Source organism: Cellulomonas sp. 73-92 (genome assembly GCF_001898175.1).
GTDB lineage: Bacteria > Actinomycetota > Actinomycetes > Actinomycetales > Cellulomonadaceae > Cellulomonas.
This window is the reverse complement of the sequence record NZ_MKTH01000035.1, coordinates 1-50,823: the sequence shown is the minus strand read 5'-3', so window position 1 is coordinate 50,823 and position 50,823 is coordinate 1. Positions and strand designations below refer to the sequence as shown.

The 50,823-nt window shown below is 74.5% G+C and carries 48 protein-coding genes and 1 tRNA gene; 20 read left to right on the top strand and 29 right to left on the bottom strand.

Going from position 1 to position 50,823, the window contains the following annotated elements; all coding sequences use genetic code 11:
* A partial coding sequence (locus tag BGO37_RS17775; protein ID WP_291757170.1) for a hypothetical protein occupies positions 1-236 on the top strand: 236 nt, incomplete at its 5' end.
* An 85-nt stretch (positions 237-321) separates the two neighbouring features.
* Complete coding sequence (locus BGO37_RS17770) at positions 322-978, top strand: arsenate reductase ArsC (protein ID WP_291757169.1); 657 nt, start codon at positions 322-324, stop codon at positions 976-978.
* A 58-nt stretch (positions 979-1,036) separates the two neighbouring features.
* Here the strand turns inward: BGO37_RS17770 and BGO37_RS17765 are convergent, their stop codons facing one another.
* Positions 1,037-1,708, bottom strand: coding sequence for a helix-turn-helix domain-containing protein (locus BGO37_RS17765; protein ID WP_291757167.1), 672 nt, complete (start codon positions 1,706-1,708; stop codon positions 1,037-1,039).
* 48 nt (positions 1,709-1,756) lie between these two features.
* Between BGO37_RS17765 and BGO37_RS17760 the strand changes: the two genes are divergently transcribed.
* Both BGO37_RS17760 and BGO37_RS17755 read left to right on the top strand, forming a co-directional pair.
* Positions 1,757-2,443 carry an MIP/aquaporin family protein gene (locus tag BGO37_RS17760; RefSeq protein WP_291757166.1) on the top strand — a complete coding sequence of 229 codons (687 nt, stop codon included), beginning with the start codon at positions 1,757-1,759 and terminating at the stop codon, positions 2,441-2,443.
* Positions 2,440-3,825, top strand: coding sequence for an FAD-dependent oxidoreductase (locus tag BGO37_RS17755; protein WP_291757164.1), 1,386 nt, complete (start codon positions 2,440-2,442; stop codon positions 3,823-3,825). The genes BGO37_RS17760 and BGO37_RS17755 overlap by 4 nt, the downstream gene beginning before the upstream one ends.
* A 242-nt stretch (positions 3,826-4,067) precedes the next feature.
* Here BGO37_RS17755 and BGO37_RS17750 read toward each other — a convergent pair whose 3' ends face one another.
* Positions 4,068-5,093 carry a LacI family DNA-binding transcriptional regulator gene (locus tag BGO37_RS17750; protein ID WP_291757162.1) on the bottom strand — a complete coding sequence of 342 codons (1,026 nt, stop codon included), beginning with the start codon at positions 5,091-5,093 and terminating at the stop codon, positions 4,068-4,070.
* Positions 5,094-5,365: 272 nt separating this feature from the next.
* On the opposite strand from BGO37_RS17750, the gene BGO37_RS17745 reads away from it, so the two are divergent.
* The 5 genes from BGO37_RS17745 (at position 5,366) to BGO37_RS17725 (ending at position 11,555) form a co-directional block, all read left to right on the top strand.
* A complete protein-coding gene (locus tag BGO37_RS17745; RefSeq protein WP_291757160.1) occupies positions 5,366-6,616 on the top strand; it encodes a sugar ABC transporter substrate-binding protein in 1,251 nt (416 codons plus the stop codon).
* 106 nt (positions 6,617-6,722) lie between these two features.
* Positions 6,723-7,691: a carbohydrate ABC transporter permease gene (locus BGO37_RS17740; protein WP_291757159.1), complete on the top strand. Its 969-nt coding sequence runs from the start codon at positions 6,723-6,725 to the stop codon at positions 7,689-7,691.
* Complete coding sequence (locus BGO37_RS17735; protein WP_291757157.1) at positions 7,688-8,503, top strand: carbohydrate ABC transporter permease; 816 nt, start codon at positions 7,688-7,690, stop codon at positions 8,501-8,503. The genes BGO37_RS17740 and BGO37_RS17735 overlap by 4 nt, the downstream gene beginning before the upstream one ends.
* Positions 8,504-8,626: 123 nt before the next feature.
* Positions 8,627-10,501, top strand: a complete 1,875-nt coding sequence (locus tag BGO37_RS17730) for a beta-L-arabinofuranosidase domain-containing protein (RefSeq protein ID WP_291757156.1) — start codon at positions 8,627-8,629, stop codon at positions 10,499-10,501.
* 76 nt (positions 10,502-10,577) lie between these two features.
* The gene (locus BGO37_RS17725) at positions 10,578-11,555 is read left to right on the top strand and encodes an NAD(P)-dependent oxidoreductase (protein ID WP_291757155.1); all 978 of its coding nucleotides are present in this window, start codon (positions 10,578-10,580) and stop codon (positions 11,553-11,555) included.
* Between the two features lie 344 nt (positions 11,556-11,899).
* Here the strand turns inward: BGO37_RS17725 and BGO37_RS17720 are convergent.
* From BGO37_RS17720 to BGO37_RS17665, 12 genes are all read right to left on the bottom strand, one after another.
* A tRNA-Ala gene (locus BGO37_RS17720) sits at positions 11,900-11,972 on the bottom strand.
* Positions 11,973-12,045: 73 nt separating this feature from the next.
* Positions 12,046-12,738, bottom strand: coding sequence for a histidine phosphatase family protein (locus tag BGO37_RS17715; RefSeq protein ID WP_291757154.1), 693 nt, complete (start codon positions 12,736-12,738; stop codon positions 12,046-12,048).
* A complete protein-coding gene (gene rsfS, locus BGO37_RS17710; protein WP_291757153.1) occupies positions 12,735-13,115 on the bottom strand; it encodes a ribosome silencing factor in 381 nt (126 codons plus the stop codon). Before rsfS ends, BGO37_RS17715 begins: the two co-directional genes overlap by 4 nt.
* A gap of 25 nt (positions 13,116-13,140) precedes the next feature.
* Entirely contained in the window at positions 13,141-14,754 is a 1,614-nt protein-coding gene (locus tag BGO37_RS17705; RefSeq protein ID WP_291757152.1) for a hypothetical protein, read from the bottom strand.
* Positions 14,751-15,344, bottom strand: a complete 594-nt coding sequence (nadD, locus tag BGO37_RS17700; RefSeq protein ID WP_291757151.1) for a nicotinate-nucleotide adenylyltransferase — start codon at positions 15,342-15,344, stop codon at positions 14,751-14,753. Before nadD ends, BGO37_RS17705 begins: the two co-directional genes overlap by 4 nt.
* An 18-nt stretch (positions 15,345-15,362) precedes the next feature.
* Complete coding sequence (locus tag BGO37_RS17695) at positions 15,363-15,506, bottom strand: hypothetical protein (protein WP_291757149.1); 144 nt, start codon at positions 15,504-15,506, stop codon at positions 15,363-15,365.
* Between the two features lie 53 nt (positions 15,507-15,559).
* Entirely contained in the window at positions 15,560-16,846 is a 1,287-nt protein-coding gene (locus BGO37_RS17690) for a glutamate-5-semialdehyde dehydrogenase (RefSeq protein WP_291757174.1), read from the bottom strand.
* 20 nt (positions 16,847-16,866) lie between these two features.
* Positions 16,867-18,033: a glutamate 5-kinase gene (gene proB / locus BGO37_RS17685; protein WP_291757148.1), complete on the bottom strand. Its 1,167-nt coding sequence runs from the start codon at positions 18,031-18,033 to the stop codon at positions 16,867-16,869.
* Between the two features lie 19 nt (positions 18,034-18,052).
* The gene (obgE, locus tag BGO37_RS17680) at positions 18,053-19,570 is read right to left on the bottom strand and encodes a GTPase ObgE (protein ID WP_291757146.1); all 1,518 of its coding nucleotides are present in this window, start codon (positions 19,568-19,570) and stop codon (positions 18,053-18,055) included.
* 88 nt (positions 19,571-19,658) lie between these two features.
* Positions 19,659-19,913, bottom strand: a complete 255-nt coding sequence (rpmA, locus tag BGO37_RS17675; protein ID WP_291757144.1) for a 50S ribosomal protein L27 — start codon at positions 19,911-19,913, stop codon at positions 19,659-19,661.
* Between the two features lie 37 nt (positions 19,914-19,950).
* Complete coding sequence (gene rplU, locus BGO37_RS17670; RefSeq protein WP_291757142.1) at positions 19,951-20,271, bottom strand: 50S ribosomal protein L21; 321 nt, start codon at positions 20,269-20,271, stop codon at positions 19,951-19,953.
* 139 nt (positions 20,272-20,410) lie between these two features.
* Positions 20,411-23,446 (bottom strand): ribonuclease E/G, encoded by a 3,036-nt coding sequence (locus BGO37_RS17665; protein WP_291757141.1) that lies wholly within the window; start codon positions 23,444-23,446, stop codon positions 20,411-20,413.
* Positions 23,447-23,943: 497 nt separating this feature from the next.
* Here BGO37_RS17665 and BGO37_RS17660 point away from each other — a divergent pair, with 497 nt between their 5' ends.
* Genes BGO37_RS17660 through BGO37_RS17640 form a run of 5 tightly spaced genes read left to right on the top strand, consistent with a single transcriptional unit; the run spans position 23,944 to position 31,826 of the window.
* Complete coding sequence (locus BGO37_RS17660) at positions 23,944-25,425, top strand: cytochrome ubiquinol oxidase subunit I (protein ID WP_291757140.1); 1,482 nt, start codon at positions 23,944-23,946, stop codon at positions 25,423-25,425.
* A gap of 15 nt (positions 25,426-25,440) precedes the next feature.
* Positions 25,441-26,547 carry a cytochrome d ubiquinol oxidase subunit II gene (cydB, locus tag BGO37_RS17655; RefSeq protein WP_291757139.1) on the top strand — a complete coding sequence of 369 codons (1,107 nt, stop codon included), beginning with the start codon at positions 25,441-25,443 and terminating at the stop codon, positions 26,545-26,547.
* Between the two features lie 22 nt (positions 26,548-26,569).
* The gene (cydD, locus tag BGO37_RS17650) at positions 26,570-28,228 is read left to right on the top strand and encodes a thiol reductant ABC exporter subunit CydD (RefSeq protein WP_291757137.1); all 1,659 of its coding nucleotides are present in this window, start codon (positions 26,570-26,572) and stop codon (positions 28,226-28,228) included.
* On the top strand, positions 28,225-30,078 hold the full coding sequence (gene cydC, locus BGO37_RS17645; RefSeq protein ID WP_291757136.1) for a thiol reductant ABC exporter subunit CydC: 1,854 nt from the start codon (positions 28,225-28,227) through the stop codon (positions 30,076-30,078). Before cydD ends, cydC begins: the two co-directional genes overlap by 4 nt.
* Positions 30,075-31,826, top strand: a complete 1,752-nt coding sequence (locus tag BGO37_RS17640; RefSeq protein WP_291757133.1) for a GAF domain-containing protein — start codon at positions 30,075-30,077, stop codon at positions 31,824-31,826. Before cydC ends, BGO37_RS17640 begins: the two co-directional genes overlap by 4 nt.
* Before the next feature lie 3 nt (positions 31,827-31,829).
* On the opposite strand, the gene BGO37_RS17635 is transcribed toward BGO37_RS17640, so the two are convergent.
* Together BGO37_RS17635 and BGO37_RS17630 are read right to left on the bottom strand one after the other, a co-directional pair.
* A complete protein-coding gene (locus BGO37_RS17635; RefSeq protein WP_291757131.1) occupies positions 31,830-32,522 on the bottom strand; it encodes a lysoplasmalogenase family protein in 693 nt (230 codons plus the stop codon).
* Between the two features lie 44 nt (positions 32,523-32,566).
* Entirely contained in the window at positions 32,567-33,193 is a 627-nt protein-coding gene (locus tag BGO37_RS17630; protein WP_291757172.1) for a response regulator transcription factor, read from the bottom strand.
* 67 nt (positions 33,194-33,260) lie between these two features.
* On the opposite strand from BGO37_RS17630, the gene BGO37_RS17625 reads away from it, so the two are divergent.
* Positions 33,261-34,202, top strand: a complete 942-nt coding sequence (locus tag BGO37_RS17625) for an NAD(P)-dependent oxidoreductase (RefSeq protein ID WP_291757129.1) — start codon at positions 33,261-33,263, stop codon at positions 34,200-34,202.
* Positions 34,203-34,212: 10 nt separating this feature from the next.
* On the opposite strand, the gene mutM is transcribed toward BGO37_RS17625, so the two are convergent.
* From mutM to BGO37_RS17570, 11 genes are all read right to left on the bottom strand, one after another.
* Positions 34,213-35,124 (bottom strand): bifunctional DNA-formamidopyrimidine glycosylase/DNA-(apurinic or apyrimidinic site) lyase, encoded by a 912-nt coding sequence (gene mutM / locus BGO37_RS17620; protein ID WP_291757127.1) that lies wholly within the window; start codon positions 35,122-35,124, stop codon positions 34,213-34,215.
* A 6-nt stretch (positions 35,125-35,130) separates the two neighbouring features.
* On the bottom strand, positions 35,131-35,871 hold the full coding sequence (rnc, locus tag BGO37_RS17615) for a ribonuclease III (protein WP_291757126.1): 741 nt from the start codon (positions 35,869-35,871) through the stop codon (positions 35,131-35,133).
* Between the two features lie 28 nt (positions 35,872-35,899).
* Complete coding sequence (gene rpmF / locus BGO37_RS17610; protein WP_291757125.1) at positions 35,900-36,097, bottom strand: 50S ribosomal protein L32; 198 nt, start codon at positions 36,095-36,097, stop codon at positions 35,900-35,902.
* A gap of 2 nt (positions 36,098-36,099) precedes the next feature.
* The gene (locus BGO37_RS17605; RefSeq protein WP_291757124.1) at positions 36,100-36,681 is read right to left on the bottom strand and encodes a DUF177 domain-containing protein; all 582 of its coding nucleotides are present in this window, start codon (positions 36,679-36,681) and stop codon (positions 36,100-36,102) included.
* Positions 36,682-36,782: 101 nt separating this feature from the next.
* Positions 36,783-37,271, bottom strand: a complete 489-nt coding sequence (locus BGO37_RS17600) for a hypothetical protein (protein WP_291757123.1) — start codon at positions 37,269-37,271, stop codon at positions 36,783-36,785.
* Entirely contained in the window at positions 37,268-37,750 is a 483-nt protein-coding gene (coaD, locus tag BGO37_RS17595) for a pantetheine-phosphate adenylyltransferase (protein ID WP_291757122.1), read from the bottom strand. Before coaD ends, BGO37_RS17600 begins: the two co-directional genes overlap by 4 nt.
* Positions 37,751-37,802: 52 nt before the next feature.
* Complete coding sequence (gene rsmD, locus BGO37_RS17590) at positions 37,803-38,357, bottom strand: 16S rRNA (guanine(966)-N(2))-methyltransferase RsmD (protein ID WP_291757121.1); 555 nt, start codon at positions 38,355-38,357, stop codon at positions 37,803-37,805.
* On the bottom strand, positions 38,354-39,988 hold the full coding sequence (locus tag BGO37_RS17585; protein ID WP_291757119.1) for a DUF6297 family protein: 1,635 nt from the start codon (positions 39,986-39,988) through the stop codon (positions 38,354-38,356). Before BGO37_RS17585 ends, rsmD begins: the two co-directional genes overlap by 4 nt.
* Complete coding sequence (locus BGO37_RS17580) at positions 39,985-40,674, bottom strand: ABC transporter ATP-binding protein (RefSeq protein ID WP_291757118.1); 690 nt, start codon at positions 40,672-40,674, stop codon at positions 39,985-39,987. The genes BGO37_RS17585 and BGO37_RS17580 overlap by 4 nt, the downstream gene beginning before the upstream one ends.
* Positions 40,675-40,706: 32 nt before the next feature.
* A complete protein-coding gene (locus BGO37_RS17575; RefSeq protein ID WP_291757115.1) occupies positions 40,707-42,953 on the bottom strand; it encodes an ATP-dependent DNA helicase RecG in 2,247 nt (748 codons plus the stop codon).
* Between the two features lies 1 nt (position 42,954).
* On the bottom strand, positions 42,955-44,460 hold the full coding sequence (locus BGO37_RS17570) for a DAK2 domain-containing protein (RefSeq protein ID WP_291757113.1): 1,506 nt from the start codon (positions 44,458-44,460) through the stop codon (positions 42,955-42,957).
* A gap of 207 nt (positions 44,461-44,667) precedes the next feature.
* Between BGO37_RS17570 and rpmB the strand changes: the two genes are divergently transcribed.
* The 3 genes from rpmB to BGO37_RS17555 all read left to right on the top strand — a co-directional run bounded on the left by rpmB (position 44,668) and on the right by BGO37_RS17555 (position 46,520).
* Positions 44,668-44,859 carry a 50S ribosomal protein L28 gene (gene rpmB / locus BGO37_RS17565; RefSeq protein WP_291757111.1) on the top strand — a complete coding sequence of 64 codons (192 nt, stop codon included), beginning with the start codon at positions 44,668-44,670 and terminating at the stop codon, positions 44,857-44,859.
* 93 nt (positions 44,860-44,952) lie between these two features.
* Positions 44,953-45,474 carry a GNAT family N-acetyltransferase gene (locus BGO37_RS17560; protein WP_291757110.1) on the top strand — a complete coding sequence of 174 codons (522 nt, stop codon included), beginning with the start codon at positions 44,953-44,955 and terminating at the stop codon, positions 45,472-45,474.
* Between the two features lie 68 nt (positions 45,475-45,542).
* On the top strand, positions 45,543-46,520 hold the full coding sequence (locus tag BGO37_RS17555; RefSeq protein WP_291757108.1) for a DUF2510 domain-containing protein: 978 nt from the start codon (positions 45,543-45,545) through the stop codon (positions 46,518-46,520).
* A gap of 5 nt (positions 46,521-46,525) precedes the next feature.
* Here the strand turns inward: BGO37_RS17555 and BGO37_RS17550 are convergent, their stop codons facing one another.
* Complete coding sequence (locus tag BGO37_RS17550; protein WP_291757107.1) at positions 46,526-47,497, bottom strand: thiamine-phosphate kinase; 972 nt, start codon at positions 47,495-47,497, stop codon at positions 46,526-46,528.
* A 92-nt stretch (positions 47,498-47,589) separates the two neighbouring features.
* Between BGO37_RS17550 and BGO37_RS17545 the strand changes: the two genes are divergently transcribed.
* Positions 47,590-48,126, top strand: a complete 537-nt coding sequence (locus tag BGO37_RS17545) for a DUF3515 family protein (RefSeq protein WP_291757105.1) — start codon at positions 47,590-47,592, stop codon at positions 48,124-48,126.
* A gap of 4 nt (positions 48,127-48,130) precedes the next feature.
* Here BGO37_RS17545 and BGO37_RS17540 read toward each other — a convergent pair whose 3' ends face one another.
* Positions 48,131-49,249: a D-alanine--D-alanine ligase family protein gene (locus tag BGO37_RS17540; RefSeq protein WP_291757103.1), complete on the bottom strand. Its 1,119-nt coding sequence runs from the start codon at positions 49,247-49,249 to the stop codon at positions 48,131-48,133.
* A gap of 37 nt (positions 49,250-49,286) precedes the next feature.
* Here BGO37_RS17540 and BGO37_RS17535 point away from each other — a divergent pair, with 37 nt between their 5' ends.
* A complete protein-coding gene (locus BGO37_RS17535) occupies positions 49,287-50,537 on the top strand; it encodes a PLP-dependent aspartate aminotransferase family protein (protein ID WP_291757102.1) in 1,251 nt (416 codons plus the stop codon).
* Positions 50,538-50,823 lie beyond the last annotated feature (286 nt).

Here is a 50,823-nt window from a genome sequence, read left to right as displayed (position 1 = left end):
ACCTCCCGCCGTGGCGCCAGCAGACACCCGGGCAGGCCATCAGGCCGACGATTCGCTCCCAGCAGTGGGCCGCCGCATGGGACGTTCGGCGCCACGCATGGCTGTCCGCGGCCCTGGCACGCACCGACACAACCGCCACCGCCCACCTGGCGCGGTCCGGCGGCTGCCGCCCGACCGGCGGCGATCCTTCCCAGGCGACCGGTCTTGACACGCGCCAATCGCTCAGCGCATATTGATCAAATGCGCGTTGAGTGAACTGGGGACGCGTTGAGCGCAAGACGCGACGGGTCTCAGTGACGAGATCGAGAGAGGACTTGGACCATGACCGCCACCGACCCCGGTCCGCAGATCACGCTGGACCAGCAGGTAGCGCTCCGGACGGCCGCAACCCGGCTCCAGGGCGAGTTCCAGGGCACCTTCGGGGTGGACACGATCGATCGTTTCCTGCAGTCGTCGTACGACCAGTTCGCCCCCACGGCCAACGTCACGAGCTTCCTGCCCTTGCTCGCCGAACGGTTCGCCAAGCAGCGCCTGACCGCGCTGGCGCGGGTCGAGGGCAAGGCGCGCGACGGCAAGCCTGTCGTGCTCTTCTTGTGCGTGCACAACGCCGGTCGCTCCCAGATGGCGCTGGGCTTCTTCGAGCACTACGCCGGCGACGCGGCGATCGCCTGGTCGGGCGGGTCGGAGCCTGCCAGCGAGGTCAACCCGGCGGCGGTGACGGCGATGGCCGAGCGCGGCATCGACATCTCCCGCGAGTACCCCAAGCCGTGGACGGACGAGGTGGTCCGGGCCGCCGACGCGATCATCACCATGGGCTGCGGAGATGCGTGCCCGATCTTCCCGGGCAAGCGCTACGAGGAATGGGAGCTCGACGACCCTGCCGGCAAGTCCGTCGAAGACGTGCGCCCCGTGCGGGACGAGATCGAGCGCCGGGTCCTGCGACTGCTGGCCGAGCTGGAGGTCTCGACCCACGCCTGATCCAGCGCGGCAGATCACCGGTCATCTGGCCCACCGGCCCGCGTCGCACTCGGACCGATCAGGCTGCGGTCGCGTGCTGGGCCAGGGTGTGGACGCGCCGCGCCAGCTCCTCGACGGCGGCGTCGAAGGCGGCGTCGGTGCCTGCGGCCACCGGGTCGGGCACCGACCAGTGCAGGCGGCCGGCACCGCCAAGTTCCTCGTGGGCGTTGTCGCAGACCGTCACGACGAGGTCCTCGTCGGTCACCACGTCGCCGATGGCCCGCGGCACGGCGGCGGTCAGGGTCAGGCCGTGGCGGCCCGCGGCGCTCAAGGCGGCCGGCTCGATGGCCGGCGCCGGGTGCGTGCCGGCCGAGGCGACCGGGATGGTGCTGGCCTCCCGCCACAAGGCCGCCGCGATCTGCGAGCGGGCCGAGTTCCCCGTGCAGACGAACACGACGCGTCGCACGGCGATCCGCGCGCTGGGCAGCAGATCGTCCAGCGCGTCGGGTGCCACGTGCAGGTACGTACGGCGTCGGTCGGCGTGCGACCGCGTACGCGTCACCAGGCCGGCGTCCGCCAACACAGCGACGTGGTGGGCCAGCAGGTTCGAGGTGATACCCAGAGCGGCCTGCAGCTCGACCGGTGCGGCGTCACCGACGGCCAGCAGGTCCATGATCCTCAGCCGGGCCGGGTCGGCCAGCGCCGAGTGGCGGGCGACCCGCGACCGAAACTGGGTTTGCTCACTGTTCATTGCCGCAATCTTGACTGAGTTACTTCGACCGGGTCAAGATCTGCCGCGATGAACACCTCCCCACCCTTGTGGCGACGGGCCTTCGCCGAGCTGCTCGGCACCGGACTGCTCGTCGCGGTCGTCGTCGGCTCCGGCATCGCCGCCCAACGGCTGTCGCCCAACGACACCGGCCTGGCACTCCTCGAGAACGCCATTGCCACCGCCTTCGGACTAGCGGTCCTGATCGTGGTCTTCCAGCCACTGTCCGGGGCCCACTTCAACCCGGTCGTCACCCTCGTCAACCGCACGCTCGGCGACCGGGCCACAGCCACGGAGCTGGTCACCTACGTCGCCGCCCAACTCGTGGGCGCGTGCGGCGGCGCCGTCCTGGCCAACGCGATGTTCGCGACGCCGACCGCGATCGCGACCACAGACCGGACGGATGCCGGGCGGCTGCTCGGTGAGGTCGTGGCCACCGCAGGCCTGGTGCTCCTGATCTTCGCCCTGGCGCGCAGCGACCGCGCCCGGATCGTCGGGCCGGTAGTGGGCGCCTACATCGGCGCCGCCTACTGGTTCACCTCCTCGACGTCGTTCGCCAACCCCGCCGTGACGGTCGGCCGCGCCTTCACCGACTCCTTCGCCGGCATCGCACCCGGTTCGGCGGCCTGGTTCGTGGTCGCGCAACTCCTCGGCGGCATTGTCGGCCTTGGCCTGGTCCTGCTGTTGTTCCCCTCTCCCCGAAAGGACTTGGCATGACTCACCTGGTGATCGTCGGCGGCAGCGACGCCGGCATCTCGGCCGCCCTGCGCGCCCGCGAGCTCGACCCCACCACCGACGTCACCGTCGTGGTAGCCGACTCCTACCCGAACTTCTCCATCTGCGGCATCCCCTACTTCTTCACCGGCGAGGTCAGCCCCTGGCAGTCGCTGGCCCACCGCACCGCTGCGGACCTCGAGGCCACCGGCATGCGGCTGCGACTGGACACCTTCGCCACGGGGATCGACGTCGCCGGCCGGCGGCTGGCCGTGCGCACCCGGGACGGCGCGGTCGAGCACATCGCCTACGACGAACTCATGGTCGGCACCGGCGCACTGCCCTCCCACGCCGGAATCGCAGGCCTGGACACCCTCGGGCCCGACGACGGCGTGCACGTGCTGCACTCCATGGGCGACACCTTCGCCATCGACGCCCAGCTGGCCGAGCGCGCGCCCCGCAGCGCGATCATCGTCGGCGCCGGCTACGTCGGCCTGGAGATGGCCGAGGCCCTCACCGTCCGCGGGCTGCGCGTCACCCAGTTCCAGCGCGGCCCACAAGTGCTGTCCACCCTCGACCCCGAGCTCGGCGTCCTGGTGCACGACGAGCTCGTCGGGCACGGTGTCGACGTCGTCACCGACACCACCATCTCCGCCATCGCCAAGACGCCGAGCGGGGTGACCGTCAGCGGCACCCAGGCCGGCGAGCCGGTCGAGGCCACCGCCGACCTCGTCCTCGTCGTCGTCGGCGTCCACCCCAACACCAGCCTGCTCGAGAGCGCCGGAGCCACCCTCGGCGCCGGGCGTGCGGTGCTCGTCGACGAGCACATGCGCACCGGCCTGCCGCACGTGTGGGCCGCCGGCGACGGCGTCGTCACCCACCACCGCCTCCTAGGCCTCACCTACCTGCCGCTAGGCACGACCTCCCACAAGCAGGGCCGCATCGCCGGCGAGAACGCCATCGGCGGCCACCGAGCCTTCGCCGGGTCGGTCGGCACCCAGGTCGTCAAGGTGTTCGACCTGGTCGCCGCCCGCACCGGGCTGCGCGAGCGCGACGCCACCCCCGCCGGCTACCAACCCGTCACCACCGCAGCGGCCGCCGACGACCATAAGCGCTACTACCCCGGCGCACACGCGATCTCGTTCCGAGTGACCGGAGACACCCGCGACGACCGACTGCTCGGCGCCCAGCTCGTCGGCCGCAGGGGCACCGAGGTCGCCAAGCGCGTCGACACCTACGCCACCGCCATCTACGCCGGCCTGACCGTCGACCAAGTCAGCGAGCTCGACCTCTCCTACACACCACCCCTGGGCTCACCATGGGACGCCGTCCAGATCGCCACCCAGGCATGGTCCGCGGCCCAGACCGCCGCCGCCATGATCTGAGCACGACCAGCCGACGCGCTCCTCGTTGCGTCGTCGAGCGCGAATTGCCCACCCACTTGCCGCCCCGCGGCCTTGCCCACGCGAGATTCCAGGCCCCGTGGCCATCAGGACCTCGCCCATCGAGCGCACAGAGCTCGTCACGACGGCCGAGGCGTTACCCCCTCAGGCCCTGCTGCGAGACAACTCGGTCGGAGTCGCCGAGCCGGACCCGTTCCGAATGCCCGAGGCACAGGTGCGGCGTGTCAGGCTCCAGCGACTGTCGAACCGCGGACGACGACCCGCGGCTCGATCGCCTCGATGCCTGACGACGGGCGCCCTTCGATGGCGGCGAACAGCAGCTCGGCGGCGCGGCGGCCCATGGCCTCGAACCGCATGTCGACCGTCGTCAGCGAGGGGCGCGAGCCGCTCACCATCGCTTCCCAGTTGTCGAATCCCATCACGGCCACGTCTCCCGGCACGTCGACGCCGCGGTCGCGCAGTGTGTCCAGGACGCCCCGTGCGATCTGGTCGCTGCCGCAGAGGATGGCGTCCACGGGATCGCCGTCGAGGACGACGCCCGCTGCCAGTCGCCCCCACGACTCCGTCCAGCTGCCGAAGCGCACCGGGCCGACACGCTGCAGCCCCGCTGCCTGGAGCGCAGCGTCCGCGCCGCGGGCACGGTCCTGCGCTGCGGCGTAGGTGACGTCACCGGAGATGTGCGCGATCCGTTGGTGCCCGGTCAGGAGCAGGTGCTCCACGGCGAGGGTGCCGGCGCGGACGTTATCCGGGACGACGGAAGCGTCCGTCGGGTCGTCGGAGGGCGCGTAGGCGTAGACCACGGGCACCGGGACGTGGTGCCCCAGGGACGGCCGTGGGTCCGTTTCGCTGCCCACCACGATGATCCCGTCGACACGGCGGCCCAGGAGGGCGCGCAGGTGGTACCGCTCCCGGATGGCGTCGCCACGCGCGTCGCACAGGAACACCGACATCCGGCCGGCACCCGACGCATCCTCCGCTCCCATGAGGATCGGGAGCGAGAAGCGGCCGACCAGGTCGTTGGTCAGCAGTCCGACCGTCCCGGTCTGCCCGGCGAGCATGGCCTTCGCCAGGGTGTTCGGCGTGAACGCCAGCCGACCCGCGACCTCTTCAACGCGCCGGCGCGTCTCGGGTCGCACGTCCGCCCGGCCGTTGAGCGCCTTCGATGCCGTGGCAACCGAGACGCCCGCCAGCTGGGCGACGTCGCGCAGCGTCACCGTGCGCGTCCGGCCCGACCCGTCTTGGCTGGTCATGCCTGTCCTCCAGACTGCGAAAACCTTGTCGGAGCATAGCGCCTTGACGACCCCAGGGAAGGCTGCTACGTTCTCCGAAAAGGGTTTCGGAGGATTTCGAAGCCCACTCGTCCCGGACCGTGACCGAGCCTTTTGGCCGTCCGTCCGGGGCCCCGAAGGTGTCACGCATGCACAGCACGCCCGCCGGCAGAGCTGCTCCGGGCGGACCCACTCGAAGAGGAGAGGCATTGACCACCATGGAAGGAAACCGACGCCACCGCGCACGGCGCTTCATGCCTGCGCTCGCAGCCCTCGGCGTCCTCGCTCTCGCGGCATGCTCCGGCGGCTCGTCGGGCACGCAGGCGACCGGCTCGTCCACGGGCGGGGCTCAGGCGGGCGGCCAGACGATCACCGTCTGGCACTACTTCAGCGACCCCAACCAGGTGGCGCTGATGGACAAGTACGCGCAGCTGTTCGAGGCGGCCCACCCGGGTGACAAGGTCGTCAACACCTACGTGCCGTACGACCAGATGGACTCCAAGGTGGTCGCCGCCGCGGGCTCCAAGACCGGCCCGGACGTCGTCGTCTTCAACGGCGCCGAGGCGGCCACGATCGTCCTCGGTGGTGGCCTGCTGCCACTCGATGACTACTTGTCCGCCTACCCGGACAAGGCACAGCTCCCGCCGTCGACGCTGCACGTGGTGAACGGCAAGACGTACGCCGTGCAGGGGTACGTCAACCTGCTCGGGCTCTGGTACAACAAGGACATCCTCGACAAGATCGGCGTCCAGCCGCCGACGACGATGGCCGAACTCGAGACCGACATGCAGAAGGCCAAGGACGCCGGCTACGGCGGCATCACGCTGTCCGGTCTCCCGAACTCGCAGGGCGAGTGGCAGGCCTACCCGTGGATCACCGACGCGGGGTTCACCTACGACAACCTGGACCAGAGCGCGCTGGCCAACGGCTTCACGCGGATCCAGAACTGGGTGAAGAAGGGGTGGCTGTCGCAGGAGGCCACCACCTGGGACCAGACCGTCCCGTTCCAGACGTTCGCCGCTGGCAACGTCGCGTTCGCTGAGAACGGCAATTGGCAGATGGCCACCGCGAAGGCGAACGCGAAGTTCGCCTACGGCGTGGTCCCGCTGCCGATCAGCAGCACCGCGGGGATCTACCTCGGCGGTGAGGGCGAGGGGATCGGTACCTACTCCAAGAACCCGCAGCTGGCGTGGGACTACCTCACCTCCTCGTACCTGGCGCCCGACGGCCAGCTCGCCGCGGCGTCCCTCGTCGGCTCGCTGCCCTCGCGGCTCGACGTGGCCAAGAACAGCCAGGTCACCAGCGACGCGCTCCTGACCCCGTTCGCCACCGAGATCGCCACGGTGGGTGCGGCCTACCCGTCCGCCAAGATCCCGCCGGCAGGCGTCGCCGCAGTTCAGACGGCCATGGGCCAGGCGTGGAGCGCGGTGATCGGCGGCCAGCAGTCGCCGCAGGACGCGGCTGCCGCAGCCATCCAAGCCGTCAAGAAGGCCTCGAACGGCTGATCGTTCGCGACCCGCCCCGGGGACGGCGCGCCGGACCTCCGGCCACCGCCCGGGGCGGGTCACAGGCCCTCGGGCGCCCTCACCCCACGAGACGAAGGAGTCGCAGATGTCAGCCCCCGCTGCGCCGGTCGCCCGGCAAGGCGGCCGGTCCGGCGGCACCGCCACGAGGGGCACCGACGCACGGACACCGGCCCGCTACCGGCGACGTCCGCAGAAGCGCCTGGTCTTCCTGCTGCCGGCCGCCGTCTTCCTCGCCGCACTGTCGGTCTACCCACTGATCCAGCTGGTCCGCATGGCGTTCTCGGCAGTCACGGCGGCCACCCTCAACAGCAGCTGGGTGTGGACCGGCCTGACGAACATCCGCACCGGTTGGGCGTCCGGCCAGACGCAGCAGGCCATCGTGCGGACGGTCGTCTTCGTCGTGATCGTCACCGCCCTGGGCATGGCGCTCGGGCTTGGCGGCGCCATCGCCCTGCGGACCCGAGGCCGCTGGTCCGGGATCCTGCTCGCCGTCATGGTGTTCGTCTGGGCGTTGCCGCCGGTGGTCAACGGCTCGGTGTGGAAGTTCCTGCTCGGCTCGAACGGCCTCGTCAACACCCTCCTGCTCGACCTGCACCTGCGGCAGACCCCGGCGCCGTTCCTCTACAGCCAGTACTGGGCGCTCGGCTCGGTCGCCTTCGTCAGCTCGTTCGCCGTCATCCCCTTCAACGCGCTCGTCTACCGGGCGGCGCTGCTCAACATCGAGCCCGAGGTGTTCGAGGCGGCCGCGATCGACGGCGCCAACAAGTGGCAGGAGATCCGCCACATCATGACCCCCGCGGTGCGGCCCACCACGCTCGTGCTGCTCGTCCTGACCATCGTCTACGGCTTCCGCGGCTTCGACTTCATCTACGTCATGACGTACGGCGGGCCCGGCACCGCCACCAACACGCTGCCGTTCCTGGGGTACCTGCAGGCGTTCGTCCGCTACGACTTCGGCCTCGGTGCCTCGACCTCGATCCTCGCCGTGCTCGGCGTGCTGGTCCTCGCCGTCGTCTATGCCCGGAGCATCCGGCGCGAGGAGGCCGACCGATGAACCCCAAGGCCGGACCCGTCGCCACCCTGGTCAAGGTCCTCCTGTCACTGCTGTACGGCGTTCCGCTGCTGTGGATCGTCCTCACGTCGTTCAAGAGCTCCGCCGACGTCTTCGGGACGCAGTCGTCATTGCTCTTCCACCCGACGGCGCAGGCGTACCGCGAGTCCCTGAACGCTGACCTTGTGCACGCGCTGGGCCAGTCGGCACTGATCGCGGTCGGCACCAGCGCCCTGACGCTCGTGATCGGCGTTCCCGCCGCCTACGGTCTCGCCCGCACCACGGGCTGGCTCCCGACGACGGGCCTCGGCCTGCTCATCGTGCTGCAGATGATGCCGCAGACCGCCACGGTCATCCCGCTGTTCCAGGTGTTCGGCTCCTGGCACATCCTCGACACGACGGGGGCCGTCGTGCTCTCCGACTCCGCGCTCCTCATCCCGTTCGCGACGCTGCTGCTGCGGCCGTTCTTCCGGGTGGTTCCGCCAGAGCTGGAGGAGGCGGCCTCGATCGATGGCGCGGGCATGCTGCGCACGTTCTGGTCCGTCGCGCTGCCCGTGGCCCGCAACGGCCTGTTCACCGTGGGGACGCTCATCTTCCTGCTCGCCTGGGGCGAATTCCTCTACGCCGTCAACTTCTTCCTGACGCCGGGGCACTACCCGCTGTCCGCGCTGCTCGCCCAGCAGGTGTCGGCGTTCGGCATCAACTGGCCGGGACTCATGGCGCTCGCCGTCCTGACCTCGATCCCAATCCTCGTCGTGTTCACCTCCACGTACCGGCTGCTGCGCGACGGGCTCACCGTCGGGGCCGTCAAGTAGCCCCGGCCGATCCGCCCACCACTCCTGGAGACTTCTATGCCTGCGACCGTTCCCGCACCCGACGAGCAGCCTGCGCCGTTGCCGACGCGCGGCTCGGTGACCGAACTCGGTCACCTCGTTCCGGTGGCACCGTCGCGGGGTCGGTGGCGGCCGCTCGGGCTCGACGAGGTCGTCATCACAGGCGGGTTCTGGGCGGCGCTGCAGCGACTGAACGCCACCGAGATGATCGAGCACTGCGAGGCGTGGGTCGAACGCATGGGGTGGTCGGGCAACTTCGATGCTGCCGCAGAGGGCCGTCTGCCCGCCGCGCGGCGGGGCCGGGAGTTCTCGGACTCCGAGGTCTACAAGCTGCTCGAGGCAATGTCGTGGGAGGTCGCGCGCACCGCAGACGCCGCGCTGGAGAGCCGCCTGCGGGCGCTGACGGCACGAGTCGCGGCGGCGCAGGAGCCCGACGGGTACATCAGCACCATGTTCGGCAGGCCGGGCCAGGCTCCCCGCTACTCCGATCTGCAATGGGGTCACGAGCTGTACTGCATGGGCCACCTCATCCAGGCCGGCGTCGCGCGTGGCCGCACCGCAGGCAGCGACGACCTCCTGGTGCGCGTCGCCGTCGCGGCGGCCGACCACATCTGCGCGACCTTCGGCAACGGAGGCAACCTCGGCATCTGCGGCCACCCGGAGGTCGAGGTCGCGCTCGCCGAGCTTGCCCGGTTCACCGGGGACCACCGCTACCTCGACCAGGCGCGGCTGTTCATCGAGCGCCGCGGCCACGGCACGCTCGGGGACATCGAGCTCGGCGCCGCCTACTTCCAGGACGACGTCCCCGTCCGGGACGCCACCACACTGTCCGGGCATGCCGTGAGAGCGCTGTACCTGGCGGCCGGCGCCGCGGACGTCGCGGTCGAGGACGGGGACGACGACCTGCTCGCGACCGTCGCCTCGCAGGTGCTGACCACGCTGGCACGCCGCACGTACGTCACCGGCGGCATGGGCGCGCACCACGAGGGCGAGTCGTTCGGGCTCGACTGGGAGCTGCCACCGGACCGCGCGTACTCCGAGACGTGCGCCGGCGTCGGTTCGATCATGGTGAACCAGCGGCTGCTGCTGGCGACAGGGGATCCCCGGCACGCCGATGCGGTCGAGCGGACGCTGTACAACGTGATCGCGACGTCTCCGGCCGCCGACGGCCACAGCTTCTACTACACGAACACGCTGCAGCAGCGCGTCCCCGGCCGCACACCCGATCCCGACCACGCCAGCCCCCGCGCTTCCTCGAGCCTGCGCGCGCCCTGGTTCGAGGTCTCGTGCTGCCCGACCAACGTGACGCGCACCGTCGCGTCGCTGGCCGCCTACGTCGCCAGCGTGGACGACGAAGGCGTCCAGCTGCACCAGTACGCGCCAACGACGATCCGGGCTGTGATCAGCGGCGGGCGCGCCGTCCGGCTGCGTGTTGCCACCGAGTACCCGATGGACGGGCGCATCGTCGTCACCGTCGAGGAGGGACCGGTCGAGGCATGGGCCCTCACCCTGCGCATCCCGGCCTGGGCCGAGGGTGCCACGATCACGGCCGGCGGCGCGACCCGGCCGGCCGGTCCCGGCTACGCCACCGTCGAGCGGGCGTTCACGCCAGGCGAAGTCGTCGTCCTGAACCTGCCCGTCGCAGCACGCTGGACGTGGCCGGACCCGCGTGTCGACGCGGTGCGTGGTCAGGTCGCCGTCGAGCGCGGGCCCGTCGTCCTCGCCCTCGAATCGGTCGACCTAGGGGCCGACGTCGGCTCGGCGCTCGTGCGTACCAACGAGCCGCCCGTCGAACGGGACGGCCAGGTGCTCGTGCCGATCGCCACGACATTCCCCGAGGAGGGCCACTGGCCATTCGGCCCCGCGCCGCGCGTCCCCACGCTCTCCGACGAGCACCTCGTGCCGCTCGTCGCGTACCACGACTGGGCGCAGCGCGGGCCATCGACCATGCGTGTCTGGATCCCGGTCGCCGGACGCTGAGACCCGCTGTGCTGCCCCGCGCCGGACTGGTCGCCAAGAGGCAGGCACGACATGGATCGAGTGAGGAGGGAGTGCGATGAGGATTGTCGTGATCGGAGCGACCGGGCACGTCGGCACATACCTGGTGCCGCAGCTGGTCCGGGAGGGGCACGAGGTCGTCGCGGTCTCGCGCGGTGAGTCCCTGCCCTACCAGCAGTCCGATGCGTGGGGGCCGGTCGAGCGCGTGATCGCCGACCGCGGGACGGAGGAGTCCGCGGGGACATTCGGCGATCGGATCGCCGCACTGGGCGCTGACGCCGTCGTCGACATGATCTGCTTCACGGAGCCTTCCGCGCGCCAGCTCGTCGATGCGCTCCGAGGGCGGGTCGCGCAGCTGGTCAGCGTGGGCACCATCTGGACCCACGGCACACTGACCGAGGTCCCAGTTACCGAGGACGCGCCGAAGCACCCCTGGGGCGACTACGGCACCCAGAAGGCGGCGATCGAGAGACTGCTGCTCGAAGAAGCCCGCGCCGACGCAGGCCTGCAGTCGGCGATCGTCCACCCGGGGCACATCTCGGGCCCCGGGTGGCCCGTGGTGACCCCGCAGGGCACCCTCGACCTCAACGTGTGGCGTTCGCTAGCAACCGGCGCAGAGCTCGTCCTGCCGCACTTCGGCCTGGAGACCCTGCACCACGTCCACCCCGCGGACGTCGCCCAGCTCATCCGGCTGTGCCTGGAGAACCCGACGATCGCCAACGGCGAGGCCTTCTGGGCAGTCTCGCCGCAGGCACTCACCCTGCGCGGGTACGCCGAAGCGGTCGCAGGCTGGTACGGGCGCACGGCCAGGCTGCGGTTCGCATCGTTCGACGAGTTCCTCGCCACCGTTCCCGAACAGTTCCGCGACGCCGCCTACCAGCACATCGCCCGAAGCCACTCGATGAGCACCGACAAGGGCCGCCGACTGCTCGGGTACGAGCCCGCGTACACCTCGCTGGCTGCCGTCGCCGAGGCTGTCGACTGGCTGCAACGCAACGGCGAGCTCCCCGACCTGCCCTCTCTCCGGCAGGGCTGACCCACGCCAACCCATGAACCGTCCTGGGTTTGGTTCCCAGCGGTGGTCTTGGGCATCGAGTGAATCCAAGTTCGATGAGGTGGGGCGTGACGCGACCCACCGATCTCTCGGGGGACTCAAGTCTCACATCGCTGACCAGCGCACCTGCAGACTCGAGCCCCATACGCAACGCACCCCGGAGTCGACTCCCATGCTCCGGCGGCAACGCGAACACCGAGGTCAGGCCACTCCCCTGCGCCTCAGAGTCCTGGAACGCATGGGCACTTTGTGGCCACTTTCTGGCCACCGACAAGCAAGAAGGCCGCCCCTCCACCCGGAGAAACGGCCTCTGACCTGCCCAAACGTGGAGCTGAAGGGACTCGAACCCTCGACCCCCTGCATGCCATGCAGGTGCGCTACCAGCTGCGCCACAGCCCCGGGACCCGCCGAAGCGAACCCGTCGCCCCCTGCGGGGCGCTCGGAGAGTCTAGGCGAGAACGGGGTCGAATCCCTAATCCGGGTCCCGGGTCTCGCCGTTCTCCTCGGGTGCGGTGTCGGGGCCGGCGTTCCAGTCGGTCGAGGCGTCGGTCGGCCCGAGGTTGAGGCCGGTGAGCCGCCAGTCCGGGGCGGCACCGCCACGGGACGGCACCAGCTCGGCCCAGTGCGCGTTGTGCAGCCCGATGACCCCCCGCCACGACGGCGGCTGGCCCAGCAGGGCGCCGACGGCGAGCGCGATGGCCGCGCCGTGGGACACCACGACGAGCGTGTCGTCGGGCCCCGCCGCTGCCGCGTGCTCGCCGATCGCCACCGCCAGCCGCTCCGCGACCTCGGCGCGGGTCTCCGCGCCCACTCCCGAAGGGTCTCCCCCGAGCCGCCACGCCTCGAACGCGCCCGGCCAGCGTTCCTCGATCTCCGCGCCGGTCATGCCCTCCCACTCGCCGAAGCCGCGCTCGCGCAGCCGCGTGTCGATGGTGACGGGCAGCCCGGTCGCCCGGGCGAGGTGCTCGGCGGTGCCCCGGGCGCGGGACAGGTCCGACGAGACGATGAGCGTCGGCTCGTAGCGCGCCAGCAGGGCGGCGGTGGCCGTGCGGGCCTGCCAGCGCCCGACGTCGTCCAGCGGGATGTCGATCTGGCCCTGCAGGCGGGCGCTCGCGTTCGCGGCGGTGCGCCCGTGCCGCCACAGCAGCAGGCGCGCGGTGGTCACCGGTCGGCCTCGCCGCGCGCGTCCGGCGGCAGCTCGATCACCGGGCAGTCCTTCCAGAGCCGCTCCAGCGCGTAGTACACGCGGTCCTCCTGGTGCTGCACGTGCACCACGACGTCACCGAAGTCGACGAGCACCCAGCGCCCCTGCGTCTTGCCCTCGCGCCGGATGGGCTTGGCACCGAGGTGGAACAGCGCCTCCTCCACGGCGTCGACGATCGCGCCGACCTGCCGCTCGTTGGTGCCGGAGGCGATGACGAACACGTCGGTCAGCACCAGCTGCGAGCTGACGTCGAGGGCGATGATCTCCTGGGCCTTGCGGTCGCTGGCAGCCCGGGCGGCGGCGATCGCCAGCTCGATGGCGCGTTCGGTCGCGGGCACGCGGCTCCTTCGTCGGGATAACGGGTCAGGCGGCGGACGACGAACCGGGCGGGGCCACCACGACGATCGCGGTGGCTCCCGACGTGCCCTCGGCGCCGTTGGACTTGCCCTGGTTCCACAGGGCCATGATGAGGAACCCGAGCACGAATGCCACGAGCGCCAGCACGACGAGGTGCAGCCACGTGTAGGGGTGGCGCCGGCGGACCGGCCGCTCGGCGTCCTCGTCGTCGACCGCCGCCTCGGTCGCGACGGCCGAAGCCCCGGTCGTCGGGAACGGCGAGCCGCCCGACGACGCCAGGCTGGGGAACGAGCCGGACGCCGGAGGCGAAGGGAACGCCGCCCCGGCCGGCGGTGGCGCCGGGAACGAGCCCGACGATGCCGGCGGGGCCGCAGCCGGCGCCGGTGCCGGTGCCGGTGCCGGTGCGACAGGCTGCGCGGCCGCCTGCGCGGCCGCCGAGCGGGCCGCAGCCCACGACTCGAACGAGGCCGACGAGGCCGCCCCCGCCGCCGACGGGGTCGACGCCGAGGCGGGCGCGCTCGACGCTCCACCGGATACCCCTGGGGTCGCGGGCGCCCACCCGGGTGCGGACGACGCCGGCTGCCCGGGTGTCGAGGGCGCCGTCACCGGCGCGAACGGGCTGCCCGCGACGGGCGTCGCCGCCGTGGGGGCGGCATCGGCAGCAGCGCCACGGGACACGGCGAACGGCGAGCCCGGCCGGGTGGTCCCGGCCGGCGGTGCCGTCGGGGAAGGCACCTGGCCGAACGCAGCTGCAGCCGACGACCGCACCGGCGCGGACGGCGCCGCCCGGTCGGGGGACGCGGCGGGCGGCGCCACCGGGGTGGTGTCCGGCCGCGTGCCTGCCCACGCCGGCGGGCGGCTCGGGGGGGCCGCCGTCCAGGCGGAGCGTGGCTGGGACGACTCGGGGGGCGCGACCGGCGCGTCGGAGCGGGCCGGCGAACCGGCCGACGACCACGACGAGGCGGGCCAGGCCGGCTCGGCGGGCGCCGACGGAGCTCGGGTGGGTGCCGCCGGTCCGGCGACGGGCGCACGGTTCGGCTGGTGCGAGGGGACGGCCGGCTGCGCGGGCACGGGCGGCGACCCGGCACCCCGGCGGCTCGTCGGAGCGACCCCACCGGGCGCGTCGCCGTCGTACGGTGCGCGGCCACCCGGTCCACGGCCGTCCACCGGGGCACGTCCGCCCGTGGCACCGCCGTCGAAGGGCACGCGTCCGCCCGTGGCACCGCCGTCGTGCGGCGCGCGTCCGCCCGTGGCACCGCCGTCGTGCGGCGCGCGTCCGCCCGGCACGCCGCCGTCGTAGGCGGACCGCCGGGTCGGCTGCTCGTCGGGGCGGGTGGGCGCGGCCCACGCCGGTGCGCCGCCCGCCGGCGTCGCGGCGCGCGGCGCGGCCGGCCGGCCGGAGGGCCCGGGTGCCGGTGCCTCCGGCACCGCGCCGGTCGCACCCTGCTGCCGCAGCGCGCGGCGCGAGCCCGGGACCACCGCACGTTCACCGGTGGACGCCGTCGGCACGGCGGACGTCAGCCACTCGGGGGCGCGCGGCGCCCCGGCCGCCTCCCCCGCCTGACCGTCCGCGGCCGACCGCAGGTCGCGGCGGCTGCGGCGCTCTCCCGTTTCGCTCATGACAGACCTCGATACAACCCGTACTTCGCGATGTACTGCACGACCCCGTCCGGGACGAGGTACCAGACCGGCTTGCCCGCCTGGGCGCGGGCCCGGATGTCGGTCGACGAGATCGCCAGCGCGGGGATCTCGAGCACGCTGACGTGCTCCCCGGGCAGGCCGTCGACCGTGAGCTGGTGCCCCGGCCTCGTCACGCCGACGAAGTGCGCCATGGCGAACAGCTCGTCGGCATCCTTCCACGTGAGGATCTGCTCGAGGGCGTCCGCCCCGGTGATGAAGAAGAAGTCGGCGTCCCCACGCTGGGCCGCGAGGTCGCGCAGCGTGTCCACCGTGTACGTCAGCCCCTGCCGCTCGATGTCGACCCGGCTGACGGTGAACTGCGGGTTCGACGCCGTGGCGATGACCGTCATCAGGTACCGGTGCTCCGGCAGCGTGACGTCCTGCTCCTGCTTGAACGACGGCTTGCCGGTGGGGACGAAGATCACCTCGTCGAGCCCGAACTCGGAGGCCACCTCGCTGGCCGCCACCAGGTGGCCGTGGTGGACGGGGTCGAACGTGCCGCCCATCACGCCCAGTCGCGGTCGGTTCATCGGATCAGCACGGTCGCCTCAGTGCCGCGAGCCCGCGTTGCGGAACGCGTACGTGACGAGGAGGAGGGCGACGAGCCCGACGAAGGCACCGATGCCGAAGACGACCGGCGGGAACGGCAGCTGCGTCGTGGCAGCCTCGGCGGCTCTCAGGGCAGCGTGCACGGTTCCTCCTCGGATGCCATGGGGTCTCCAGTCTCTCACGCCGTGCGCGACGCTCAAGGACGAACGTGGCCGTCCCCGTGCACCACCCACTTCGTCGTCGTCAGCTCCGCGAGCCCCATCGGGCCCCGGGCGTGCAGCTTCTGCGTGGAGATGCCGATCTCGGCGCCCAGCCCCAGCTGCCCGCCGTCGGTGAACCGGCTCGACGCGTTGACCATGACCGCGGCGGAGTCCACCTCGGCGACGAAGCGGTCGGCCGAGGCCAGGTCGCGGGTGCAGATCACCTCGGTGTGCCCCGAGCTCCACGTGCGGATGTGCTCCAGCGCCGCGTCCAGGTCGTCGACCACGCGCACCGCGATGTCCAGCGAGAGGTACTCGGTCGCCCAGTCCTCGTCGGTCGCCGCCACGGCGGGCGCCCCGGCCGGGACGGACGCCAGCGCGCGCTCGTCGCCGTGCACGGTCACGCCGGCGGCCGCGAGCGCGGCGAGGGCCGGCGGCAGGAACTCGTCGGCCGCGTCGCGGTGGACGAGCAGCGTCTCCAGGGCGTTGCAGACCCCGACCCGCTGGGTCTTGCCGTTGAGGAGGATCGCGATCGCCTGGGCGACGTCCGCGCCCGCGTCGACGTACAGGTGGCAGTTGCCGACGCCGGTCTCGATGACCGGCACGCTCGCCTCCCGCACCACGGTGCGGATGAGGTCGGCGCCGCCGCGCGGCACCAGCACGTCGACCAGGCCGCGGGCGTGCATGAGGGCGATCGACCCGCCCCGCCCCCACGCGTCGATCGACTGGACCAGGTCGGCCGGGAGGCCCTCGGCGGCCAGCGCCGCACGCAGCACCGAGACGATCGCCTCGTTGGAGCGCGCCGCCGCGGTCCCGCCGCGCAGGATCACCGCGTTGCCGCTCTTGAGCGCCAGCCCGGCCGCGTCGACCGTGACGTTGGGGCGGGTCTCGTAGATCATCCCGACGACGCCCATCGGCACGCGCACCTGCCGCAGCCGCAGCCCGTTGGGGAGCGTGGAACCGCGCACCACCTCGCCAACCGGGTCGGGCAGCGCGGCCAGCTCGCGCAGCGCGGCGGCGATGCCCTCGATCCGGGTGTCCGTGAGGGTCAACCGGTCGACGAGCCCTTCGGCCATCCCGCGCGTGCGTCCGCGCGTCACGTCCGCGGCGTTGGCGGCCAGGATCGCGTCGCGCGCAGCGAGCAGGGCGTCGGCCATCGCGACGAGCGCGGCGTCCTTCGTCGTGCGGGTGGCGGTCGCCAGGGCGCGGGACGCGACCTTGGCGCGGCGGGCGATGTCGCCGACGGCCGCCGCGGCGTCGGCCGACGACGGCTCCTCGAGCACGGGCGTCTGGGCGGAGGAGGTCACCCGTCCAGGGTAGCTTTCGCCCGCCGGCGGACCAGGACCAGGTCATCCCGATGGACCAGCTCCTTGTCGTAGCCCGGGCCGAGCTCAGCACGGAGCACCTTCGTCGACTTGCCGAGCAGCTCGGGCACCTCGTCGGACGCGTACGCGACGAGCCCGCGGGCCACCGTCACCCCGTCCGGCCCGACGATCTCCACCGGGTCGCCGGACTCGAACTCGCCCTCCACGGCCGTGACGCCCGCCGGCAGCAGCGACTTGCGCCGCTCGACGACCGCCCGCACGGCGCCCTCGTCGAGCAGCAGCCGTCCGCGCGGGCGCGCCGCGTGCGCCAGCCACAGCAGCCGGATCGACGCGCGCCGGCCCGTGGCGGCGAACCAGGTCCCGACGTCCTCGCCGGCCAGCGCCGCCGCGGCCTGCGCCGCCGACGTCAGCACCACCGGGATGCCGGTGCCCGTCGCGATCGCCACCGACTCCAGCTTCGTCACCATGCCGCCGGTGCCGACGGCCGAGCCGCGCGCCGTGACCTCGATCCCGTCGAGGTCGCCCGGCGCCTGCACCGAAGCGATGCGGGTGGAGCCGGGCCGTGAGGGCGGGCCGGTGTACAGGCCGTCGACGTCGGTGAGCAGCACCAGGGCGTCCGCCTGCACCAGGTGCGACACCAGGGCGGCGAGCCGGTCGTTGTCGCCGAACCGGATCTCCTCGGTGGCCACCGCGTCGTTCTCGTTGATCACCGGCACGACCCCGAGGTCCAGCAGCCGCGCCAGCGCGCGGAACGCGTTGCGGTAGTGGCCGCGCCGCACGGTGTCGTCGGCCGTCAGCAGCACCTGGGCCACGTGGAGCCCGTGCGCGTGGAACGCGCTCGTGTAGTGGGCGATGAGCCGGCCCTGCCCCACGGACGCGGCGGCCTGCTGCGTGGCCAGGTCGCGGGGGCGCGTGGCCAGGCCCAGCGGCGCCATCCCCGAGGCGATGGCGCCCGACGAGACCAGCACCACCTGCTGGCCGGCGGCCCGCCGGGCGGCGAGGACGTCGACGAGCGCGTGCAGCCGCTCGGGGTCGAGGTGGCCGTCCGGGTCCGTCAGCGAGGACGAGCCGACCTTGACGACGATCCGCTGCGCCGACGGCAGCTGGTCACGGCTGACGAGGGGCGCGACGCTCACGGCGCACATCCTCCCCCATCGGCCCAGGTCATTCGTCGGGCGTGGACCAGTGGCCGGCCTCGCGCTCGGTCCACAGCTCGGCGCGTGCCGCCGCCTTGGCGTCCATCCGCTCCTTGAACTCGGTGCGCTTCTCGCCACGCGTCGGCCGGTCGCCCTCCGACAGGCGCGGGTCCGTGCCGCGCGGCCCGCCGAGCAGCTCGGCGCCCGTCATGAGCGTCGGCTCCCAGTCGAACACGACGGCGTTCTCGTCGGGCCCGATGCGGACCTCGTCGCCGGCCACGGCCCCGGCGTCGAGGAGCTTGTCCTCCACGCCCAGGCGGGCGAGCCGGTCGGCGAGGTAGCCGACGGCCTCGTCGTTCGAGAAGTCGGTCTGGCGCACCCAGCGCTCCGGCTTGCCCCCGCGCACGACGAAGTAGACGCTGCCGCCCTCCTCGCGCCGCGTGACCGTGAACCCGGCGTCGTCGACGGCGCGCGGGCGGAGCACGATGCGCGTCGCCTCCGCCGTCGGCGCGGCCGCCCGCGCCTGCTCGACGAGCTCGGCCAGGGCGAACGTCAGCGGCCGGAGGCCCTCGTGGGTGGCCGCGGAGACCTCGAACACCGGCAGGCCGCGCTCGAGCAGCTGCGGGCGGACGAGCTCCGCCAGGTCGCGCCCGTCGGGCACGTCCACCTTGTTGAGCACGACGACGCGCTGGCGCTCCATGAGCGGCACGCGGCCGCCCTCGATGCCGAGGTCGCCGGCGTACGCGGCCAGCTCGGCCTCGATGACGTCCAGGTCGGTCAGCGGGTCGCGGCCCGGCTCGAGCGTCGCGCAGTCGAGCACGTGCACGACGACCGCGCACCGCTCGATGTGCCGCAGGAACTCCAGGCCGAGGCCCTTGCCGGTCGAGGCGCCGGGGATGAGGCCCGGCACGTCGGCCACGGTGTACCGCGACTGCGCGGCCTGCACCACGCCGAGGTTCGGCACGAGGGTGGTGAACGGGTAGTCGGCGATCTTCGGGCGCGCCGCCGACATCGCGGCGACGAGCGAGGACTTGCCGGCGCTCGGGAAGCCGACGAGCGCGACGTCGGCGATCGACTTCAGCTCGAGGACCACGTCGGCGGTCTCGCCGGGCTCGCCCAGCAGCGCGAAGCCGGGCGCCTTGCGCCGCGAGGACGCCAGCGCCTCGTTGCCCAGCCCGCCGCGCCCGCCGGCCGCCACGACGTAGCGGGTGCCGTAGCCGACCAGGTCGGCCAGCACGTCGCCGTCGGCGGTCTTGACGACGGTGCCGTCGGGCACGCCGACGACGAGGTCCGGCCCGGTCGCGCCGTCCTTGTGGTCACCCTGGCCCTGCGTACCGCGCTGCGCGCGGCGGTGCGGGGCATGCTGCAGGTCCAGCAGGGTCGTGACCTGCGGGTCGACCTCGAGGATCACCGACCCGCCGTTGCCCCCGTTGCCGCCGTCGGGGCCGGCGAGCGGCTTGAACTTCTCGCGGTGGATGGAGGCGCAGCCGTCCCCACCGTCACCACCCGCGGCGTGCAGCACCACGCGGTCGACGAAGGTCGCCATGGCTCCATCCCTCCTTCAGTGTGATCGTGACATGACGAAGGGGCGCGACCGGCGGTGCGGTGCGCCCCTTCGCGACGAGCTGGTGTGCTCAGGCCTGCTCGACGATGTCGACGACCTTGCGGCCCCGGCGGGTGCCGAACGCCACGTTGCCGGCGGCCAGCGCGAACAGGGTGTCGTCCCCGCCGCGGCCGACGTTGTTGCCGGGGTGGAAGTGCGTCCCGTGCTGGCGGACGATGATCTCGCCGGCCTTGACGAGCTGGCCACCGAACCGCTTGACGCCGAGGCGCTGCGCGTTCGAGTCGCGACCGTTGCGCGAGGAGCTCGCGCCCTTCTTGTGTGCCATGTCGAACTCTCCTAGATCCGTGTAGCCCCGGGAGGGCTCAGCCGATGGCGGTGACCTTGAGGCGGGTCAGGTCCTGACGGTGGCCCTGACGGCGCCGGTAGCCGGACTTGTTCTTGTAGCGGAGGATCGCGATCTTCGGCCCGCGCTCGTCGCGCACGACCTCGGCGCTGACCGTGACCTTCGCGAGGGCGGCGGAGTCGGTGGTGATCTTCTCGCCGTCGACGAGCATGAGCGCGGGGAGCGTGACGGAGTCGCCGGGCTGCGCCTGGAGGCGGTCGACCACGACGATGTCGCCCACGGCGACCTTCTCCTGACGGCCGCCCGCCTTGACGATCGCGTACACCACGTTGTTGCTCATCTCTGCTCGAAGTCCTGCGTACTCGCGGCGTTCGACGAACCCGCGCACAACTGCCTGCGTCGGCGAACTGGGTTCGGTCGGGCACGCCAGAATGGCGCGACGCGCCGACCGTCCAGGGTACGGACCCGGAGGTCCCCGGTCAAACCGCGCTACCCCCCTCGGGCTCCCCGTCGGGGTCGTCCTCGGGGGCGTCCTCGGGGATCTCGAAGAGCGCCGGGTCGACCGGTGCGAGCCCCAGTACGTCGGACCCGTCGGCCTCGTCAGCCGGGGCCTCGTCGGCCACGGCCCGGGCGACCGCGACCTCGTCCCCGTCGTCGCGCACGACCTCGGCGGGCACGGCCTCGTCGACCTCGAGAGCCTCCACGAGCTCGAGCGGCTCGTCGGCGGCGAGCGGCTCGTCGGCGGCGACCGACGCGGCGATCTCCGCCAGCGACGCCAGCACGGTCTCGTCGGGCCCGGCCGCCGACCGCTCGCCGACGGGCAGGTGCGCCGCCAGCTCGGCCAGCACGTCGAGCCGGGCGTGCTCCTCGAGCGCGGTCCCGGACGGCGCCTGCAGCGCCTCGTGCTCGCCCTCGTGCTCGCCCTCGTGGTCGTGCTCGTGGGCGTGGGCGGCGGCCGCCGCGATGGTCGCGAGGGTCGCCTTGACGGCCTCCCGCGCCTCCGGCAGCACCGGGACCACCGGCAGCGGCGCGGCGGCCGGCTCGGCGGCGCGCTTGCGGCGCGACCGCTTGCTCGCGGCCTCCGCCGGCGCCGCCTGGCCACCGGCCTCGGGCCGCCCGTTGGCGCGCTCGACGGGGTCGGTGTGGACGATGAAGCCGCGGCCGTGGCAGTGCTCGCACGTCTCGCTGAAGGCCTCGACGAGGCCCTGGCCGACGCGCTTGCGCGTCATCTGCACCAGGCCGAGCGACGTGACCTCGGCCACCTGGTGCTTGGTCCGGTCGCGCCCGAGGCACTCGACGAGCCGGCGCAGGACGAGGTCGCGGTTGGACTCCAGCACCATGTCGATGAAGTCGATGACGATGATCCCGCCGATGTCGCGCAGCCGGAGCTGTCGCACGATCTCCTCGGCGGCCTCCAGGTTGTTGCGGGTGACCGTCTCCTCGAGCGTGCCGCCGGCGCCGGTGAACTTGCCGGTGTTGACGTCGATGACCGTCATCGCCTCGGTGCGGTCGATGACCAGCGAGCCGCCCGACGGCAGCCACACCTTGCGGTCCATGCCCTTGGCGAGCTGCTCGTCGACCCGGTGCACGGTGAAGACGTCGAGGTTGCCGGTCCACTTGCTGACCCGGGCGGCCAGGTCCGGCGCCAGCTGCGAGACGTACGACGAGATCGTGTCCCACGCCTCGTCGCCCTGGACGAGGAGCTGGGAGAAGTCGTCGTTGAAGATGTCACGCACGACGCGGATCGCCATGTCCGGCTCGCCCTGCAGCAGCGCGGGCGCGCTGGCGCTCTTGGACTTCTTCTCGATCGCCTCCCACTGCGCGGTGAGGCGGGCGATGTCGGCCTGCAGCTCCTCCTCGCTCGCCCCCTCGGCGGCGGTGCGGACGATGACGCCGGCGGAGTCCGGGACGATGTCGCGCAGGATCTTCTTCAGCCGGTTGCGCTCGGTGTCCGGCAGCTTGCGGCTGATGCCGGTCATGCCGCCGCCCGGCACGTAGACGAGGTAGCGGCCCGCGAGCGTCACCTGGCTGGTCAGCCGCGCGCCCTTGTGGCCGATCGGGTCCTTCGTCACCTGGACCAGCACGGAGTCGCCGCTCTTCAGCGCCTGCTCGATGCGCCGCGGCTGGCCCTCGAGGCCGGCCGCGTCCCAGTTGACCTCGCCGGCGTAGAGCACGGCGTTGCGGCCCTTGCCGACGTCGACGAACGCCGCCTCCATGCTCGGCAGCACGTTCTGCACGCGGCCGAGGTAGACGTTGCCGACCATCGACGCGGCCGCCTGGTCGGAGACGTAGTGCTCGACGAGCACGCCGTCCTCGAGGACGGCGATCTGGGTGCGGCCGTCGCGCTCGCGGACCACCATGGCGCGGTCGACGGCCTCCCGCCGGGCCAGGAACTCGGCCTCGGTGATGATCTGGCGGCGACGGCCGGCGTCCCGTCCCTCGCGGCGGCGCTGGCGCTTGGCCTCCAGGCGCGTGCTGCCGCGCAGCGCGGTCACCTCGTCGCGGCGACGCGGCTCGGCCTCGGCCGCCCCCTCGGGCCGGGCGGCGCCCCGGCGCCGCCGCCGGCGGCGGCGCGAGGTGGCCGTCCCCTCGGCGGTGTCGGCCTCGTCGTCCTCGGCAGGCTCGCCCGCCTCCTCGTCCTCGTCCGCCACCTCGGCGTCGTCGGCGGACCCGTCGGCAGCGACGTCAGCCCGGCCCCGGCGGCCACGGCCACCGCGCCGGCGTCGGCGTCGCGGCGTCGTGCCCGCCTCGTCGGCCTCGGCGAGCTCGGCGCCCGCGTCCTGCTCGACACCCTCGTCCGCGGGCTCCCCCGGCTCGTCGGCCACGGGCTCGGCGAGCTCCTCGGCGGCGACCTCGTCACGGGCGCCGCTGCCGCGGCCACGCCGACGGCGGGACGAGCGCGAGCGCGACCGGCTCGCGGGCTGCTCCTCGACGGCTTCGACGGTCTCCTCGTCGGGCACCGGCGCCTCGGCCACCGGCTCGACGGCCGTCTCGGCCTCGTGACGGGCGGCCTGTGAGATCTCCTCGGGCGAGCCGGCGGTTGCCGTCGCCCGACGGCGGCGCGGCCGGACCTGCGTCAGGTCGGGCGCCTGGAAGAGCACGGCGGTCGTGGCCAGGCGCGGTGCCTGCGCAGGCTCCTGGACCGCCTCGACGACAGGTTCCGGCGCGGCCTCGGGCTCGGGCTCGACGATCTCCTCGACGACGACCTCCTCGGCCTCGTCCTCGGTGGCGGGCTCGGTGGCGGGCTCGGCCACCGGCTCGGCGGGGACCTCCTCGACCGGGGCCGCCGCCTTGCGGCTGCGGCTGGCGCGGCGGCGCGGCGGCGCGGCGGGTGCCTCCTCGGCGACCGCGGCGGGCGCCTCAGCGGCTGCTGGGGCCTCGGCCTCCGGCGTCCCGGCCTGCTCGGCCGGCACGTCGACGGGGGCGGCCGCACGGGTGGCGCGGCGGCGGCGCGGCTTGGCGACCGCTTCCCCGGTGGTGTCGTCGGTGATGTCGGGGGTGTTCTGTTCGGTCACGCTGGGTGCTCCTGGGTGCCCGACAGCCGCCGCGCCCACACTCTCGCGGCGCCACGCGGGCCGGTCGGTCGTCGCTCACGCCCTCGGCGCGGCGACGGAAGTCGTCGTTGTCGCCACGGTCCCCCGGGTCGGCGCCAGCGCCTGCGGTGCCCGCCCGGGTAGCTCCGATCGGGAGCTGACGTCGGACGGGGCGGCGGCTGGCGCGCACGACGCGCGGTGGGCTGCGGCCCGGTTCGGAAGCGGTGTGGAACGCCCCCTCGCCGCGGTCAGTATCGCACACGACGTGGTCCCCGCCCGGCGGGACGGGGTCGCGGCGCGGCGTCGACATGGTGAGTACCATCACGAAGTCATGGGACGTTCGTCCCGACAGACGTAGGACGAAGGTCCCGAATGCGACGAGACCGGGGTCCTAGCGTCTGGGGCTGAGGTGCAGGTCACGAGGGAGAACCGCCCCCGGACGTGCGCCGCCCACCGTCCGGACGAGTTCGGAGACCTCCGTGGCAGCAGATGCGCTGGACCTGGCCCGCTGGCAGTTCGGCATCACCACCGTGTACCACTTCATCTTCGTCCCGCTGACGATCGGGCTGTCGACGCTCGTCGCGATCATGCAGACGCTGTGGGTGCGCCGTGGTGACCAGCGCTGGCTGAGGCTCACCAAGTTCTTCGGCAAGCTCCTGCTCATCAACTTCGCCATCGGCATCGCCACCGGCATCGTGCAGGAGTTCCAGTTCGGCATGAACTGGAGCGAGTACTCGCGGTTCGTCGGCGACATCTTCGGCGCGCCCCTGGCGATGGAGGCCCTCATCGCCTTCTTCGTCGAGTCCACGTTCCTCGGCCTGTGGATCTTCGGCTGGGACAAGCTGCCGAAGCGGGTGCACCTCGCGACCATCTGGCTCGTCGCGGCCGCGTCGACCGTGTCCGCCTACTTCATCCTCACGGCGAACTCGTGGATGCAGCACCCCGTCGGCGCGACGTTCAACCCCCAGACCGGTCGCGCGGAGATGACCGACCTCGCCAAGGTGCTGACCAACCCGACGGTGCTGGCGGCGTTCCCGCACACCATCGGCGCGGCGTTCCTCACGGCCGGCACGTTCGTCGCCGCGGTGTGCGCGTGGTGGATGGTCAAGCTGGTGCGCGCCGGCGACGCCACGAAGGCGCGCGAGGTCTACCGGCCCGGCCTGCAGCTCGGGCTCGTCGTCATGGTGGCCGCGGCCGCCGTCGTCGGCGTCACGGGCGACGTGCAGGGCAAGCTGATGTTCCAGCAGCAGCCGATGAAGATGGCCGCCGCCGAGGGGCTCATGGACTCCGGCAGCGGGGTGTCGATGACGCTCTTCGCCATCGGCGACCTCTCGAACAACCCCGACAGCGTCCGCCGGTTCGTCGAGATCCCCGGCGTCACCTCGTTCCTCGCGACGAACGACTGGAACGCGCACCTCTACGGCGTGCGCGACCTGCAGCAGCAGTACGAGCAGAAGTACGGCGCGGGGATCGACTACGTCCCGAACCTCGCCGTGACGTTCTGGTCGTTCCGCCTCATGATCGGCTTCGCACTGTTCGCCGGGCTGCTCGCGCTGCTGGCCCTCTGGCTGACCCGTCGCGGCAGGATCTCGGGCAGCCCCTGGCTGTCCCGGGCGGCGCTCTGGGCGCTCCCGACGATCTTCCTGGCGTCCACCGCCGGCTGGGTGTTCACCGAGATGGGCCGCCAGCCGTGGGTCGTCGCGCCCAACCCCAACCCCGAGGGCGTCGACATGGTCTGGCAGCTGACCGCCCGCGGCGTCTCGCAGCAGGTGGGGCCGGTGTCGGTGGTCATCTCGCTCGTCGTGTTCACGCTCCTGTACGGCGTCCTCGCCGTCGCCTGGTACCGCCTGATGCACCGCTACACGATCGGCGGCGTCGAGGACGACCCCGTCGACCCGAGCCCCGACAACCCCGCCAACCGGACGGACGAGGCCGACAAGCCCCTGTCCTTCGCGTACTGAGCCGGAGCGCCCACCATGAGCCACGAGACCCTGCAGATCATCTGGTTCCTCCTCATCGCCGTGCTGTGGACCGGCTACCTGGTCCTCGAGGGGTTCGACTTCGGCGTGGGGATGCTGCTGCCGTTCGTCGCGCGCGACGAGAAGGAACGGCGCGTCGCGATCAACTCGATCGGCCCGCTGTGGGACGGCAACGAGGTGTGGCTGCTCACCGCGGGTGGCGCGACGTTCGCCGCCTTCCCCGAGTGGTACGCCACCCTGTTCTCGGGCGCCTACCTCGCGCTGCTGCTGATCCTCGTCGCCCTCATCGCCCGCATCGTGTCGTTCGAGTGGCGGGGCAAGATCACGACGCCGCGCTGGCAGCGGGCCTACTACTGGGGCCTCGTCGGAGGGTCGTGGGTACCGGCGGTGCTGTGGGGGGTCGCGTTCGGCAACCTCGTCGCCGGCCTGAAGATCGAGCCGGTGACGACCACCGTGAGCAACCTCGACGGCGCCACCACCCGGACGACACTGCAGTACACCGGGAGCTTCTTCGACCTGCTGACCAACGGCCACGGGTTCGCCCTGCTGACCGGCGTGCTCACCGCGGCCGTCTTCCTCGCGCACGGCGCGATCTTCCTGTCGCTCAAGACGAGCGGGGAGCTGCACCAGCGCGCGACGGCCGCGGCCTCCCGGCTGAGCGTCGTCGCCCTGGTCGTCGGCGCCGTCTGGGCGATCTGGCTGCAGCTGGCGTACTCCGGCAAGGCCTGGACGTGGGCGGCCCTCGCGGTGGCGGCGGTGGCGCTGGGTGCGTCGACGGTGTTCACCCGGGTGCGCTCGGAGGGCCGCGCCTTCGTTGCGTCGGCCGTCGCGATCGTCGCCGCCGTGGTGCTGATCTTCGGGTCGCTGTACCCGAACGTCATGCCGTCGAACGTCGACCCGGCGTACTCGCTGACCATCCACAACGCCTCGTCGAGCGCCTACACGCTGACGATGATGAGCTGGGTGGCGGTGATCTTCACGCCGATCGTCCTCGCCTACCAGGCGTGGTCGTACTGGGTGTTCCGCAAGCGCATCGGTGTCCAGCACATCCCGGAGCAGGCTCCTGTGACGTTCGCGCTCGAGAACGCCAACCCGGCGCGGTGACCCCGACCCGGCCGGCGGCGGTGTGAAGCCGCTCGACCCCCGCCTGCTGCGGTACGCGCGATCGGCCCGCGGCTACCTCGCGCTCACCGTCGGCCTGGGCATCGTCACCGCCGCGCTGGTCGTCGCGCAGGCCCTGCTGCTCGCGCACGCGCTGGCGCGCGCCGCGCACGACGGGGCGACCCTGGCGTCCCTGCGGCCGGCGATCGGCTGGCTGGCGGCGGTCGTCGTCGCGCGCGCCTCGGTCGTCGCCGTGCAGGAGCGGTTCGCGCACCGCGCCGCCACCCGGGCGGTCGGCGAGCTGCGCGCTGGGGTCGTCGAGCACGCCGTCGCTCTCGGCCCGCGCTGGCTGGCCACCGGGCGCGGCCCCGAGGTGGTGACGCTGGCGACCCGCGGGCTGGACGCGCTGGAGCCGTACTTCGTCCGCTACCTGCCGCAGCTGGTGCTGTCGGCCACCGTGACGCCGGCGACGATCCTCGTCGTCCTCGGGCTGGACTGGGTCTCGGCCGCGATCGTCGTCGGGACCCTCCCGCTGATCCCGATCTTCATGGTCCTCATCGGGCGGATGACCGAGGGCCGGTCGGAGCGGGGGCTGCACGCGATGTCGCGGCTCGGCTCCCAGGTGCTCGACCTCCTCGCCGGCCTGCCGACGCTGCGCGCCTTCGGCCGCCAGGCGGGGCCGGCGGTGCGGGTGCGGGCGCTCGGCGACGCCCACCGGCGGGCGACGATGGGCACGCTGCGGGTCGCGTTCCTGTCCGGGATGGTGCTCGAGCTGCTGACGACGCTCTCCGTGGCGCTCGTCGCCGTCTCGATCGGGCTCCGGCTCGTCGGCGGCGGGCTCACGCTGGAGACCGGCCTGGCCGTGCTCGTGCTGGCGCCCGAGGTGTACTGGCCGCTGCGGCAGGTGGGGGCGCAGTTCCACGCGTCGACGGACGGCGTCGCGGCCGCCGAGGCGGCGTTCGCGGTCCTCGAGGCCCCCGTGCCCGCCGTCGGCACCGTCCCCTGCCCGGACCTGCGCCGCGCGACCCTGGCGCTCACCGGCGTCACCGTCCGCTCGTCCGGCGGCCGGACGCCGTCGGCGCTGGACCTCACGGTGGCACCGGGGACGGTGACGGCGCTCGTCGGGCCCAGCGGGGCCGGCAAGACGACGACGGTCGAGGTGCTCCTCGGCCTGCTGCGGCCCGACGAGGGGACGGCCTCGCTCGTCGTGCCGGGCGCGGCGCCGGTGGCCCTGGCGGACCTGGACCCCGCGACGTACTGGCCGCAGGTGGCGTGGCTGCCGCAGCGGCCGGTGCTGGAGCCGGGGTCGCTGCGGGCGCTCGTCGGGCCCGGGGCCTCCGACGAGGCGCTGGCCTCCGCCGCCGCACTGACGGGCCTCGACGCGGTGGTCGCCGGCCTGCCCGCCGGCTGGGACACCGTGCTCGGCGCCGGGGGCGCCGGGCTGTCGGTCGGGCAGCGCCAGCGCGTGGCGCTGACCCGCGCGCTGCTCTCCCCCGCGCCGTTCGTCGTGCTCGACGAGCCGACGGCGCACCTCGATGCGGCGGGCGAGCGGGTGGTGCTGGCGACCGTGGCGGCGATGCGGGCGGCCGACCGCACGGTGCTGCTCGTGGCGCACCGCCCGTCGCTCGTGGCCACGGCCGACTCCGTGGTGACGGTCACGCCCGTCGAGGCGGCAGCCCGATGACCCGCGAGCGCGGCACGCTCCGCCGGGCCGTGCGGCTGCTCGGCCTCGACACGCGGCGCGTGCTGCTGGCGGTCCTCACCGGCACGCTGGCCCTCGGCTGCGCCGTGGCGCTCGCCGCCGTCTCCGCGTGGCTCATCGCGCGGGCGTCGCAGATGCCGCCGGTGCTGCAGCTGTCGATCGCCACCGTCGCCGTCCGGACGTTCGGCATCGGGCGCGGCGTGCTGCGGTACGTCGACCGGCTGGTGTCGCACGACGTCGCGCTGCGCGGCATGACGAACCTGCGGACCACCCTGTACACGCGGCTGGCCGCCGGGCGCAGCGAGGCCACCCTGCGAGTGCGGCGCGGCGACCTCCTGGCGCGCGTCGGTGCCGACGTGGACGCGGTCGGCGACGTCGTCGTGCGCGGGCTGCTGCCCGCCGGGGTGGCGCTGCTGCTGGGGATCGGGACGGTCACCGCGATGGCCTTCTTCTGGCCCCCCGCGGCCGTCGCGCTGGCGGCGTGCCTCGTGCTCGCCGGCGTGGTGGCGCCGCTGCTGGCCGCGCGCGGCGCCCGGGCGTCCGAGCGGCGGGCCGTGACGGCGCGGGCCGACGCGTCCGCGGCCGCGCTCGCCGCCCTCGACGACGCCGGACCGCTGCTGGTGGCCGGCGGCGTGGGGCGGCGCGTCGCCGAGCTGCGAGACGCCGACCGACGGCTGGCCCGCGCGGTCGACGCCGGTGCGGCGAGCAGCGCGGTCGCGGCCGGGCTCGGGATCCTCGCGACGGGCCTGGCGGCCACGGCCGCCCTCGTCACGGGCATCCCGGCCGTCGTGTCGGGCGCGCTGGCGCCGGTCGAGCTCGCGGTGATCGTGCTGACGCCGCTGGCGGCGTTCGAGGCCACCGGGATGCTGCCCGCCGCGGCGGTGTCGGTGCAGCGCTCGCGCGCCGCCGCGGCGCGGATCCTCGCGCTCCTCGACTCCGCGGCACCCGACGCCGAGCCGAGGGGCACCGCCGAGCCGCCGGCAGCCACCTCCCGACCGCCAGTTCAGTTTCCTGAACTTTCGGTGGCGATTCACGACCCGAACGTCAGGAAAGTGAATGTCGGGGAGGGGGCGGGGATCGTCGCGCGGGGGCTGGACTGCGGGTGGCCCGGGCTGCCACCGGTGCTGCGGGGCGTCGACCTCGACGTCGCGCCCGGCCGGTCGGTGGCGATCGTGGGCCCGTCGGGCGCCGGCAAGACGACGCTGCTGCTCACGCTCGCGGGGCTCCTCCCCCGGGCCGGCGGCACCCTGCTCGTCGACGGCGACGAGCCCACCGTGCTGGACCCCGCCGAGCGGGCCGCCCGCGTGGTCGTGACCGCCGAGGACGCGCACGTGTTCGGGACCACCGTGCTGGAGAACCTGCGGGTGGCGCGCGGCGACGTCACGCCGGACGAGGCGACCGCCGCCCTGACGGCCGCTGGCCTGCAGGACTGGCTGGCCGCCCTCCCGGACGGGCTCGACACGATGCTCGGCCCGGACGCCCGCACCGTGTCCGGCGGCGAGCGCCGCCGCCTCCTCCTCGCCCGGGCGCTGCTCGCCCCGGCACCGCTGCTGCTCGTCGACGAGCCGGCGGAGCACCTCGACCCGGCGACCGCGGACGCCCTGGTGACCAGCCTGCTGGCGGGGCCCCGGACGCCGGCGGGCGGTCCGCGCGGCGTCGTCGTCGTCACCCACCGGCTCACACCGCTCGCGGCCGCCGACGAGGTGCTGTGGGTGGAATCCGGCCGCATCGCCGCCCGTGGCACGCACGCGGAGCTCTCCGCCGGTCTGCTCGACTACGGTGAAGCCGTGCGTCGGGAGCGGGTCACGGCAGATCACCGGGAACGGGCATGACCGACGTCCCGGGTCGGGGCGGTGGGGTCGGCGCGCCGTTCCAGCACGGCGTGCTCATGGAGGCCGTCCCCGCGCCGCCCTCGCTGACCGGCGACGGGCTCCAGGACCTCATGGCCGCGATCCTCGCGGTCGCCGGCGAGCTCGAGCTGCCCGCGGTGCTCGAGCGGTTCGTGCAGGTCAGCGCGGAGCTGACGGGTGCGCGGTTCGGCGCCATCAACGTGCTCGACCAGCAGGGCGCCTCGGTGACGTTCGTCTACACGGGCGTGCCGACGGCGATCGCCCGGATGATGGCGCACCCGCCGCACGCCCAGGGCGTGCTCGGCCAGATCCCCGAGACCGGTGCGCTGCGGCTCGACGACCTGACGGCGCACCCCGCCTTCAAGGGCTGGCCGGCCCACCACCCGTCGATGGGCTCCTTCCTCGGCGCCTCGGTCCGGGTGCGCGACCAGGTGTTCGGCCAGCTGTACCTCTCCGAGAAGCTCGACGGGACGCCGTTCAGCGAGGACGACGAGCGGACCATCGTCGCCCTGGCGGCCGCGGCCGGCGTCGCCGTCGCCAACGCGCAGCTGTACGCCCAGTCCGCCCGCCGCGAGCACTGGCTGCAGGCCGGGCAGGCGATCACGACGATGCTCCTGGAGGGCATCGACGAGGAAGAGGCGCTCGAGCACATCGCCCACACGGCCAAGGAGGTCGCCGCCGCCGACACCGCCGCGCTCGCGCTGCCCGGGCTGGGCGGCGAGCTGCTCGTCGAGCTCGCGGACGGCCACGACGCCGACAAGCTGCTGGGCCAGGTGATGCCCGAGGGCGGGCGGGCCTGGACCGTCCAGTACGAGGGCAAGGGCCTCATGACGCCCTCGCTGGCGAGCTCGCGCACGGAGAAGCTCGAGGTGATGCGCGGGTTCGGGCCGGCGATGTTCGCGCCGCTGCAGACGAGCGGGCGCGGGGTCGGCGTCCTCATCCTGCTGCGCCGGGTGGGCGAGCCGCCGTTCGACGAGGGCGACCTGGCGACCGCCGAGTCGTTCGCCGGGCAGGCCGCGCTCGCCTACGTCCTCGCCGAGGCCCGCCACGCGCAGGACGTCGCGGCCCTGCTCGACGAGCGGGAGCGGATCGCCCGCGACCTGCACGACCTGGCGATCCAGCAGCTGTTCGCCACCGGCATGCAGCTGGAGACGGTGCGCCGCCGGTCGGCCCGCGGCGTGGATCCCCACGAGCTCACCGCCATCGTCGAGGAGGCCCTCGACAACGTCGACGAGTCGGTGCGCCAGATCCGCCACATCGTCTACGAGCTGCGCGACCCCGACGCGGCGACCGGCCTCGTCGAGCGGCTGCGCCGCGAGGCCTCGCTCGCCCGCACCGGCCTGGGGTTCGCGCCCTCGCTCGTCATCCTGCTGGACGGCAACAGCCTCGACACCGACGACGTCGACACCGAGTACCTCATCGACGAGCGGCTGGACGCCCAGCTGACCGACGACGTGGTGGCGGTCGTCCGCGAGGGCCTCGCCAACGCGGCACGGCACGCGCAGGCGTCGTCGGTCCGCGTGCGGGTCTCGGTCACCGGGAAGGGCCCGCAGGGCACCGTGACTGTCGAGGTGCAGGACGACGGGGTCGGCCTGCCGGCGGTCCGCGAGCGCTCGTCGGGCACCGGGAACCTCGCGACGAGGGCGCGGCAGCACCGCGGGACGTTCACGCTCGGCGTGCCGCCGGAGGGCCGCGGCACCATGCTCACCTGGCAGTCGCCGCTCGCCTGAGCGCTACCGCGCCACGGCCGACGAGGTGGGCGCGGCCACGGGCCTGCGGCCGGTCTGCAGCCGGCGCAGCACGCCGACCGCGATCACACCCTGCCCAGCGCAGTACAGCGCCATGATCGACAGCTCCCGCCACGGGTCGGGGAACGTCGTCGTGACGCCCGGCCAGAACAGGCTGAACGCCAGCAGGCTGTCCGACGCGAGGAAGGCCAGCGCGCCCCACCCCGTCGCCGCGTTCACCCCCCACGCGGTCGCGGCCGTGGCCGCGAGCAGCACGCCGTAGACCACGACGGCGGGCGCCAGCGACCCGAGGTGCGGCCAGAGGACCGGGACCAGGACCGCCAGCCAGACGACGTAGAGCAGCGCCGGCCAGGGTGGACGTCGCGTCCGGGCGGGTTCGACGAAGAGGGCGACGTACGCGAGGTGCGCCGCCGCGAAGGCGGCGAGCCCGGCGACGAACGAGACGCCGAGCAGCACGTCACCGGCCCACGACGCCACGATGCCGGCGCCGAGCAGCACGGCGGCCCGGGACGGGACGAGCCGTCCGCGCCGCGCGACGAGCAGCACCGCCATCAGGAGCGCCGGCATGAGGAGCCACTTCGTCACCAGCCGCCCGGGCAGCACAGTGCCGAGGAGGACCAGGTGGACCGCCACGACCAGGCCGTAGCCGACGAAGGGAAGCATCGCGCGCCGTTGCACGCGCCGACCCTACGGGTGGTGCCGCAGAAACGCCCGTCCGGTCGTCAGCGACCGGGCTCGGCGCGCCAGCCGGAGTGCTTGCGAGCGGCGACCCACGCCGCCACCTGCGTGCGCCGCTGCAGGCCCATCTTGGCCAGCAGGGACGTGATGTGGTTCTTGATCGTCTTCTCGGCGACGCCCAGGCGGTCGGCGATCTGCCGGTTCGACAGGCCCTCGCCGATGAGGTCGAGCACGCGCAGCTCGCTCGGCGTGAGGTTCTCGGTGGGGTCCTCGTGGCCGGCGCGGCGGCGGGTGACGGTGCGCTCGTCGAGCAGCGTGCGCCCGGCGGCCACGGCCCGGATGACGTCGGTGATCTCGGCGCCCCGCACCGACTTCAGCAGGTAGGCGGCGGCGCCGGCGTCGAGCGCGGCGGCCACAGCGTCGTCGTCGTCGAAGCTCGTCAGCACGATGGCCTTCGCGCTCGGCAGCGTCTCGCGCACGGACCGCATGAGGTCGATGCCCGTGCCGTCGGGGAGCTGCAGGTCCACCAGCAGCACCTGGGGCCGCACGAGCGTCGCCCGGCGCACGCCGTCGGCGACGGAGCCGGCCTCGGCGACAACCGTCATGCCGTCCGTGCGTTCCACCACCTCGGCGATGCCGCGGCGCACGACCTCGTGGTCGTCGACGATCATCACGGAGATGGGCTTGAGGCGATCAGCGCCCGCAGGTGCGGAGGTCACCGTGGCATCGTAGCCATTCGTGACCAGCATCCTTCTGCCTGACACGATCGACGACGAGCCCGCCCTGCCGGCCGGGGTGCGCGCGCTGCGCTACCACCCCGGCGCGCCGCTGCCCACGGGGGCCGACGAGGCCGAGGCGCTGGTCGTGTGGACGCTCGACCCGGGCACGCTCACCGAGCTCGCCGCCCTGCCGAGGCTGCGCTGGGTCCAGACGCTGGCCGCCGGCCCTGACGCCGTCCTCGCCGCGGGTTTCGCGCCGTCCGTCGCGGTGACGTCCGGCCGTGGCTTGCACGACGGCCCCGTCGCCGAGCACGTCCTGGCGCTGACGTTGTCCCTGGTCCGGCGCGTGCCGGCGATGCTGCGGGCGCAGCACGAGCACCGCTGGGCGGGCGAGCTCGGCGGCGCCCAGCCGCTGCACCCCGCCGGCCCGGTGACGACCCTGCTCGACGCCCGCGTGACGATCTGGGGCTTCGGGTCGATCGCCACCCGGCTCGCCGGGCTGTACTCGGCGCTCGGCGCGCACGTCACCGGCGTGGCGACCCACGCCGGCCCGCGCGGCGGGTACCCGGTGGTCGCCGCCGACGAGCTTCCCGCGCTGCTCCCCCGCACCGACGTGCTCGTCGGCCTGCTGCCGGCCACGCCGGCGACCCGCCACGCCATCGGCGCGGAGGTCTTCGGCCTCCTGCCGGCGGGCGCCTTCGTCGTCAACGCCGGCCGCGGCGCGACGCTCGACGAGGCGGCGCTCCTCGCGGCGCTGCACGCCGGCCACCTGGGCGGCGCCGCGCTGGACGTCTTCGAGACCGAGCCCCTCCCGGCGACGTCCCCGCTCTGGGACGAGCCGGACGTCCTGGTCAGCCCGCACGGGGCCGGCGGCCGGCCCATCGGCTCGGCCGACCTCATCGCGGAGAACGTCCGGCGCTTCGTCGCGGGCGAGCCGCTGCGCAACCTCGTCGTGCGCTGACCGGCGGGCCTCAGCCGGCCGTGCGCCCAGACCTGCGCGGTCGCGGCTGGCAGTGCGGGCAGGAGTACGACGAGCGGTTGGCGAACGCCTCGCGCCGGATCGGCGTGCCGCACCGGGGGCACGGCAGGTCCTCGCGCCCGTAGGCCGCCAGCTCGCGCTCGAACCAGCCGGAGCGGCCGTCGATGTCGACGTAGAGCGCGTCGAAGCTCGTGCCGCCCGCCGCCAGCGCATCGGCCAGCACGGCGGCGGCGCCGTCGAGCACGCGGGCGGCCTCGACCGGCCGCAGGGCGTCGGCGGGCCGCGCCCCGTGCAGGCGGGCGCGCCACAGGGCCTCGTCCGCGTAGATGTTCCCGATACCGGAGACGAGGGTCTGGTCGAGGAGCGCGCGCTTGACCTCCGTCCGCCGCCGCCGGAGGGCGGCCGCCAGGGCCCGCCGGTCGACGACCGGGTCGAGCAGGTCGCGCGCGATGTGGGCCACCGGGGCGGGCAGCGCCGGCACGTCCGACCCGAGCCCTCCCGGGCCACCGTCGGCGGTCGGCACCAGGTCGGGCACCGCGAGGTACCCGAACGTCCGTTGGTCCACGAAGTCGAGCGCGGTGCCGTCGTCGAGCTCGAGGCGCACCCGCAGGTGGGGCGCCGTGGGCTCGTCGTGCCCCTCCGGCCGCACCAGCAGCTGGCCGCTCATGCCCAGGTGGAACAGCACCGCCTCGCCGGGCTCGTCGAGCAGCAGCCAGCAGAACTTGCCGCGGCGCACGGCCGCGGTGAAGGTGCGCCCCCGCAGGCGGCCGACGAGGTCGGCCTCGCCGCCGTCGTGGCGGCGCGTGACGCGCGTGCCCCGCACCGCGATGCCGTCGACCCGGCGGCCCAGCACGTGGCGGGCCAGGCCCGCCCTGACCGTCTCGACCTCGGGGAGCTCCGGCACGCCCGGTCAGCCCGCGACGGTGCTGCCGGCCGCGGCCCCGTCGTGGCCGGCCTCGTGCTGCGTCGACAGCCTGACGAGCGCGGTGTACGCCGCCTCCGCGGCCTCCTGCTCGGCGATCTTCTTCGCGGTGCCCGTCCCGGAACCGCGGACCTCGTCGGCGACGACGACCTCGGCGGTGAACACGCGGGCGTGGTCGGGACCGGTGCCCGTCACGACGTACTGCGGCACGCCGAGCCCGAGGGTGGCGACGAGTTCCTGCAGGGAGGTCTTCCAGTCGAGCCCGGCGCCGAGGTCGGTCGCCCGGGCCAGGGTCGCGCCGACGAGCCGTTCGACGAGCCCGCGCGACACCTCCAGGCCGTGCGTCAGGTACACGGCGCCGATGACGGCCTCGAGCGTGTCGGACAGGATCGAGTCCTTGTCGCGGCCGCCCGTGGCCAGCTCGCCCTTGCCCAGGAGGATGTACCTCCCGAGGTCGAGCTCGCGGGCGACGCCGGCCAGCGCGCGCTGCGACACGGTGGCGGCGCGCATCCGCGCCAGGTCGCCCTCGGGGTGGTCGGGCTGCTCGCGGTAGAGGCGCTCGGTGACGACGAGCCCGAGCACCGTGTCGCCGAGGAACTCCAGGCGCTCGTTCGTCGGGATACCCCCGGCCTCGTGCGCGAAGCTGCGATGGGTCAGGGACAGCACGAGAAGCTCGGGGTCCAGGTGGACACCGAGCTTCTCCAGGAGCGGCGCGACCGCGGTGCTCACGAGTTCACCTCGAGATCACCGCGCGGACTCACGCGTGCTCGTGCTCGCTCTTGAGCGCCTGCTCGTAGGTGCGCTCGCCATAGGCGCCGCACGCCGGGCACGCCAGGTGCGGCTGCTTGGGCGCCTTGCAGCGGGGGCAGGTGCTGAGGGTCGTGGCAGTGGTCTTCCACTGCGACCGCCGCGCACGGGTGTTGGCGCGCGACATCCTGCGCTTCGGAACAGCCACGGCTAGCTCTCTTTCGTCTCGTCGTCCGTTCCGGTCAGGCCGCCGAGGGCGGCCCACCGGGGGTCAAGCGTCTCATGCGAGTGTCCCGGCTCGTCGGCCAGCCTGGCCCCGCAGACGGGGCACAGACCCGGGCAGTCGGGCCGGCACACGGGCTGGAACGGCAGCATGGGCACCACCGCGTCCCGCAGCGCGGGCTCGAGGTCGAGGAAGTCCCCGTCCAGCTCCCGCAGGTCCTCGTCGTCCTCGTCGCCGTCCTGGGCAGCGACGGCAGCGCGCTCGGGGTAGACGAACAGCTCGGCGAGCGTGACGTCGACAGCCTCCGTCACCTCGTCCAGGCAGCGCCCGCACTCCCCGACCGCCTGGCCGCGGACCGAGCCGGTGACCAGGACCCCCTCCATCACCGCCTCGAGCCTCAGGTCGAGCTCCAGGTCGGATCCTTCGGGGATGCCGATGACGACGGTCCCGAGATCCGCGGGGGCCGGCACCGTCATCCGCATGGTCCGCGTCGATCCCGGACGTCGACCGAGCTCATGGGTGTCGAGCACGAACGGCGAGCGGGGATCGAGGTGGCCAGGGCGCTGCACGGCGTAGTCCCCTCGTCGATCCCGGTCCCAACCACCACCGGCTGGACCAGCGGACGAGTCTACGGCACGCCCGCGCCGCCCCCAAAACGGCCGGGACGGGCTCAGCCGCCGTCGAAGCCCAGCCGACCGGCGAGCTTGGCGCGGCCGGCCTGCACCTGCGCCAGCACCTTGCCGAGGTCGATCTCGAAGTCCGCCAGGCGACGGTCGCAGTAGTCGTCCGCGTCCCGTCGCAGCGCGTCGGCCTGCTCCTGGGCGTCGGCGAGGATCTGGGCCGCCTTCTCGCGCGCCGCCACCGTCACCGCCTCGGACTCCACCAGGCGGTCGGCCTCCTGCCGGGCCTGCGCGACGATCTCGGCCGCGTCCGCGCGCGCCTGCTCCTTCGCCGCGTCGACGTCGGCGAGCAGCGCGTCCGCCTGGGTGAGCTGCTGCGGCAGCGCCTCGCGCGCCTGCTCGACGAGGTCGAGCAGCTCCGCCTTGTTGACCAGCACCGACGACGACATGGGCATCGCCCGCGCGCCGGCCACCGTCGCCGTCAGCGCCTCCAGCACGCCCTGCACGCCGCCGGTCCGCTCGTCGTCCACCGCGCTCACGCCCTCTCCTCCAGCGCCGCGGACACCGCCGCGGCGACGCCCGGCGGCACGAGGTCGTCGATCGACCCCCCGTGCCGCGCCACGTCCTTGACCAGCGAAGACGCCACGTGGGCCAGCGCACCGTCGCCGGGGACGAAGACGGTCTCGACGCCCGACAGGTGCCGGTTGAGCAGGGCCATGCCCAGCTCGGCGTCGACGTCGGCACCGCCCCGCAGGCCCTTGACGACCGCCTGGGCGCCGGACCGCGTGAGGAAGTCCGCCAGCAGCCCGTCCCAGCTCGTCACCGTGACGCCGGTCATGTCCGCGACGGCACCCTCGACGAGCGCGACGCGCACGTCGACCGCCAGCAGCGGGTGCTTGGCGGCGTTGTGCGCGACGACCACGACGACCTCGTCGAACATCGAGCGCGCGCGCCGGATGACGTCCAGGTGGCCCAGCGTGACGGGGTCGAACGACCCGGGGCAGACCGCGAGACTCACGACGGCCAACCTACGCCGGGCTCGGCCCGCGGGCCGCGCGCCCTCGCCGGGGTCACGCGCCCGGTTCGGCCAGCCACAGCGTGGTCTCGCCGTAGCGGCGCTCGTCGAACCGCGCGAGCCCCGCGGGCCACGACGGCTCGGGGCTGCGCGTGGAGCGCTCGACGACGACGACCGCCTGCTCGTCGAGCGCGCCGACCAGGGCGGTCAGCACCGCGCCCAGCGCCGCCTCGCCGACGTCGTACGGCGGGTCGAGGAGGGCGAGCCGCCACGGCGCCGCCGGCGGACGCTCGACGAACCGCTCGACGCGGTCCGTGACGACCGTGACCCGCGCGTCGAGGCCCAGGGTCGCCGCGTTGCGCCGGCAGACGTCGGCGGCGGGCTTGGAGGCCTCCACCAGCGTGACGGAGGCCGCACCCCGGCTCGCGGCCTCGAGGCCGAGCGCCCCCGAGCCCGCGTAGAGGTCGAGGACGCGCGCGTCGGCCACGACGTCGAGGTGCTCGAGCCGGGAGAAGAGCGCCTCCCGCACGCGCTCGCTCGTCGGCCGGGTCCCGCGCGCGGGGACCTCGAGGGTCCGCCCGCCCGCGCTGCCGGCGACGATGCGCGTCACCGACCGGCCGCCGCCGGCTTGCTCCCCGGCGTCCCCGGGGCGCCGCCGGACGCCTCGAAGAGCCGGTCCATGAGGGTGCCGGTGGCGATCGACGAGCCCACCGCGAACGCGATCGCCGACCCGACCACCTGCAGCAGCAGGAACGTCGGGGTGACGTGCCGCAGGATCAGCGCGATCCACGTCGGCAGCAGGCACAGCACGACGAGGTCCGGGCCACGGGACACCACGGTGGTGACGCCCGTCGGCAGCGCGCCGAACGGTGTCGACACGAGCGGCTTCGACCAGTTCGGGCCGGGGCGGTAGGCGGCGCGCACCGTGGCGGCGGCCCACACCGGCGCGCCGAGCGCGGCCAGCACCAGCCAGGTGCCGACGTCACCCGCCCAGCGGCCGAGAGCCGCGAACGCCAGCAGCGCCCACGCGAGCATCGCCACCCCGGGCACGGCCATCCGCAGCCGGCGCACGGTCTTCGCCGCCAGCGGCAGCATCCGGTCGAGGATCGGGTTCATCTCACCGGCGCGCGCGCCCTCGGCGGCTGCGCTCGAGGCGATCCCGCCCGCGACGAGGACCGCGACGAGCACCCCGGGCACGTTCGCCAGCTGCGGCACCACGGTGGCCAGCCACGGGATGAGCGCGGCCACCACGAGCTGCACCAGGTGACGTGGCGAGCGGCGCAGCTGCGCCACGTCGGCCGCGACGAGCGCGCTCGCCGCCCCCCGCACGCCGTGGAACCGGGAGACCCAGCGGCGCACCGGGCGTGCCGACCCGGCCGTCAAGGCGCGGCCGAGCTCACGCGAGTCCAGCGAGACGACGGCGCCCATCGCCTGCGTCGCCACCGAGCCGCTCTCGCGCAGGCTGCGGGCCGGCATCCGATCGAGCCGGCCGTCGACGAGCCACACGAGGGCCGCCACGAGGAGCACACCAACGACCAGCAGCGGCCACGGCGCCACCGGCAGCTGAGCGAGGTGCGCGCCGCCGAGCGCCAGCACGACCGCCAGCACGGCCGAGACCCCGAGCAGCGCGTCGCCCGCGAGCGCCACCCGCCGCCGCGACACCCCGGCCGACTGCACCACCGTGGCCAGCAGCACCAGGAGGGCCGCGACGACGACCCCCGCCGCGGCGGCCAGCAGCGTGCGCTGCCCGCTGTCGCCGAGCAGGCCACCGTCGAGCAGCGCCACGACGGCACCGCCGGCGACCGCGCCGACGATCGGCAGCCGGCGCGCGGCCGGCCGCAGCAGCCCGCGCCGGTCCACCGGCAGCACGAGCCACCAGGCCGACTCCGCCCCCCCGGTGCCGACCGGGCCGAGCCGGCCGGCCAGCGACACCAGCACGCCCGCGCCTGCCAGCAGGGCCACCGCGACCAGCGTCGGCAGGCTCAGGCTCGTCGCCGGCGGCACCGCCGGCGGCGGCGGCAGCGAGGCGCGGACCTGCCCCGCCACGCCGACCGCGACCGCAGCGCCGATCGCCGCCGAGATGACCGCGTAGTACACGTCGCCGAGCAGCGACGACAGGCTCGCGCCGGCGCGCGCCCTGCCCGCCGCGGCGGTGAACCGCCGGATCGAGCGCGCCTCGGGCAGGTCGCCCACGTCGCCGGGCAGCACCGCGGGGCCGCCGTGCGGCAGCTCGTCCGTCACGAGGGGATCCGGGCGATGCGTTCGGCGGCGTCGGCGGCGGAGAGCAGCTCGTTGGCGTGGTCGTCCAGGTGCAGGGCACGGTCGGCGACCGCGCGGACCAGCTCGGGGTCGTGCGACGCCATGAGGACCGCACCCCCGGCGGCCTTCTCCGCGACGAGCCGATCGGCAAGGGCCGAGAGCATGCGCCGGTCCAGCCGCTGCTCGGGCTCGTCGAGCACCAGCAGCGAGCGCGGCCGCGCGAACCCGGCGGCCAGCAGCAGGCGGCGCCGCTGCCCGCTGGACAGGGACACCGGCAGCGACCTGGCGTGGTCGGCGAGGCCGAACTCGTCGAGCAGCTCGTCGACCCGGTCCCACGCGTCGAGGACGCCGTGCCCGCGCGCGACGAGGTACAGGTGCTCGGCCACCGACAGCGACGGGAAGTAGGCGTCGTCGTCCAGCACCGAGGAGACCGCGCTGCGGAACTCGACCGTCCGCTCGTCGACGGGCCTGCCGAGCACGGTCAGCGTGCCGCCGGCCGGCTCGAGCAGGCCGATGACCGCGCGCAGCACCGTCGACTTGCCGGAGCCGTTGGCGCCGACCAGGGCGAGCGCCCGGCCCGGGTGCAGCGTGAAGGTCACCGGTGCGCACACCGGCGCCCCGCCGTAGCCGACGAGCAGGTCCTGGGCACGGGCGACGGGCTGAGGCACGACGGCCAGGGTAGACCGCCCTCCCGGTGGCCTCACACGCGGTCGATGAACTCCTCGCCGGCGCCGCGCAACCGCTGCTCGATGGCGTCGGCCAGCGCCGGCCAGCCGGTCAGCTCCGGGTCGTGGACGACGAGCGCGGTGGCCTCCTCCCGCGCCCGCTCGATGAGGTCGGCGTCGCGCGCGACGCGCAGCAGCCGCAGCGACGACCCGGCGCCGGACTGCGCGGCGCCGAGCACGTCGCCCTCGCGCCGCAGCTCGAGGTCGGCCGCCGCCAGCTCGAACCCGTCCGTGGTCCGCACGAGCGTCTCCAGCCGGGTCCACGCCGGCGTGCCCTCCTCCGCGTGCGACACCAGCAGGCACACGCCCGGCGCGCTCCCCCGGCCGACGCGGCCGCGCAGCTGGTGCAGCTGCGACAGCCCGAACCGGTCGGCGTCGAGCACGACCATCGCCGTGGCGGCCGGCACGTCGACGCCCACCTCGATCACGGTGGTGGTCACGAGGACGGGCGTCTCGCCCGAGGCGAACGCGGCGAGCGCCCGGTCTTTGTCCTCCGACGACATCCGCCCGTGCAGCAGACCGATCGGCACGCCGGCCAGCTCCGGGCGGCCCCGCAGCTCCTCGACCACCTCGAGCACGGCGCGCAGCGGGCGGCGGGTCGCCTTCGCGTCGCCGCCCTCGCCTGCCTCGCCTTCCTCGTCGGCCAGCAGGTCCGCGTCGTCGTCACCCTGCTCGTCGCCGTCCGCGCTGATGCGCGGGCAGACGACGAACGCGCGGCCCCCGGCCGCGACCTGCTCGCGCACGAGCGCCCACGTCCGCGCCACGTAGTTGGGCCGGTCGGCGTAGGCCATGAACGTCTTCACGCCGGATCGGCCGGCGGGCACCTCGCGCAGCACGGACGTCTCCAGGTCGCCGAACACCGTCATGGCCACGGTGCGCGGGATGGGCGTCGCGGTCATCACCAGCAGGTGGGGCTGGACCTCGTTCCGGGTGCGCAGCACGTCGCGCTGCTCGACGCCGAACCGGTGCTGCTCGTCGACCACCACGAGCCCGAGGTCCGCGAACTGCACGTCCGGGTTGAGCAGCGCGTGCGTGCCGACGACGATCCCGGCGGCGCCCCCTGCCGCGTCGGCCAGCGCCTCGCGCCGCGCGGCGGCCGGCAGCGAGCCCGTCAGCAGCGCGACGCGCGTCGCCCGGTCGGCGCCGCCGAGGAAGCCGCCCTCCGCGAGGTCGCCGAGCAGCGCCCGCAGGGTCCGCGCGTGCTGGGCGGCGAGCACCTCGGTCGGCGCCAGGAGGGCCGCCTGCCCGCCGGAGTCGATGACCTGGAGCATCGCCCGCAGCGCGACGACGGTCTTGCCGGAGCCGACCTCGCCCTGCAGCAGCCGCTGCATCGGGTGCGCGGCGGCGAGCTCGTGGGCAATCTGCTGCCCCACCTCCACCTGGCCGGCGGTCAGCGTGAACGGCAGCCGCGCGTCGAACGCGTCGAGGAGCCCCCCGGCCGCGCCCGGCCGCCGCACCGCCGGCTGACCCGCCGCCCGCGCGCGCCGCCGCGCCAGCTCGGCCTGCAGCACGAACGCCTCCTCGAACCGCAGCCGGTGCCGGCCGCGGTGCCAGTCGGCGTCCTCCTGCGGCACGTGCACCAGCCGGAGCGCGTCGAGCAGCGACGGCAGGCGGTGGGCGGAGCGCAGCGCGGGTGGCAGCGGGTCCGGCACGTCGGCGTCCTGGAGCCCGGCGAGCTCGTGGCGGACCGCGTTGCGGATCTGCCAGCTCTGCAGGCTCTGGGAGGCCGGGTAGATGGGGATGGGCCAGGCCGCCTCCTCGCGGGCGCGCTCCTCGTACTCCGGGTCGAACACCTCGAAGTCCGGGTGCAGGAACTGCAGGTGGCCCTGGTACTCGCTGACGACGCCGCTGAACAGACCGCGCCGCCCGGGCACGAGCTTCGCCTCGTAGTAGCGCAGCTTGGCGCGGTGGCCGGCGAAGATCACGATCCGCAGCCGCCCGCGCCCGTCGGTGACGGACGCCTCGAGCATGGCCTTGCCGCTGCGGGTGGCCCGCACGGTCGCGCTCTGGACGTCCGCCACGACGGTGACGTGCTCGCCCAGCACCAGCCCCGACAGGTCGGTCAGCTCGCCGCGGTGCTCGTAGCGGCGGGGGTAGTGCCGCACGAGGTCGCCCACCGTGCGCAGCCCGAGGCCCTCCAGGCTCTTGCCGGACTTCAGCCCGAACGCCTTGGGGACCGGGCGGTCCAGCGGTGCGGCGGACGGGAACGCGGAGACCGTCACCTCAGTCCACCCCGATCCGCCACCGCAGGCCGCCGGCGACCGGCCCGACGAGCACGACGTCGACGTCCGGGTAGGCGGATTCCAGCCAGCCGCGCAGCGCCACCGCGTCGTCGTACGCCTCGCCCGGGCCGTGCTGGACCGTGACCGCCTGCGCCGCCCCCGCGGCCTCCTCGACGAGCGCCCCCGCCGTCGGCGCCAGGTCACCCCACACGTCGACGTCGGCCGTCCGCAGCCGCGCGACCGCCGCCTGCGCCTCGTCGGCCCGCGTCCCGGCCGCGCCGCGGCCGCCGAGCACCGCGAGCGCCGCGACGGCGGTGGCCAGCACGTCCGGCGCGCCGACGAGCTCCAGCTGCACCCCCTCGACCGCCACCGCGCGCGCCGGGCCGGCGAGCTCGTCGTCGCCGGCGAGCAGGACCACGCGCGCTGCGGCGGAGTCGGCGACCGCGCGCGCCAGGTGCTCGGCCGTCACCGGCTCCTCGGGGCAGCGCACGACGACCACGGCGCCGCCGGTCGCGAAGAACCGCGCGGCGCCGGGCTCGGCCGTCGCGATGACCAGCCCGAGGTCGTCGCCGGCGGCCACCTGCTGCGCCGCCCCCTCGACGAGCCGGACGACGACCTGCGTGCGGTCGCCCAGGTGCGCGGCCTCGATGGCGGCGGCCGGGTCGTCCGTGTGCACGTGGACGTGCCACAGGTCGTCCGCCCCGACGACGGCCACCGAGTCGCCGACAGCCGCCAGCCGTTCCCGCAGGGCCGGCCCGAGGTCGGCAGGCTCCGCGGGCGACACCAGGAGCATCACCTCGTAGGCACCGCCGGGCTCGGCCACCCGCCACGCCGCCAGCTCGTCGGGCGCCACCCCGCGGTCCGGCAGCCAGTCGAGCGGCGTCGCACCCGTCCGCGGTGCCAGCGTGCGGTCCAGGGCCTCGAGCACGACGAGCAGCGCGCACGCCCCCGCGTCGACGACGTGCGCCTCGCGCAGCACCGGGTGCTCGGCGCTGATGCGCGCCAGCTCGTGCCGCGCCTGCTCGAGCGCGGCGCCCAGGAGGTCCGACGCGGGTGCGCCGGTGCGCGCGGCATGGCGCGCCTGCTCGGCGACCAGGCGCGCGACGGTCAGCACCGTCCCCTCCTGCGGCCGGGCGACGGCCCCGCGCGCCGCCGCGGCGGCGGCCTCGAGCCCGGCCGCGATCGCCGACGGGTCCGCCGGCTCGTCGTCGGGCAGCGCGGCGGCGAACCCGGCCAGCCACTGGCTGACGATGACGCCCGAGCTGCCCCGGGCGGCCGTCAGCGCCCCGGAGGCGAACGCCCGCGCGACGAGCCCGGGGCCCGCGGTGCCCGGCGCCTTCGCCGCCCGCCGCGCGCCACCGGTGACCGTCAGCCGCACGTTCGTCCCCGTGTCGGAGTCCGGGACGGGGAACACGTTCACCGCGTCGATCCGTGGCGCCGCCTGCGTCAGGAGCTCCGCCGCGACCCGTGCCCAGTCGCGCACCGCCGCGCCGTCCAGCCGCTCCACGCCCGCTCTCCCTCCGCCGGCCCCCACTGTGCCGCAGGCTGCCGACAGGCCGCGCACCGGCACCGCATTTTGGCGCCCGGGAACCGTGGGCTAGTCTTGTCCGGTTGTCCGGCAGCCCCGGACATTCGTGGTGCCCGCAGCGGCCCGCGCCGGTCCCGGCGCCCGAGGACGACGAGCACTCCGCCGACCACCGACCAGGAGTACACCGTGGCAGCCACCTGCGACGTCTGCGCGAAGGGCCCGAGCTTCGGGCACAACGTCTCGCACTCGAACCTCAAGACCAACCGCCGCTGGAACCCGAACATCCAGCGCGTCCGCGTGGTGGAGAACGGCACCCCGAAGCGGCTCAACGTCTGCACGTCGTGCCTCAAGGCCGGCAAGGTCAGCCGCGCCGTCTGAGCCGTCCGAGACCGTTCGTCCGGGGCCTGTGAGGATGCATCCTCACAGGCCCTTGGCGTTTCTTTGACGCGTGGCCTATGGCATCGTGACCATATGGAGCAGACCGACGAGGTGACCATCCGGCTGGCCACGGTCGCGGACGCGGCGGCCATCGCCGAGGTCCACGTGCGATCGTGGCAGCACGCGTACGCCGGCATCGTCCCGGACGAGTTCCTTGCCGGCCTCGACCCCGCTCGCCGCGCCCCCGTGTGGGCGGAGGACCTGCGCCGCGGGCCTGACGAGCACGTGCTGACCTGGGTCGCCGAGGAGGGCGGTCGCGTGGTCGGCTTCGCGACGCTCGGCCCAGGTCGCGACGAGGACGCCGGCCGCGGCGACCGCGAGATCTACTCGATCTACCTCGATCCGGACCAGTGGGGCCACGGCGTGGCCCGCGACCTCATGCGGACGGTCGTGTCCGAGGCGGGCGCCGGCACCCGGATCATGCTGTGGGTCCTCGCCGAGAACGAGCGCGCCCGGCACTTCTACCGCCGCAACGGCTTCGAGCCCGACGGTGTCGAGAAGCTCGCGCCCGTCGGCGGGGCCGAGCTGCTCGAGGTGCGCTACCGGCGCGGCTGATTCACCCGTTCGCCACATCTGTCATGGGTTGATTTCAAGCCGGGGCGGGCCGGTGCCGATTGTCCGGCATGTCCTCTTCGACGCCCACGTCCATCCAGCCGGGCTGGTACGAGGACCCTCAGACCGCCGGGATGCTGCGCTGGTTCGACGGCGTGACGTGGTCGCCGTTCACGAAGCCGCACGCCGCCGTCCCGCGGCGGGCCGCCGTGCCGCAGCCGAGGACAGGTCCGGCAGCGGGCCAGGCGCCCGCACAGGCCACGGACCACTCGGTCGCCGCCGCGCGCGCCGCGCTGCTCGCCGCCGACTCCGGGCCCATCCCGGTGGTGCCGGCCCCGGTCGAGAAGGCACCCGTCGCACCGCCGGCGGCCGCGGCCGCCCGCCCGGTGCCGTCGCCGGCTCCCCAGGCCGGGTCGCCCGTCACGCAGTCCGAAGCTGCCGCGCGCGCCTCCGTGGCCGCCGTCGAGGAGACGCCGGCGGTCGCCCCGGCCGCCTCCTCGGCCACGACGGCGGCGACCGACCGGCTGGCCGCGATCGCGTCGGCGGGCCTGGCCACCTGGCCGTCCCCGGCGGTCGCCCCCATCGCGACGCCGTCCTGGGGACCGCCGGGGGTGGCCGAGCCCGACCCTGGCGCCGCGCGCGGGCCGACGGCGCTGCGCCGGCTCGTCGGCCGGCTGGCGGAGGACCTGCCCCCGTGGCTGCCCGCCGCGATCGCCGGGCCGCTCTCGCTGCGGATGGTGCGCTACGCCACCCGCACCGACCGGTTCCGCGACCGCCTCACCGCCGAGGGCCTCAAGCGGCTCGTCTTCCCGGACGAGACCGCCTGGCAGGCGTCGCTGGCCGCGTGCCTGGGCGTGCTGACGATCGCGCTGTCGGTCTGGCCGCTCGCCGGGTTCGGCGCGTGGCTCGTCACCTGCGCGTTCGCGGGGCTGGGGTTCCGGCGGCTGCGCCGGGAGGTGCTGCTGGGCGGGGCCGAGCGGGCGTGGTTCGGCATCGCCTGCGGCGTGGGCCCGCTGTGGACCGGCCTGCTGGCGCTCGTGTTCCGCTGAGGGGCTCAGCCGGCGAAGTGGTCCCAGCCGGCGGGCACGCTCGGCCTGGCGCCGCCGACGAGCACCTCGGGCGCGCCGTCCGCCGGGGCGGCCAGCACCCGGCCGACGACGACGAAGGGCCCCGGTACAAGAGCCGACGCCGGGAACGTCGCGAGCAGCCCGTGGTCCTCGCCGCCGCCGAGCACCCACGCCGTCGGGTCCTCCCCCAGCACCTCGGCGACCGCCGCCAGGCGCCCCCGGTCGGCGGCGAACGCGTCGGCGTCCAGGTCGATCAGCACGTGTGAGGCGGCGGCCAGCCGGCCGGCGTCGCGCAGCAGGCCGTCGGAGACGTCGATCATCGCGGTCGCACCGGCCCGGGCCGCGACCGGTCCGGCCGCCACCGGGCTGGTGGGGTGCCGGTAGGCCGCGACGAGCTCGTCGTCCAGGGTCTCGAGGTCCGCCGCCAGCAGCGCGAACCCGGCGGCCGAACGCCCCCGCACCCCGGCGTGCGCGACGACGTCGCCCGGCCTGGCGCCGGACCGCGTCACCGGTGCGCGCCCCTCGAGGTCGCCCAGCGCGGTGACCGCCACGGTGACCTCCGACCCTCCGGACAGGTCGCCGCCGACGACGCCGACGCCCAGCGGCCCGCACTCGTCGGCCAGCCCGCGCGCGAGGTCCTCGAGCCAGGCCACCGGCAGGTCGCCCGGCAGGCCGAGCGCCACCACGAGCGCCGTCGGGACCGCGCCCATCGCCGCGACGTCGGCGAGGTTCTGCACGGCGGCGCGACGGCCGACGTCGCGACCCGTCGACCAGGCCCGCCGGAAGTGCCGGCCCTCGACGAGCACGTCGGTGGTGACGACGAACCGCCCGTCCGCCGCGGCCACCACCGCGGCGTCGTCACCCGACGGCAGCAGCGTCGCCCGGCCCGGCGGCAGCAACGGGACGATGCGCGCCAGCAGCGCGTCCTCCGACACCTCGCGCACCAGCGGCTCACCCACGGTCGCCACCGTAGCGTCCCGCCGCGCGCGCGGCCGGAGCGATCCGTGCCGGTGGGAGCCGCCTCACCGGAGGATGGGCGAGGATGTCGCACGTGCCCCGTCGTCGCCTCCAGCGCGCGTGGATCGTCGTGCCCGCCCTCCTCGTCGGCGGGTGCGCGTCCGCGGTGCCGGTCGACCCCGCCGCCCACGCGACCGACCCCGCGTGCGCGGCCCTCGTCCTCGCCACGCCCGACTCGCTCGGCGACGGGCTCGCCCGCCGCCGCACCACCGCGCAGGCGACCACCGCGTGGGGCGACCCCGCGATCGTGCTGCGCTGCGGCGTCGAGCCGCCCGGCCCGACGACGGAGCGCTGCGTGACCGTGCAGTCGGCGCAGGGCCCGAGCATCGACTGGCTGGTCGTGCAGGACGGCGCGACCGGCGGCGCGACGGCCGGGCCGACGCCGACCGGGCAGCCCACGGCCGGCAGCACCCCCGGCACCAGCGACTGGACCTTCACCACCTACGGGCGCGTCCCCGCGGTCGAGGTCCACGTGCCCGCGGCGGTCGCGGCGGCTCGCTCGACGACGTTCCTCGACGGCCTCGCCACGGCCATCGCGGCGCACACCCAGCAGCAGCGCAGCTGCCTCTGAGGGCTCAGCGCAGGCCGGTGGGCCGATGCAGGGCCAGCTGGATGAGCTCGTCGACCAGCGCCGGGTAGTCCAGCCCGGTGGCGGCCCACATCCGCGGGTACATCGAGAACGGCGTGAACCCGGGCATGGTGTTGATCTCGTTGACCACCACGTCGCCGTCGGGTGTGACGAACACGTCGACCCGGGCGAGCCCTTCGCAGCCGACCGCGTCGAACGCGCGGACGGCGACGTCGCGCACCCGCGCGGTGACCTCGTCGGGCAGGTCCGCCGGGCAGGTGAGGTCGACGGACTCCTCGTCCAGGTACTTCGCGTCGAAGTCGTAGAAGGCGTGCTCGCCGTGCACGACGATCTCCCCGGGGAGGGACGCGCGCGCGGGCGCCCCGTCCCGGCCACCGAGCACGCCGCACTCGATCTCGCGCCCGACGATCGCCGCCTCGACCAGCACCTTGGGGTCATGCTCGGCGGCGGCGCGGACGGCGTCCAGCAGGTCGGCCCAGTCGGTGACCTTCGTGATGCCGAGGCTCGACCCGGCACGCGCCGGCTTGACGAACACCGGCAGGCCGAGCGGCGTCGCCCGCTCCAGCACCGCTCCCGGGTCGCGGTCCACCTCGCCGGGCCGCACGACGACGAACGGCCCCACCGGCAGGCCCTGCCCGGCGAAGACGAGCTTCATCATCTGCTTGTCCATGCCGACGGCCGACGCCAGCACGCCGGCCCCGACGTAGCGCACGTCCGCCAGCTCGAGCATCCCTTGGACCGTGCCGTCCTCGCCGAAGGGGCCGTGGAGCAGGGGGAAGACGACGTCGACGTCGCCGAGCGCCTGGGCCACCGGGCCGTGCAGCACCTGCACCGCGCGGTCGCCGGCAGCCTGCGGCAGCAGCACGCGCGCGGAGCTGTCGTCGACCTCCGGCAGCCTCCCGTCGGTGATGGCCCAGCGGTCGGGGTCGTCGTCGGCCAGCACCCAGCGACCCTCGCGCGTGATGCCCACGGCGAGCACGTCGTAGCGGGAGCGGTCGATCGCGCGCAGCACGCCCCCGGCCGTGACGGCGCTGATGGGGTGCTCGCCGGAGCGCCCCCCGAAGAGGACCAGGACACGGGGGCGCGGCGAAGCGGTCTGAGACATCGCGCCCGACCCTACCGCCAGTCGATAGCCTCGCCGGGTGAGCCACCCCGACCTCTCCCCCGCCACGCTCGCCGTCACGGCGGGGCGCCCGCCGCGCGTCCAGGGCGGCCCGGTCAACCCTCCGCTCGTCCTCTCGTCGACGTACGTCTCCACCGGGACGCCCGCGGCCGGTGAGCTGTTCTACACGCGCAACGACACCGAGACGTGGCGCGCGCTCGAGGCCGCGCTCGCGGCGCTCGAGGGGACCGCGCTGCCCGCGCTCGGGTTCGCCTCCGGGATGGCGGCGATCGCCGCCGCGTTCTCGCTCGTGCCGCGCGGCGGGCGGGTCGTCATGCCGGAGCACTCGTACGGCGTGGCGCTCGGCCTGGCCCACGAGCTCGCGACCGTCGGCGACATCCGGCTCACGCTGGTCGACATCGCGGACACGGAGGCGGTCGTCGCGGCGATCGTCGGCGCGGCCGCTACGGGGCACGACGAGCGGGCGACGGCCGCCGTCGCGCACGACGATCACGTGTCGGCCGCCGACCGAGCCGAGCACGACGAACCCCGGAACCGCCGCAGCGATGATGGGCCGGCCGCCCTCCTGTGGATCGAGACGCCGACCAACCCGATGCTCGAGGTCGCCGACACGCCGGCCCTCGCGGCGGCGGCCCACGCGGTCGGCGCGCTCGTCGTGGCCGACAACACGTTCGCGACGCCGCTCGTCGTGCGCCCGCTGGAGCAGGGCGTGGACGTCGTCGTCCACTCGGTGACGAAGTACCTCGCCGGGCACAGCGACGTCGTGCTCGGTGCCGCCCTGACGTCCGACGACGGTCTGCGCGCCCGCCTCGCCTCCTACCGCACCGTCCACGGCGCCATCCCCGGGCCCTTCGAGGTGTGGCTCGCGCTGCGCGGCCTGCGCACGGTGGCGCTGCGCGTCGAGCGGTCGCAGGCCAACGCCGCCGAGCTCGCCGCGCGGCTCGTCGGGCACCCCGGCGTCGTCGAGGTGCGACACCCGTCGCTGCCGTCCGACCCCGGTCACGAGCGCGCCGCGCGCCTCATGGACGGCTTCGGCTCGATCGTCGGGCTGCGGCCGGCCGGCGGCGCCGCGGGGGCGGACGCAGTCGTCGACCGGGTGCGCCTCTGGCTGCCGGCCACGAGCCTGGGCGGGGTCGAGTCGAGCCTCGAGCGCCGGCGCCGCTTCGCCACCGAGTCCCCGACCGTGCCCGACGACCTCATCCGCCTCTCGGTCGGCATCGAGGACGTCGAGGACCTCTGGCGCGACCTCGACCAGGCGCTGCGCAGCTGACGCGGCCCGGACTCGGCACCGCGGCGACGGGCCTTGTCGCGACGTCGAGCCGGCCGTCGGCGTGCCGCTGTCCCGCCGCTCTGTGTCAGGACCGCGAGGCCCCTGCGGGATCAGCCCGGTTACCCCACCCGTTCGGAGAGCATCCCTGGCGTTGCCGGATCCCCGTCTTCGGGCACGACGAATGTGCGCTTTGACCTGGACAAACACTGTCAGCTCGGCGTATCATCGAACACATGTTCGCACGCGTTGGTCTCGCCGGAGAGCGCACTGTCGCGCTGTCCGACGA

What these genes read in the sequence shown, in the direction of transcription:
- BGO37_RS17770 (WP_291757169.1), top strand. Translation starts at nt 322, where the DNA reads ATGACCGCCACCGACCCCGGTCCGCAGATCACGCTGGACCAGCAGGTA.
- BGO37_RS17765 (WP_291757167.1), bottom strand. Translation starts at nt 1,708, where the DNA reads ATGAACAGTGAGCAAACCCAGTTTCGGTCGCGGGTCGCCCGCCACTCG.
- BGO37_RS17760 (WP_291757166.1), top strand. Translation starts at nt 1,757, where the DNA reads ATGAACACCTCCCCACCCTTGTGGCGACGGGCCTTCGCCGAGCTGCTC.
- BGO37_RS17755 (WP_291757164.1), top strand. Translation starts at nt 2,440, where the DNA reads ATGACTCACCTGGTGATCGTCGGCGGCAGCGACGCCGGCATCTCGGCC.
- BGO37_RS17750 (WP_291757162.1), bottom strand. Translation starts at nt 5,093, where the DNA reads ATGACCAGCCAAGACGGGTCGGGCCGGACGCGCACGGTGACGCTGCGC.
- BGO37_RS17745 (WP_291757160.1), top strand. Translation starts at nt 5,366, where the DNA reads ATGCCTGCGCTCGCAGCCCTCGGCGTCCTCGCTCTCGCGGCATGCTCC.
- BGO37_RS17740 (WP_291757159.1), top strand. Translation starts at nt 6,723, where the DNA reads ATGTCAGCCCCCGCTGCGCCGGTCGCCCGGCAAGGCGGCCGGTCCGGC.
- BGO37_RS17735 (WP_291757157.1), top strand. Translation starts at nt 7,688, where the DNA reads ATGAACCCCAAGGCCGGACCCGTCGCCACCCTGGTCAAGGTCCTCCTG.
- BGO37_RS17725 (WP_291757155.1), top strand. Translation starts at nt 10,578, where the DNA reads ATGAGGATTGTCGTGATCGGAGCGACCGGGCACGTCGGCACATACCTG.
- BGO37_RS17705 (WP_291757152.1), bottom strand. Translation starts at nt 14,754, where the DNA reads ATGAGCGAAACGGGAGAGCGCCGCAGCCGCCGCGACCTGCGGTCGGCC.
- nadD (WP_291757151.1), bottom strand. Translation starts at nt 15,344, where the DNA reads ATGAACCGACCGCGACTGGGCGTGATGGGCGGCACGTTCGACCCCGTC.
- proB (WP_291757148.1), bottom strand. Translation starts at nt 18,033, where the DNA reads ATGTGCGCCGTGAGCGTCGCGCCCCTCGTCAGCCGTGACCAGCTGCCG.
- obgE (WP_291757146.1), bottom strand. Translation starts at nt 19,570, where the DNA reads ATGGCGACCTTCGTCGACCGCGTGGTGCTGCACGCCGCGGGTGGTGAC.
- rpmA (WP_291757144.1), bottom strand. Translation starts at nt 19,913, where the DNA reads ATGGCACACAAGAAGGGCGCGAGCTCCTCGCGCAACGGTCGCGACTCG.
- rplU (WP_291757142.1), bottom strand. Translation starts at nt 20,271, where the DNA reads ATGAGCAACAACGTGGTGTACGCGATCGTCAAGGCGGGCGGCCGTCAG.
- cydB (WP_291757139.1), top strand. Translation starts at nt 25,441, where the DNA reads ATGAGCCACGAGACCCTGCAGATCATCTGGTTCCTCCTCATCGCCGTG.
- cydC (WP_291757136.1), top strand. Translation starts at nt 28,225, where the DNA reads ATGACCCGCGAGCGCGGCACGCTCCGCCGGGCCGTGCGGCTGCTCGGC.
- BGO37_RS17640 (WP_291757133.1), top strand. Translation starts at nt 30,075, where the DNA reads ATGACCGACGTCCCGGGTCGGGGCGGTGGGGTCGGCGCGCCGTTCCAG.
- BGO37_RS17630 (WP_291757172.1), bottom strand. Translation starts at nt 33,193, where the DNA reads ATGATCGTCGACGACCACGAGGTCGTGCGCCGCGGCATCGCCGAGGTG.
- BGO37_RS17560 (WP_291757110.1), top strand. Translation starts at nt 44,953, where the DNA reads ATGGAGCAGACCGACGAGGTGACCATCCGGCTGGCCACGGTCGCGGAC.
- BGO37_RS17555 (WP_291757108.1), top strand. Translation starts at nt 45,543, where the DNA reads ATGTCCTCTTCGACGCCCACGTCCATCCAGCCGGGCTGGTACGAGGAC.
- BGO37_RS17540 (WP_291757103.1), bottom strand. Translation starts at nt 49,249, where the DNA reads ATGTCTCAGACCGCTTCGCCGCGCCCCCGTGTCCTGGTCCTCTTCGGG.